This window comes from Bradyrhizobium sp. HKCCYLRH2015 (assembly GCF_051168215.1).
Taxonomy (GTDB): Bacteria; Pseudomonadota; Alphaproteobacteria; order Rhizobiales; family Xanthobacteraceae; genus Bradyrhizobium.
On the sequence record NZ_JBNPUO010000005.1, the window covers coordinates 226,245 to 280,000 of the forward strand.

Sequence of the window (53,756 nt, forward strand, 5' to 3'; positions counted from 1 at the left end):
ATCCGTCCTGCCGTCCGTGGCTGTTGTTCTCGCACCGCTCGGCCGAACGCGGCCACGCCATCGTGCTCGACGTGCTCGGCGCCCGTCCTCTGATCGACCTCGATCTGCGGCTCGGCGAGGCCTCCGGCGCCGCCACCGCGCTGCCGATCATCCGGCTGGCCTGCGCGCTCCACGGGGGCATGGCGACCTTCGCGGAGGCCGCCGTCTCGGGAGCCAAGTCCTGATGCGGATCGATCTGCTGCGGCACGGGACGACGGGGCGGGATAGCCATCTCGATGGCCGCACCGATCCGCCGCTCAGCGAATCCGGCTGGGATCAATTCCGGCGGCAGACGCAGAGCCGGATCTGGCGCAGCGTCGTCAGCTCGCCGTTGGCGCGCGCACGTGCGGCAGCGGAGGATTATGCGCGTCAGACCGGCTGCGCGCTGAACATCGACGCGGATTGGAGCGAGCTCGATTTCGGGCGCTGGGACGGGCGAAGCCGCCGTGACATCGCCGCCGAGTCCGGGGGTGAAGGCTTGCTCGACGCCTTTCATGCCGATCCCACAGTCCGGGCACCGGGCGGTGAGAGCTGGGTCGATCTGCGAGCGCGTGTCACGCGCGCGACTGATCGCATTCTGGCAAAGTCCGAGTCTGCGCCGGTTCTGGTGGTGACGCATGGCGGCGCCATGCGTGCCGCGTTGTCGCATCTGCTTGGCTGGCCGCTGCGCCAGCTATGGAGCCTCCGTATCTGTCCCGGCACGCGGATCACGCTCGAAGCCGGGCAGGGCGATGATGGTGTAGCTTGGGGCGAAATCGTCGAGATCATCCAGCCATGAGTCTGCGTGAATTCTGGATCGCATTGCAGTTCCTGACGCGGCTACCGACACCGCGCGTCGCGGAGTCGCGGCCGGACGATCTTGCGCGGGCGTCGGTCTGGTTTCCGGCAGCCGGACTGGTGATTGGCGCCTGTCTGGCGCTGATCGCCCGCCTTTTTCATGAGGCCGATCCGTGGATCGTCGCGCTCGCCGTGCTGGTCGCCTGGATCTGGATCACCGGCGCGCTGCATCTCGACGGGCTCGGCGACGTCGCCGATGCGTTCGGCGCCGCGCATGGCAAGCCCGAGCGCTTCGTCGCCGTGCTCGGCGATCCCCATGCCGGCAGCTTCGCCGTGGTCGCGATATCGCTGCAGATCGCCGCCAAGCTGGTGCTGATCGCCGAGCTGGCCACGGGCCCGACGGCCTGGGTGCTGCTGCTGATCCCGGCTTGGGCACGGCTGGGAACGCTGGTCTGCACCAAGACGCTACTGTCGTTGAAGCCGGGGCTCGGCGCGAGCGTCTCGAACAGCGTCGGTTGGAATGTCATTATCGCGTGGGGCGGCGTGCTCGTGATCGCCGCGCTGGCCGGCGCGGTCCCGACGCTGCTCGCCATCGTGCTCCTGCCGGCGGTCGCATTCTATTGGCAATGGCGGCTCGGCGGCATCACTGGTGATTGCCATGGCGCCAGCATCGAGGTCACGGAAACGCTGCTGCTTGCCGCCTGCGTGCTCGGCTAGAAGGCGCCGCCGAGCGCCTGCGCCAGCCGCTGCCACTCGGACTCATCGCCCGGCAGGCCGAAGCGCAGCCAGTTCGGCTGAGCCGGAAAACGCCGGACGTGGATGCCGTGCCGGGCGAGCCGCTCGGCCAATGCGGCAGCATTCGCGTTCTCGACCAGCCTGAACAGGGGTGTTCCGCCAAGAGCCCTGGAACCGAGGCTGTGAATTTGGCAGCCGGACGCGGTCAGCATCGTATCGAGCCGTTGTCCGTCGGACACCAGCCTCACGCGTGCGTCCCGCAGCCATTGGTCGTCAGCCAGAGCAATCGAACCTATCGCAAGCGCAGGTCCAGACACGGCCCATGGACCCAGCGCACGGCGCAATTGATCGGCCAGGTCCTGGGAAGTTATGGCAAAGCCGAGCCTCAATCCTGCCAAGCCGTAAGCCTTTCCGAACGATCGCAACACCAGAGTGGCTGGTGGCAAGTTCGGAATCAGGCTCGCCTCCACGGGACAGAAATCAGCAAAAGCTTCGTCTACCACAAGCAGGCCGTTGCGACGCGCGAGCGTCACGCCGAGCAAGTGGAGCGTGGCGCGTGGCAGCAATCGTCCAGTGGGATTGTTCGGGTTGACCACAATGGCGACGTCTGCTTCCGCCAGCGCATCGACCTTGTCGACCAAACGCACTCGGTGACCGCAGCGGCGCCAGCAGAGCTCATGTTCTTCGTAGGTCGGCGCAAACACAGCGACCGAACTCGAAGCGCGCAGGCGCGGCAGAATCTGCAGCAGCGCTTGGGTGCCTGCGGCCGCAACAATCGATGCGGGTGTCTGCAGGCGGTACCGTGCAGCGGCAACGGACAGCAGCGCGTCCTCGTCGGGCTTGCTGGGCAACCGTGTCCAGCTCTCAGCCGGGACCGTCGGCACGGGGTAAGAGATCGGATTGATGCCGGTCGACAGATCGATCCACGGCAGCGGTGCGTCCGGGTAGAGACGGCTGACCGCAGCGAGATCGCCGCCGTGAAGGATCGCTTCCGGCTCATCCTTATGCGTGCTAGTCGCTCTGTCGTCCATCTCGTTCCTTTACATGCCTTTCCTTAAGCGGAGATCGATGTTCGTCTCTCTCGCGCTCACGGCGCTCCTCGTCGAGGCGGCGGTCGGCTATCCCCAGGTGCTGGTGCAGCGGATCGGACATCCCGTGATGTGGATGGGCGCGCTGATAGCATGGGGGGACCGCCGCTGGAACAGGGCAGCAGACAGCTTTGCCGCACGACGCGCGCGCGGCATTGCGCTCGTGTGCCTGCTCGTCGTCGGGCTGATGGCCACCGGCCTCATTGCAACATGGGTCGTGCAGGCGCTCGTCGGCGAGCCGGTTGCAACCATCATCCTTGGTGTGGCGGCAAGCAGCCTGCTGGCCCAGCGCAGTCTCGATACGCATGTCGCCGCGGTCGCAGAGGGGTTGGAGCAGCAGGGACTCGACGGCGGCCGCCGGGCCGTGGCGATGATCGTCGGCCGCGATCCCGAGCGGCTGGATGAAGCCGGCGTCGCGCGGGCTGCGGTCGAGAGCCTGGCTGAGAACTTCTCCGATGGCGTCGTTGCGCCGTTGTTCTGGCTGGTTATCGGCGGACTGCCGGGCATCCTGATCTACAAGACTCTCAACACCGCCGACAGCATGATCGGTCATCTCTCTGACCGTCACCGCGCGTTCGGCTGGGCGGCGGCGCGGCTCGATGATCTCGTCAACTTGCCGGCCTCGCGCCTGTCCGCGCTGTGGATCGCAGCCGCTGCGGTCTGCATCCCCAACGCCTCGGCTTCGGCCGCACTGCGAGACGTTGCACGCGATGCATCGAAGCATCGTTCGCCCAATGCCGGCTGGCCGGAAGCGGCGATGGCCGGTGCGCTTGGATTACGCCTGGCAGGGCCGCGCGTCTATCACGGTCATCTCGTCACCGATGCCTGGATGGGAGACGGGCGCGCCGATCTCGACGCGTCCGACATCCGGCGTGCCCTGCGGCTGTATCGGCTGGCGTGTCTGGTTCAGGCGGCGGTCGTCGCAGGCCTCGTCCTGGTCAGGATCCTGTAGTCGCCACGGGGGGCGCGGGTTTGCTCGCCAATGCCAGGATACGATCAACGTCGACGTAGCGCTCGAGATGCGCCGCGAGTGCATCCAACGTTGTGTCCACATCGGTCTCATAAGAGAGGCCGCTGGTCGTCGCACCGAGGCCGCGCAGCCAATGGCTGCGCAGGCCATCGTCGGCGAACAGACTATGCACGTAGCAGCCGGCTACCAGGCCATCAGGCGCGATGGCGCCATCGCGACGACCGTCGGAGAAGGTCAGGAAGGGGCGCTGTGTCGCTGGTCCCTCCGTGCGGCCGATGTGCATCTCGTAGCCGCGGAACGGCAATTGACCGTCCATCAGCGTGCCCTGGACCTCGCGCAACGCCTTGTCATCCGTCAGGGTCGTTTCGACGTCGAGCAGCCCAAGTCCCGTGACGGAACCAGATGCCCCCTCGTGTCCGTCGGGATCGCTGATCATGCGTCCGAGCATCTGATAGCCGCCGCAGATGCCGAGCACGCGGCCGCCGCGGCGCAGATGCGCGATGAGATCGATGTCCCAGCCGGCGTCACGCAGGGCTGCGAGATCGGCGATCGTCGCCTTCGAGCCCGGCAGGATCACGATCGATGCGTCGCCGGGAATTGGCGTGCCCGGCCGCAGGAACTGCAGATCGATTCCATCTTCCAGTCGCAACGGATCGAACTCGTCGAAATTGGAAATGCGGGGGTAGGCGAGGATGACGACCTTCGGCCGTTGTCCTCCCGATGATCCGCGTTCAGCCAGTCCGAGCGCATCCTCGGCGGGCAGGCGGCGCGCATCGGAAAAATGCGGAATGAGCCCGAGCGACGTCCAGCCCGTCCGCTGCGCGATCTCGTTGATGCCCGACGCGAATAACGCCGGATCGCCGCGGAACTTGTTGACGAGGAAACCCGCGATGCGTGCGGCATCCGCGGGCGCGATCACCGCCTGGGTGCCGACCAGGCTCGCAATGACGCCCCCCCGATCGATATCGCCGATCAGCACCACCGGAATCTGCGTTACCTGCGCAAAACCCATGTTGGCGATATCGCCGGCGCGCAGGTTGATCTCGGAGGCGGAGCCGGCGCCTTCGACCAGCACGATGTCGGCATCGGCAGCCAGATGGTGAAAGCTCTCGAGCACCGTATTCATCAATTGCGGCTTCATCGCCTGATAGGCCGATGCCTTGGCGTTGCCGATCACGCGGCCCTGCACCACGACCTGCGACCCGATCTCGCTCTGCGGCTTCAGCAGCACCGGGTTCATGTGCACCGTCATCGGCCGCCGCGCCGCGCGCGCCTGCAGCGCCTGGGCGCGGCCGATCTCGCCGCCATCCGTGGTGACGGCGGCGTTGTTCGACATGTTCTGCGGCTTGAACGGCGCCACTTTTAGGCCGCGCAAGGTCAGCGCACGCGCGAGCCCCGCGACGATCAGCGATTTGCCGACGTCGGAGCCGGTGCCCTGGAACATGATGGCGCGCGCGCTCATGAGCCTAGTACTCGATGCCTTCCTGCGCCTTCACGCCGGCCGCGAAATGATGCTTCACGAGGTTCATCTCGGTGACGAGATCGGCGGCCTCGATCAGCTCCGGCTTGGCGTTGCGGCCGGTGACGACGACGTGCAGATCGGGACGGCGCCCTGCGAGCGTGGCGACGACGTCGGCGATATCAAGATGATCGTAGCGCAGCGCGATGTTGAGCTCATCGAGGACGAGCAGCCGGATCGACGGATCCGCCATCAGCTCCTTTGCCTTGGCCCAGGCGCGCTCGGCCGCGGCGACGTCGCGCGCGCGATCCTGGGTTTCCCACGTAAAACCTTCGCCGAGCGTGTGCCACGACACCTGGTCGCCGAACGTCTCGATGGCCTTGCGCTCGCCGGTCTCCCACGCGCCCTTGCCGAATTGCACGACGCCAATGCGAAAGCCGCGGCCGATCGCGCGCAGCATCAGGCCCCACGCCGCCGTCGATTTGCCCTTGCCCTTGCCGGTGTGAACGATGAGCAGGCCCTTCTCCACGGTCTTGGAGGCGACCTCGGCATCCTGCACCGCCTTGCGGTTCTCCATCTTCGCCTTGTGGCGGGAATCGTCGGCGCTTTCGGTCACGGGCATGTTCTCCTTGTCACTTCAAAGTCAGCGGCAGTCCTGCCGCCATCAGGATCACGCGATCGGCCACGGCCGCGACGTCCTGGTTCAGTCGACCCTGGGCGTCGCGAAAGGCGCGCGCCAGCGCATTGTCCGGCACGATGCCCAGCCCGACTTCGTTGGACACGGCCACGATGGGGCCATTCGCGCTCCTGAGCGCATCGATCAGCTCGGCACATCTGGCCGGTACGTCCATGTCGGCGAGCATCACATTGCTGAGCCAGAGCGTCAGGCAATCGATCAGCATCGGCGTGCCCGAATCTCCATGTGCCCGGATGAGGCCGGCGAGATCATGTGTCGTTTCCAGCGTCTGCCATCCCTCAATGCGGCGCGCCTTGTGCTGGGCGATCCGGTCGGTCATTTCGGCGTCGAACGCCTGCGCCGTCGCAACATAGGTCCAGGGCGGCGGAAGGGCGGTGACGAGCGCCTCGGCATGGCGGCTCTTGCCCGAGCGCGCGCCGCCGAGCACCAGCGTCAGGCGCGGCAGGACGGGGTGCGGCGGGGCAGGGGCCATGGGGACGATTCCGATTGACGGGCTTTGGCGCGACCCGTATCTAACAGATGACGGTTCTCCGAAAGGAGAGATTTAGGGAACACGGTGCGGGTTCTTGACCCAAGGCCGTGGCTGCCCCCGCAACTGTAATCGGCGAGTGTGAGGCCAAGACACCACTGGGAAACCGGGAAGGTGGCCTGATGCAGCGACCCGAGAGCCAGGAGACCTGCCGTCGACATTGCTGTTGGCCGACCCGTCGCGCGGGGAGTCGCGATGCTGGTTCTGATCCCGCCGGGATGGGCGGGATGCCGTCGGATGCAGCGCATCGTCCGGTCCTCTGGGGAGCCGGCAAGCGACGGAGACGGCCATGAAGTTGACCCGTACCACGACCTTTGCAGCCGCGAGCCTGTTGCTGCTCGCCGCCGATCCCGCCTTCGCGCATCACATGATGGGCGGCAAGCTGCCGCAGACGTTTGCGCAGGGGATGCTGTCCGGCCTCGGCCATCCCATCATCGGAATCGACCATCTGGCGGCGATCGTGGGCGCGGGCATCGTTGCAGCTCTGCTGGGCCGCGGCTTCGCGCCGGTGCTGGCCTTCACCACCGCGATGATCGCGGGCGTCGGCCTGCATGTGGCCAAGGCCAACATCCCGGCTGCCGAGCTGCTGGTCGGCCTGACCACCGCCGTGGTCGGCCTCGTGGTGGTGATGCGTGGGCGCTTCGGCGTGTTGCCGGTTGCCGGCCTGTTCGCCGTGACCGGCCTCGTCCATGGATATGCGCTGGGTGAATCGATCGTCGGCGCCGAGAACTCGCCGCTTGGCGCCTATCTCGCCGGTCTGCTCTTGATCCAGACCGTCATCGCCGCCGGTGCGTTCCTCGGCACCAGGCTGCTGTCGGCGAAGGCCAAGGCGGCTGCGCCGCTGGCGCTGCGGCTCGCGGGCGCCGCCATCGTGCTGGTGGGCGGTGTCGCCGCCGCAACGGCCGCCGGCGTGATCGGCTGATCGATGATCGCATCTGCTGAGACGACGTTGTTCGTCTGCGTTACCTGCCGCACGCAGGCGGCCGAGGCTGCGCCGCCGGATGAGCCGCGGGCCGGCGCCCGTTTGCTCGCGGCCATCGAGACGGTGCCGGCTGCGCAACGCGCCGGCGTCGCCGTCGTCGGCGTCGAATGCCTGTCCAACTGTAATCGTGCGTGCACGGTTGCCGTGACGGCACCGGGCAAATGGACCTATGTGCTCGGCGCACTTGATCCGGATCTGCATGCGCGGGATGTGCTGACATTCGCGCAATTGCATCAGCGTCATGACGCCGGCCTGCCGGCCTGGCGCGAGCGTCCCGAATACATCCGCAAGAACACCGTCGCGCGCGTGCCTGCGCTGTCGGCGCCACGCTGAAACCGAGAGATCGCATCGCCATGACGAAGTCGTTCGCCAAGACGCCTTGCACCATCGTCACCGGTTTTCTCGGCGCCGGCAAGACGACGCTGGTGCGCAATCTGATCGAGACCGCGAACGGCCGCCGGCTCGCCATCATCGTCAACGAGTTCGGCGACGTCGGCATCGACGGCGACATCCTGAAAGGCTGCGGCGTGCCGGACTGTCCGGAGGATCGCATCGTCGAGCTGTCGAACGGCTGTCTGTGCTGCACCGTCGCCGACGATTTCGTGCCCGCGCTCAGGAGCCTGCTGGACCAGAAGGAGCCGCCGGAGCATATCGTGATCGAGACCTCGGGGCTGGCTTTGCCGAAGCCGCTGGTGCAGGCCTTCAACTGGCCCGAGATCGCGACGCGTGTCACGGTCGACGGCGTCGTGGCGGTCGTCGACGGCCCGGCGGTGGTTGCGGGCCGCTTCGCCGACGATCCGGAAGCGCTCGCGGCGCAGCGCGCCACCGATGCCTCGCTCGATCACGACAACCCGCTGGAGGAGGTCTACGAGGACCAGCTGCTGTGCGCCGATCTCGTCGTGATGAACAAGAGCGATCTGATGAGCGAGGAGCAGCGCAAGGATGTCGCCGCCGAGATTGCCGCCAAGGTGCAGCGCGCCGTCAAGGTGATCGCGACCGAGCATGGCAGGCTGTCGGCGTCGGTGCTGCTCGGGCTCGGCGCCGCGGCGGAGGATGATCTCGCCGCCCGGCCGTCGCATCACGACAACGAGGCCGAGCATGATCACGACGATTTTGAGAGCTTCGTGCTCGACGTCCCGGCGCAGGCCTCGCCCGATGCGCTCGTCGACCGCATCGCGGCCGCCGTCGATGCGCATGATGTCTTGCGGGTGAAAGGGTTCGTGGAAGTTGCCGGCAAGCCGCTGCGCCTCCTCGTGCAGGCCGTGGGCAGCCGCATTCAGCACCAGTTCGAGCGCCCGTGGCGCTCGGGCGAATCGCGGCAGGGGCGGTTGGTGATCATCGGCGAGCGCGGCCTCGATGCCGCCGCCATCCAGAGCCTGATCACAGGGTAGGCGTCACCGATGCACCTGCTGGCGACAACGGGCGGGGATCTCGACGACCTCGAACAGGCCGTGGATCTTGCGCAGTCGCCGGCCGAGATCGTCGTGCTGTCGTTCTCGGACAACGACCTGTCGGCGTTGGCCGAAGCCTGGACCGCGACGTCGACCGAGCTGCCCAGCCTGCGCCTCGCCAGCCTGAAGCGGCTGAAGCATCCGATGTCGGTCGATCTCTATGTCGACCGCGTCGTGCTCGGGGCGCGCGCCGTCGTCGTGCGCTGTCTCGGCGGGCTCGACTATTGGCGCTACGGGCTGGAGCGCATCGCGTCGACCTGCCGCAGCAGCAACATTCTGTTCGCGGCGCTGCCGGGCGATGATCGCGCCGACGACCGGCTCGATGCGCTCTCGACCTTGCCGCACGACGCGACGTCGCGGCTTTACGGCTATCTGCACGAGGGCGGCGTCGGCAATGCGCGCGAGGCGCTGCGTTATCTCGCGCGCCTGCTTGGCCGTGACGCGCCGTTTGCCGAGCCGATCGCGATCGGTCCGATCGTCGGCTTTACGCGCGACCGCGGCGCGGTCGGCATCGATGACCTCTGCAGCCACGATGATGCACGGCCGAGCGCGCTGATCGTGTTCTACCGTGCGAGCCTGCTTGCTGCCGATACGGCCGGGATTGCAGAATTGATGCGGGCGATCGAAGCCGAAGGGCTGGCGGCCGTCGCGGTCGCGGTAACCAGCCTGAAGGATCCCAGCATCGACGATGCGCTGGTGCGACTGGTCCGGCACCGGCGTCCTGCGGTCATCTTGAACGCGACCGCGTTCTCGGCGCAGCGCGAGGACGGCACAACGGCGCTCGACCTCGCGGACGCGCCGGTTCTGCAGATCATCCAGGCGCAGAGCACCGAGGACGCGTGGGCTTCCTCGGCGCGTGGACTGTCGCCGACGGACCTTGCGATGAATGTCGTGCTGCCGGAGCTCGACGGCCGACTGCTGGCGCGCCCGATTGCGTTCAAGGGTGAGGCGCCGGCGGACGAGCGTCTGCAGTTCAGCGCGATGCGTTATGTGCCTCAACACGACCGTATTGCTTACGTCGCCCGGCTCGCGGCGCGATGGGCGCAATTGCGCGCGCTGCCGGCCAGCGAACGGCGCGTGGTGCTGGTGCTGTCCGATTATCCGGCGCGCGGCGGCCGCCGTGGCTATGCGGTCGGGCTCGACACCAGCGCAAGCGCGGCCGCGATCGCGCGGCTGTTGGCGGACAGCGGGTACAACATCGGCCGCGCAGCGCCGATCGCCGACGACATCGAAGCGCTGCTGCGGGACCAGGCAGATGAGCTCGTCGTGCCGCTCGCGACCTATCGGTCCGCGCTGGCGCTGTTGCCGGATGATCTGCAGCGCGCCTTGCGCGATACCTGGGGAGAGGCGGATGTCGACCCGGCATTCCGGGATGGCGCGTTCCGTTTCCCGGTGCTGCGTACAGGAAAACTGCTGATTTTGTTGCAGCCGGATCGTGGCCATCGCGCCGACCGCAAGTCCGGCTATCACGACACCAGCGTGCCGCCGCGGCACGCTTTTGTCGCGCTCTACGCGCATCTTCGTGAGGCCGAGCGGATCGATGCGCTGATTCATCTGGGTGCGCATGGCACGCTGGAATGGCTGCCGGGCAAGGCGCTGGCGCTCTCGAGCGCGTGCTGGCCGGAGGCCGTGCTGGGCCCGTTGCCGGTGATCTATCCCTTCATCGTCAACAATCCCGGCGAAGCGATGCAGGCCAAGCGGCGGTTGTCGGCACTGACGCTCGGGCATCTGACGCCGCCGCTGTCGCATGCCGGCCTGCACGGACCCTTGCTGGAGCTGGAGGGGCTGGTCGAGGAGTATGCCGAGGCGGATGGTCTCGACAAACGCCGCTTGAAGCTGCTCGAGGAGGAGATCGTCGCGCGGGCCTGGCAGAGCGGCTTGGCCGCCGATTGCGGGCTCGACCGTGCCATGGCCGGACGCGAGGCGATCGCGCAGCTCGATGCGCAGCTCTGCGACATCAAGGAGCTCGCGGTGCGTGACCGCCTGCACGTGTTCGGGCAGGCGCCCGACACGGCGGCGACCGGCCTGTTGGCCGATGCGATCATTGCGGCCGCGGGACAGGCGGCAGCGACTATCGATCGCGCCGACATCGCAGCCCGGATTGACGGGAGCGCGGCGGCCGAGCGCAGCGCGTTGCTCGCCGCGCTCGATGGCCGGCGCGTCGCCGCCGGTCCCGCCGGCGCGCCGAGCCGCGGCCGTCTCGACGTGCTGCCCACGGGCCGCAATCTGACCGCGATCGACCCGCGCGCGATTCCGACCCGCACTGCGGCTCTGGTTGGCCAGCGCGCCGCCGACGAGGTGATCCGGCGCTATCTGCAGGACCATGGCGACTATCCGCGCGCGCTCATGCTCGATCTCTGGGCGTCAGCATCGCTGCGTACCGGCGGTGACGATCTGGCCCAGGCCTTGGCTTATCTCGGCGTGCGGCCGCGCTGGGATCTCAACTCCAATCGCGTCACGGGCGTCGATGTGCTGCCGTTGGCGATGCTCGATCGCCCGCGCATCGATGCGACGCTGCGGATCTCGGGGCTGTTCCGCGACCTGTTCGAAGCGCAGATCGCGCTGTTCGATCTCGCCGTGCAGAAGGTGGCGGCGCTCGACGAGGACGATGCCGACAATCCGCTGGCCGCGGCCCGGCGGCGCGGCGAGAGCCTGGCGCGCGTGTTTGGCGGCGCGCCCGGCAGCTACGGCGCCGTTGCCGCCGATCTCGCGCTCGGGATGGACTGGACGAGCCGGTCGCAGCTCGGCGAGGCGTATCTCGAGCGCACCGCTTACAGTTTCGGCGGAGCGCATGACGGCGTGTCGGCCTCCGACACCTTTCGCGCCCGCGTTCGGAGCGCCGATGCCCTCGTGCATCCGCAGGACGATCGTGAGCGCGACCTGCTCGACGGTGAGGAGGTCGCCGACTTCGCCGGTGGATTTGCTGCCGCCGCAGCGTCGCTCGGCGCGTCGCCCGCGCTGCTGCATCTCGACACCAGCCGTCCGGAGGCGCCGACGGCGCGGAGCTTCAGTGAGGAGATTGCCCGCGTGGTCCGCGGCCGTCTCGCCAATCCGCGGTGGATCAACGGAATGCTCGCTCACGGCTATCGCGGCGTGGCCGAGATCGCGCAGGGCGTCGACGCGCTCTATGCCTTTGCGGCCACCTCCGATGCCGTCGCCGAGCACCTGTTCGATCTGGCGCATGGCGCGCTGCTGCGCGACGAGGCCGTGCTGGACGGGATGGTCGCGCGCAATCCTGCGGCTGTCGCTGCGATCGTCTCGCGGTTCGAGGATGCGCTGCGCCGGCAGCTCTGGGTGCCGCGCCGCAATGCGGTCGCTGACGAGATCGTGCAGGCTCGCGCGCGCCTCACGCAAAAGGAGAGCGTGTCGTGAGCGCCGCGGTCGAGATCAAGGGCTGGTGTCCGGGCGCGCGGCGTCCGATGCCGAGCGGCGACGGGTTGATCGTTCGCGTCCGGCCGCATGGCGGCGCGCTGCCGGTGTCGACGCTGCGCGAGCTTGCCGAGGCCGCGCGGCGTTACGGCAACGGCGAGATCGACCTCACGCGCCGCGCCAATCTGCAGATACGTGGCGTATCGTCCGAGACGCTCGTGCCTCTGTGGGAGCTGATGGCATCACTCGGCCTGCTCGATGACAGCGCCGAGCGCGAAGCCATCCGCAACATCGTCGTCAATCCGCTGGCGGGACACGACCCGGCCGAACGGGCCGACATGCGACCCGTCGCGGCCGAGCTGGAGACGTTGCTGGCCTCGGATCAGACGCTCCATGCGCTGCCGCCCAAGTTCGGCTTTGCGCTGGACGGCGGCGGCCGGCTGCCGCTGACGGAGCTCGCCGCGGATGTTCGTCTCGTCGCCTGTGGCGGCACTCGGGGGAGGCGTGTCGCCGTCGGCATTGCGGGTTCCGATGATCCCGTGTGGCTCGGAACGACAGCCGTGATCGACGCGGCATCGACGGCCGTTCACCTCGCGCGGCTGGTGCTGCAACTTAGCCCCACGCGCCGCTCCGCGACGTTGCCGCCGTCCGCGATCGCCGCGGTCAGCGCAGAGCTGAACCTTGACGTTTCCGACATCGCGCCACCGTCAGCCGCCATGGGGCAGCGACATTGCGGCGTCATTGCTCTCACGGATCAAACCTGCGCCGTCGGTCTCGGCGTGCCGTTCGGCCGCATCGATAGCGACGCGCTGGCGCGGCTTACGGCCGTGCTCGCGGCACATGATGTCGCCGAGGTCCGCCTGTCACCATGGCGCGCGCTATATGTCGTCGCGGGCGCCGTGAGTGCAGGGCAATTGGTGGCGGACGCAGCCCGGCTCGGCCTGGTCGTCGACGACGCCGATCCACTGATGCGCATCGACGCCTGCTCGGGCGCCGGCTGCTGTCCGTCCACGGAATTGGCGACGCGGCAGCATGCCCGCATGATCGCCGATGCGATGGCCCGGACGGGATTCAACGGCACGCTGCACGTCTCCGGCTGCGCCAAGGGCTGTGCACGGTCGGCGGCTGCCGACATCGTGCTGGTCGGCGAGGCCAAAGGTTATCACATCGTCCGCCACGGCACGGTGAAGAGCGAGCCCTGCGGCATGCTCGATCCCGCCGAGATCGACGTCGACGGGTTGTTCGAAACGAAAGAAAAGGCCGATGTCTGAGCTCCGCGACTACATCAAGGACGGCGCGGAGATCTACCGCCGCTCGTTCGCGACCATCCGCGCCGAGGCCGACCTGTCGCGCTTCCAGGGACTGGAAGAGAAGATCGCCGTGCGCATCGTCCATGCCTGCGGCATGGTCGAGATCACCTCCGACATCGCGATGTCCGAACATTTCGCCGCGGAGGCGCGGGCGGCGCTCGATGGCGGCGCGCCGATCCTGTGCGATGCCAAGATGGTGGCGCAGGGGATCACGCGGGCGCGGCTGCGGGAGAAGAACGAGATCATCTGCACGCTCGAGGCACCCGAGGTGCCCGCGCTTGCCGCGAAGCTTGGGACCACCCGATCCGCCGCGGCGCTGGAGCTGTGGCGGCCGCATCTCGGCGGCGCGCTGGTGGCGATCGGCAATGCGCCGACGTCGCTGTTTCATCTGCTCGACATGCTCGATCAGGGCGCGCCGCGACCGGCCGCGGTGATCGGGACGGCGGTTGGGTTCGTTGGAGCGCGGGAGTCCAAGGAGGCGCTCGCGGCCGATGGCCGGGTGCCGTATCTGATCGTGAAGGGCCGCAAGGGCGGCAGCGCGATGGCGGTCGCCGCGGTGAATGCGATCGCGAGCGAAGTCGAATGAGCCTGCTGGACACCATCGCGGGCTCGGCCAATGCGGGCACGCTGTACGGCATCGGCGTCGGTCCGGGCGACGTTCGTTATCTGACCTTGCGCGCCGCGGGCCTGGTCCGGTCCGTCGATGTGGTGGCGTTCTTTGCCAAGCGCGGCATGGAAGGCAACGCGCGGCGGATCGTGACGCCCTTGATGGAAGCCGGCCGCCACGAGCTGCGGCTCGAATATCCGGTCACGGAGGAACTGCCCGTCGCCGACCCGTCCTATCAGTCAGAGATCGCCGATTTCTATCGGCGCGCGTCGGACAGCATCACCGCGCATCTGGCGGCGGGGCGATCGGTCGGTCTGCTGTCGGAAGGCGATCCGTTCTTCTACGGCTCGTTCATGCATATGTGGCGGCGACTGGAGCACGATCATCCGGTCGAGGTGGTGCCGGGCGTCACCGGCATGTCCGGCTGCTGGACAAAGGCCAATGTTCCGATCACCTGGGGCGACGACGTCCTCTCGGTGCTGCCGGGCACGTTGGGCGAGGACGTCCTGCATGATCGGCTGACGCGTTGCGAGGCTGCCGTGATCATGAAGGTCGGGCGCAACCTCGCCAAGGTGAAGCGCGCGATCATCAGCGCCGGATTGCTCGATCGCGCGCTCTATGTCGAGCGCGGCACGATGGAGGCGCAGCGCGTCGCGCCGCTGGCCGAGGTGGAGCTGGACCGCGGTCCCTATTTCTCGATGATCCTGATCCCCGGGCAGGGGCGACGGCTATGACGGGCACGCTGACCATCGTGGGCGTCGGCCCGGGGCGGGCCGAATTGATCACGCCCGCCGCCGCGGCCGCCATCGCAAGCGCGACCGATCTGATCGGCTATGGACCGTATCTCGACAGGGTGACCTCGACGAGTCCGGGCCAGATCCGGCACGCCAGCGACAATCGCGTCGAGCTCGACCGTGCGCGCCACGCACTGGCGCTCGCACGCGACGGCAAGCAGGTCGTGGTGGTGTCGGGCGGTGATCCCGGCGTGTTCGCGATGGCCGCGGCGGTGTTCGAGGCGGTCGAGGCGGGACCGCCGGCTTGGCGCGACCTCGACATCCGCGTCGAGCCTGGCGTCACCGCCATGCTGGCGGCCGCGGCCGAGGTCGGGGCGCCGCTCGGTGGCGACTTCTGCGCGATCTCGCTCTCCGACAATCTCAAGAGCTGGACGACCATCCGTCGCCGCCTCGAGGCGGCCGCCGCGGCCGATTTCGTCATTGCGCTCTATAATCCGCTGTCCAAGGCGCGGCCTCATCAGCTGGGCGAGGCGTTCGCGCTGCTGCGCCAGATCAAGCCGGCTTCGACCGTCGTCGTCATGGTGCGGGCCGCGGGCAGTGGTGATGTCGGGCGGATCATCACCGCCTTGGGCGAGGTCGATCCCGGCAAGGCGGACATGCGCACGCTCGTGCTGATCGGATCGACCGCCACGCGCCTGATCGCGCGCGAGGGAAAGTCGCCGTTTGTCTATACGCTGCGCCGTGAGGTCGAGGGCGGCGCATGAGTCAGTTGTGCCTCCAGCCACTGCAATGCGGCTCGCGCGCCGTCCAGCGCGATGCCATGCGGCTTGTCGGGTCTTGCGATCATCACCACGGGAATCGCGAGCCGCCGCGCGGCTGCGATCTTCGGATACGTGGCCGCGCCTCCGGAGTTCTTCGATACCACAAAGGCGATGCGCTCTCGGGTCAGAAAGGCTTGCTCTGTCGGCTCGTCGAACGGCCCGCGATCGTGGACGAAGCGAATGTCGGGCGGCAACGCGACGTCGCCAGGCGGGTCGATGGTTCGCGCGACGTAGTGGTGCTGCGGGGCTGCTGCGAAGGCTGCGAGCTCCAGGCGGCCAAGACTGAGGAATACACGCGCCGGATCCGTTCCGAGCGCGGAAGCCGCGTCGTCGGCACTGCCGACCTCGATCCAGCGGTCGCCGGCCTGGCGTTGCCAGGCCACGCGCCGGATCGACGCCAGCGGCACCGACAGCGCATGGCAGGCTGCGACCGCATGGCGCGAGATCTGGTCGGCGTAGGGATGCGTGGCATCGATGACGGCGTCGATCGCATGATCCCGCAGCCAGGCTTCCAGTCCGGCGATGCCGCCGAAGCCGCCGATGCGCGTCGGCAGCGGCTGCGGTCTGGGCGCGGCGGTGCGGCCGGCGAGCGAGAGCGTCGCTGCGAACCGGTCGTCGCCGGCGAGCAGCCGCGCCAGCTCCGAAGCCTCGGTCGTCCCGCCAAGAATGAGAATACGCATGCGGGGCAGTGTCCATGGTGAACTCGGCCGCAACTTGCAACGCGCAGCGCTGGCTGTCCATCGTCGGGATCGGCGAGGATGGTGTCGACGGCCTCTCGGTATCTGCACGACGTCTCATCGCGCAGGCGGCCCTCGTGGTCGGGGGCGCGCGTCATCTCGAGCTCGCAGCGCCGTTGATCGCGGGGGAACGGCTGGTCTGGCCCAGCCCGTTGAAGCTCGCGTTCGACCAGATCGCGGCGCGACGGGGACAGCCCGTCGTCGTTCTCGCAAGCGGCGATCCTTTCAACTACGGCGTCGGCAAGCAGCTGATGCAGCGCTTCGCGTCCGCCGAGATGCTTTGCGTCCCGCAGCCCTCGGCCTTTAGCCTCGCGGCGGCGCGGCTCGGCTGGCCGCTGCAGGATGTGGCGCAGGTGACGTTGCACGGCCGCCCGCTCGAAGGGATTATCCGCCATCTCGCGCCGGGCGCGCGCATTCTGGCACTGGCCTGGGACGGATCCACCGCCGCGCGGCTCGCCGCGCTGCTGACCTCGCGCCGCATGGGACGCTCGCGCCTGACGGTGCTGGAAGCGATCGGCGGCGCGCATGAGCGGGTGCGCAGAGCGCTGGCCGACGCGTTCGATCTCTCTGATATTCATCCGCTGACGACGATCGCGGTCGAGGTCGATGCCGAGACCGATGCACCCGTGATCCCGCTGACCGCTGGTCTTGCCGATGACCTGTTCGAGCATGACGGCCAGCTCACCAAGCGCGACGTGCGCGCCGTGACGCTGTCTGCGCTCGCGCCAAGGCCGGGCGAATTGCTGTGGGACGTTGGGCTGGGCTCGGGCGCGGTGGCGATCGAGTGGCTGCTTCGTCATGGTTCGTTGCGCGCGATCGGCATCGAGGCGCGGCAGGACCGGGCCGACCGGGCGATGCGCAACGCGCTGGCGCTCGGCACTCCCGAGCTGAAGCTGGTGATCGGACGCGCGCCGGCGATGCTGGCGGATCTCGAAGCGCCCGATGCGGTCTTCATCGGCGGCGGCATTTCTGAAGCGGGTGTGTTCGAAGCGGTCTGGTCGCGGCTGAAGCGTGGCGGCCGCCTCGTCGCCAACGTGGTGTCGCTCGAAGGCGAGGCGCGGCTGAGCGCGTTGTTCGGCCAGCATGGCGGTGAACTGATCCGCATCGCGGTTTCGCGCATCGAGCCGGTCGGCCGCATGCACGGCTGGCGGCAGGCCCTGCCGATCACGCAGTGGCGGGTGACGAAACCATGATCGCGCTCGGAATCGGTTGCCGGCGTGCCGCCAGCGTCGCAGACATCGAGGCGGTGATCGCACAGGCGCTCTCGCTTGCACGCCTCGCCCCGGCAGACGTGGCGGTGCTCGCCACAGCGGCGGACAAGGTCAGCGAACCCGGCGTGATCAGCGCCGCGCGCCGGCTTGGCCGCCCGCTCGTCGGAGTGGCCTCTGCTGACATGGCGGCTGTCGCCGATCGCGCGATCACGCGAAGCGATCGCGTCAGGCGCCTGAAGGGTGTACCTTCGGTCGCCGAGACGGCGGCGCTGGCTGCCGCCGGCGCGAATGCCCGGCTGGTCCTGGCGCGCGTCGCAAACGCCGTAGCGACCTGCGCGCTGGCGGAGGGCGAGGCGGCCATCGATGCGGAGCGTGCGCCATGACGGTGCACTTCATCGGCGCCGGTCCCGGCGCCCCGGACCTGATCACCTTGCGCGGCCGTGACCTGATCGCGCGCTGTCCGGTATGTCTCTATGCGGGCTCGCTGGTCCCTCGCGCGCTGCTCGATCATTGCCCGCCCGGCGCACGTATCGTCGACACAGCACCGATGTCGCTCGACGAGATCGTGGCCGAGATCGAGCGCGCCACGCTCGCGGGCGACGACGTGGCGCGGCTGCATTCCGGCGATCTCTCGATCTGGAGCGCGCTCGGCGAGCAATTGCGGCGCCTGGATGCATTGCGGATTCCCTACACGATCACACCCGGTGTGCCGTCGTTCGCGGCGGCGGCGGCCGCGCTTGGTCGCGAATTGACCTTGCCGGGATTAGCCCAATCGGTGGTGCTCACGCGGACCTCCGGCCGCGCGTCGGCCATGCCGGACACGGAGCAGCTTTCGCTGTTCGCGCAGTCGCGCGCCACGCTCGCCATCCATCTCTCGATCCACGTTCTCGACAAGGTCGTCGAGGAGCTGCGGCCGCATTACGGTGACGACTGTCCGGTCGCGATCGTCTATCGCGCGAGCTGGCCGGACCAGCTGGTCCTGACCGGCACGCTGGCGACCATCGTCGGCCAGGCCGCGGCTTCCGCCGTGGAGCGGACCGCGCTGATCCTGGTGGGCCGCGCACTCGCAACCGAGGATTTTCGCAACAGCGCGCTGTATGATGCCGACTATCAGCGGCGCTTCCGCGGGAGAGGGGAGTGAGCCGGTCCATGACTTTGTCCGACCAGCCGGCCGTCGCGGTCGAACACGGCGATGTCGAGGGCCATGTCGTTGTCGCCCAGCGCACGCCGCGCCGTCGTCCAGGCGGCGAGCGCGATCACCTCTCCGGCAGGAAACCCGACCCGCTGGGACTCCTGCAGCACCTGCAGCGCGGTGTTGGCCGTGCGTGCGCTCGTGACCAGCGTGGCCGGCGCACCCGCGTCATGCAGCGTGTTCGCCAGCCAGCCGAGATCGACCTCGCCGGCGCGCGAATGCAGGTCGAGCAGGCCCTGGCCGAGTTTGGTCATCTTGGCGAAGCCGCCGGCCACGGTGACGCGAGCGACCGGATGCCGTCGCAGATATTTCAGCATGCCGCCGGCGAAATCGCCCATGTCGATCAGCGCCGTCTCCGGCAGGCCATGGAGCCGCTGCACGGCCTTCTCGGATGTGCTTCCCGTCGCGCCGGCGATGTGCGGCAGGCCGGCCGCGCGCGCGACGTCGATGCCGCGATAGATGGAGTGGATCCAGGCAGCACAGCTGAACGGCACCACGATTCCCGTGGTGCCGAGGATCGACAGGCCGCCGACGATGCCGAGCCGCGGGTTGAGCGTCTTTCTGGCGAGCTCCTCGCCGCCGGGAATGGAGATCTCGACGGCCACGTCGCCTGTCGCACCGAGCTTTGCCGAGGCTTCGCCAATCGCCGCCGTGATCATCTCGCGCGGCACCGGATTGATCGCAGGCTCTCCCGGCGGCAGCGGCAATCCCGGTCGTGTCACGGTGCCGACGCCGGGGCCGGCGCGGAACGTTACGCCGGAATTGTCTGCACCGCGCCGCAAGGTTGCTCTGACCAGCGCACCATGCGTGACGTCAGGATCGTCGCCGGCGTCCTTGACCACGCCCGCGGTGGCCTTGATGCCGTCGGCCTCATGCATCGCGATCGCAAAGCCGACGCGACGTCCGCCAGGCAGGGCGATCTCGACCATGGCAGGACAGTTGCCCGTGATCAGCAGCTCGTAGGCGGCGCGCGCTGCGGCCGTGGCGCAGCTGCCGGTCGTCCAGCCACGCTTCAGCGGTCGGTTCGGCGGATCCGCGATGTCCATCATGTCGGTTCGCATAGCACATTTTGCCATGCCTCGGCGGCGTTACGGCCATGAGCACGGCGGCGCCCAGCGGAATCATCATCGCCGCGCCGCGTTCGGGCGCCGGCAAGACGACCGTCACGCTCGGGCTGTTGCGTGCACTCAGCCGGCGCGGCGCGCGCCTGCAACCCTTCAAATGCGGCCCGGACTATATCGATCTCGCCTATCACACGGCTGCGGCACAACGGACGAGCTACAATCTCGACAGCTGGGCGATGTCCGCGCCGCAGCTGCTCGGGCTTGCCTGCGGCGTCGCCGCCGACGCCGATATCGCCATCGTCGAGGGCGTCATGGGCCTGTTCGATGGCGCGTCGCATCCCGGGCGCGCGGGCAGGGGCTCGGCTGCGGATCTTGCAGCCCTGACCGGCTGGCCGGTCGTGCTCGTTCTCGATGTCAGCGGGCAGACCGAGACGGCCGCCGCCGTCGCGCTCGGCTGCGCGCGTTTTCGCGACGATGTCCACGTGGCCGGGGTGATCCTCAATCGGGTCGCGAGCGAGCGGCACCGGGCGCTCATCGAGCCGGCGTTTGCGACCGTCGGAATCGAGGTGCTCGGCGCGCTGGCGCGGGACGCGCAACTGACCTTGCCCGAACGCCATCTCGGGCTGGTCCAGGCCCAGGAGATCACGGCCATCGAGGCCCATCTCGAGCGTCTTGCGGCAAGCGTGTCCGGGTCGGTCGATCTCGACGCGGTGCTTGCTCTCGCAAATCCGATTCGGGCGCCTGGCCTCGCCGCGCAGAGCTCCAGCCTCGGCATCAAACCGCCCGGACAGCGCATCGCGCTCGCATCAGATGCGGCCTTCTCGTTCAGCTATCCGCATCTGCTGCGGCACTGGCGCGCTCAGGGCGCGGAGACCATCCCGTTCTCGCCGTTGAACGACGAGGCTCCTGATCCAGCAGCCGACGCGGTGTGGCTGCCAGGCGGCTATCCCGAATTGCATGCGGGACGGCTGGCCTCGGCGCGGTCGTTCCTCGACGCGTTGCGCGCGATGGCCTCGCGCGGCGTGCCGATCCACGGCGAGTGCGGCGGCTACATGACGCTAGGCGCGGGACTCGAAGATGCCCATGGTGTCCGGCATGCGATGGCTGGGCTGCTGTCACTGGAAACGTCGTTCGCGCGACGCCGCCTGCATCTCGGCTATCGTCAAGCGACGCTCTTGGTCGACTGCAGCCTCGGCCCGAGAGGGGCCGTCGTTCACGGCCACGAATTCCATTATGCAACCATCCTGAGCGAGGCAGACGATCCGCTGATCGCGTGCCGCGATGCCTCGGGCGGCGTCATCGCCGAGCGCGGCGCCCGGCGCGGGTCGATGACCGGATCGTTCCTGCACGTCCTGAGCGGGGAGGGCGCATGAGCGAGCCAGGCCGAAGCCCTCCGCAGTTCGACGCGACATTCCGGCAGCGCTTTGCCGAGCTGGTGCGCTGGCGTCGCGACGTCCGCCGTTTCCGCGCCGATCCGGTCTCCCTTGAGCTGATCGAGCAGTTGCTCGCTCTCGCGTCCTACGCGCCGTCCGTCGGCTTCTGCCAGCCTTGGCGGTTCGTGTTCGTCGAGAGCGCCGAACGCCGCGCGACGTTGATCGAGAACTTCCAGCATGCGAACCAGGCGGCGCTCGCCGGCTATGATGGTGAGCGGCGCGCGCTCTATGCAAGCCTCAAGCTGGAAGGCTTGACGCAGGCGCCGGTCCATCTCGCCGTCTGTGCCGACGAAGGCGCTGCCACCGGGCATCGTCTCGGCCGCGCCACGATGCCGGAAACGCTCCGCTACTCGGTGGTCGCAGCGATCCAGACGTTCTGGCTGGCGGCGCGCGCGGAAGGTCTCGGCGTTGGCTGGGTGTCGATCCTGGACCCGGAGGCTGTCTGTCGCGCGCTCGAATTGCCGTCGGACTGGAGCCTGATTGCGTATCTCTGCGTCGGCTGGCCGCAGGAGGAGCATGACGATCCCGAGCTGGAACGTCACGGCTGGGAAACGCGGCTCGACCAGACCGTGATCAAGCCGCTCAAGCGTTAGGTCACGACGCGAGCGCCAACGCCGGCGCGTCAACCGTCATCGGCTCGCCGACGGCGGCCTCGGCGCGCATGAGCTGAAACCGTGTGCCGTGCAGGTTGACGGTCAGTGGAATGCCGCGGAAATCGTCGTGAAAGGCGTGGATGCGGCGCGCCATCTCGGATCGATCGATGTCGGCGGGCATGTCGCATAGGGCGGCGTACATCTGCCTCGTGCTCTTGGTGCCGCTCCAACCGGTGCCGAGCGCCGGCAGCGGGCCGGCCTGGCAGGCGAGGTCGCGCGACATCCGCCAGAACAGATAGGCGAGCCGCACGAACGCCATCTGCTCCAGGCCGCGGACATCCACGCCTTGGGGGATGTCGAACGGCTCGACACCGACGATCGCGCCGCAGTCGACCCGGGTCTCCATCGCGTGGGCCGTCGCGCCGAAGCGCTTCGTACCGTCGTACATTGCGAAATGGGCCGGCGCCCAGCCGGGATAATCCGGTGGGCCCGGATGAAAATTGTAGGCGCCGTAACCGAGCGCCTGAAGGATGGCGGCAGGCACGACGACGCCGGTCGTGAACGCAAGCAGGCGGGATCTGCCGAGCACGTCGCGTTCGATGGCTTCGAGGTCCTGCAGGCTGACCGCGCAGCGGAATGCGAGGGCAGCGTTGTGCGCCCGCAGGAGCTCGGACAACGCGAGCTGCTGGTCACGGCTGCCGGTGAGAAGAATGATGGTGTCGAACATGATTTGTCCTGGCTGGCGTCAGTGGCGATGGGCGTTGAAGCTGGCGGGCCGGCGCATGGCTTCCGAGGCGGCGGTGGCCGCGAACAGATCGGCCGGCAGCTCCTGACCGGGGACGATCTCGAGTACCATGTTGTCGGCCAGCAAAGCGGCCCGCCGCGCCATGCGAACCTCCGGCGCCCACGAGCACAGCGAAAGCTCGAGGCGGCCAAAGCCGCCGCAATCGGCGACGAAGGCGCTCGTCAGCCGCTCGATGCTGTCGGCCGTTGCGCGCGCGCTGCTACCTTCGACATCGCGCAGGATGACCGTGACGCCCCGGCCAGATTTTACTTTCGAGCGCACCACGAGCAGCGACTCCAGCGCGCCGACGCGCCCCGCCCGCCGCGGCGAGCGTGCCACTTCGGCGAAGTCCGGGTCGGGGCCGAGATCAGCGTTTGTCGGCTTCAGATTGTGGACGATCGTCGCGTTGCCGACTCCGGCTTCCCCTGCAACGGCATGGTAGCTGCGGGGAAGCCAGACCGTATCGAGTGCGATCTGGGACGTCACCGCACTCCAGGCCTGGTCGATCAGATAGCCGTCCCAGACATCGGGATATGACGAGGCAATCTCGCGCCAGGTCGTCAGCATGGTCTCGGCCGCCTTGGAGCGGCCGAAATAGAGAGTGCGCGGCGACATCTCCCAGCCGTTCCACTTATGGACGGCGAAGTCGCAGCCGGCCAGATGAGGAAGGCCCGGGGCGGCTTGAAACATCACGTCCGCCTCGACGTACAACAGCGGCTCGCGGTGCCGCTGCCACATCCGCGCGACGAAGTCGGCCTTGTCGGCAGCGCTCAGGCGTTCGCCGGGGCGGCAATCGATCGCCTCGATGTCGAATGGGAGCCCGAGCCGCTGCAGCGAGCGTCTGAGATGATAGACGTGCAAGTCGCCGACCGTCGTCGGATGGCAGGACACGACACGCATCGTAGTTGCGGGTGCCGTCTCCGGAGCAGGCCAGTCGCGGCCGCCCCACCACAATTCATGCGGACCGTCGGCCGAGGTGCCGACGGTGCCGAACGCCGTCAACTTGGATTTCAGGAAATCGAACGCGGGGTTTTCGCCGAAAGGGATCGCCACGGCATCGTGCGAGGTCAGCGTGCCGTACAGCAGCTCCGCACCCGCGCCGGTTGGCGGATCGAGCAGGACGATCGTGCGGCCGCGGCCAGGCGATGGACGTTCGTCGCAGTGAACCAGCGGCCCGAATGTCCGCGACAGCCACTGCAGACGAAGACCTTGCTGCTGACCGAGCCTGACGCCTCGAGCGCGCAAGGCTTGCGTCGGGTCGTCGTCGATGGCTTTCGGGTCTTGTCGCATCATGCCGGGTCCTCCTGCACAATCAAACGGACCACGTCGGCCAATCAGGCGCGTCGATCACGCATGCGCCGGCGTCGGTCACTTGCGATGATGCGAGCAGGACGAAGCTCTCGACACGGAAAACGCGAACTTCGTTTCGCAATGTTGCCGGCGCGCCGCGCGAAGCCCGCACAGATGAATCAACATCGTGGATGCGTAAGAAGACGTACGGGCATTCGCTTTCGATCTGATAGCGCTTGGTCGACGCCGAAGTACGAAATCGGGCATTAAAAAGCAGTCGCGGGCGCGGATCGCGCGCTTCGCGCTGAGATATCGAACGCGACGATACTCACGAAAGTCGACGTCGATCGAAACATTGAGCAACATTCGGTGACGCTACAGACATCGATTGACACCTACGCGTGCGTCGTCGGCGCGCGACGCATCACGTCGATCGCTTCATTTGTCGTTCCATCAGCAACTACAACGTACGAGCACGACAGATCAGGCGCGCCTTGTCGCAAAAATCGTCACGAGATTCAAAAATCGCGTCTGCGGAAACTGACAGAGTCGAAAAATGCGATAATTTCGTCGAGGTGATTCGGAAAAAATTGCCGGGCGAGATGATCGTTTCGCAAGAACTCCGGATCTTGATCGACCGCAGATTTGGTGTGCGCGGTCCGCATCCAGGGATGCTGTTAGTAAGCGTTGCAGCCCGCGTTTTCTGCTGAACTCGTCTTCCGGAATGAACCCGCGCCATGCCGAACATCGGCCTCTCCTTCTCAATGATCGTCGAGCGCTCGATCCGCGTGCGGCAGAATTTGCCTGTCCCTAGGCAAAACATTCCATCTAACTACCTGAAAAATCACGAAGAATCTTCGCCTGCTTCTCTCGATCACAGCGTTCAACGATCGGAAGCCGTCTGCGAATGCCGCATTCGGCATTGCGGGTTGGAGATGCGGAAATGAGCTACGCGCTGGACGTCTGGGCCCCGGCCGATGGCGTATCTTCGAAGGAGCCGGGGTCCCCGGACGTCGCGGTGGTGCTGCCGTCGAGCGAGTCGGTCAGCACCGTTCCAGACTCTGCGCCGCCGGGCGAGACCATGGTCTTCGACGAGGACAAGGATCTGCTCGACCGGCTGGCCACCGGAGAGGAGCTCGCATTTCGCCTTCTCGTCGAGCGCCACATCGACCGCGCCTATGCGATTGCGTTGCGCATCGTCGGCAATGCCGCCGACGCCGAGGACGTCGTTCAGGATACGATGCTGAAGGTCTGGACTCATCGCGGGCGGTGGCAGCACGGCCGTGCCAAATTCTCGACCTGGCTCTATCGCGTCGTCAGCAACCGCTGCATCGACATCCGCCGCAAGCCGCGGACCGAGAATGTCGATGTGGTGCCCGAGGTTGCGGACGGCAAGCCGGATGCCGTGAGCGTCATCGAGCGTGCGGAGCTCAGCGACCTCCTGGAAGGAGCGATGCAGCGGCTTCCGGAGCAGCAACGGATCGCCGTGATCCTGTCGTATCACGAGAACATGAGCAACGGCGAAATCGCCGAGGTGATGGACACGACAGTGGCCGCCGTGGAGTCGCTGTTGAAGCGGGGTCGCCAGCATCTGCGCGACATGCTGCGGCGTCACGAGCGCGACATTCGCGGCGCCTTCACCGATTGCTAACCATAAAATTCCCGGCGCGGGAGAATTCCCGCCTGATTCCCGCAGGCGCTTCCGTTTGATCGGTCAGACGGGGCCGATCCGCACCGTCAGTCCTTCCACGATGCGGCGTGCTTTGCCGATCACTCAGGAGTCCTCACCGTGCCCGCAATTTCCACCAACATCGCCGCCAACTCCGCCGTCCGCTACTTGAACATCAACTCCAACCAGGAGACGAGCTCGCTCTCCAAGCTGTCGAGCGGTTCGCGCATCACGTCGGCCTCGGACGACGCGGCCGGTCTCGCCATTTCCACGCGCATCTCCTCGGACATCACCACGCTGCAGCAGGCCGCGACCAACGCCGCCCAGGCGACGTCGATCCTGCAGACCGCGGATGGCGGCGCGTCGAACATCAGCGACATCCTGGCGCGCATGAAGTCGCTGGCCTCCGAGTCCGCATCGGGCACCACGGTCGGAACCAGCCGCACCTACATCCAGTCGGAATTCTCGCAGCTCATCAGCGAAATCTCGTCGATCGCGACCGGAACGCGCTACAGCGGTCAGAGCCTGCTCGACGGCACCAGCACGTTCTCGTCGGGCGTCTCGGTTCTGGTCGGATCGTCCGCGTCCGACACCATCAACATCACGCTGTCGGATCTCACCGCGAGCACGCTCGGCGTCTCGTCGCTCGACGTCAGCACCCAGACCGGCGCGACCGCAGCCTTGACCACTCTCGACACCGCGATCGACACCGTGTCGAAGGCGCGTGCCGACATCGGCGCGCAGGAGTCGCGCTTCAACTTCTCGGCCGATTCGATCTCGACGCAGACGCAGAACCTGCAATCGGCCAATTCCGCCATCAAGGACGTCGACATCGCCTCGGAGCAGGCGAAGCTGTCGTCGGCGCAGGTGAAGACCCAGGCCGCGGTATCGGCGGAAGCCGCCGCCAACCAGATCCCGCAGTACCTCCTGAAGCTGCTGGGCTGAGCCGTGATCTGCCGGGCCGGCGCCTCGCCGGTCCGGCTTTTTCCTCGGAGGACGACGACGGATGACGGTGAGCAGCGCAACCTCGAGCACGAGCAGCACGACATCGTCTTCTTCATCATCGACGAGTTCGAGCAGCTCGCTCACGACGTCGGGAACGAGCACCACGAGCACGATCGACTGGACCGCGCTGATCGAGTCCGCCGTCAATGCCAAGCTCACCCAGGCGACCCAGATCTCGACCAAGATCACCGCCAATGAGGCCAAGATCACGGCGTACCAGACGCTGCAGACCGCACTGAAGACACTGTCATCGGGATTGTCGTCGCTGGCGACATCGATGGTGAACTCGCTTGCGACCAACGCCTTCGCCACGCGGGCCGCCACCATCAGCGCGACCGGCGACGTCAGCGCCTCATCGGCGCTGTCGATGTCGGTGAGCAATGGAGCCGCGACCGGCAGCCACACGCTGACGATCGGCCAGGTCGCCACGGCGCACAAGGTGACGGGCACGACGCAGTCGAGCCAGACCGCGGCCCTCGGCTATTCCGGCACGTTCTCGCTCGGCCTGTCCGGAGGCAGCACGGCCGACATCACCATCACCAGCGGCATGTCGCTGCAGGATGTCGTCGACGCGATCAACGCGCAGACCTCCACGACCGATGTCGAGGCGTCGATCGTCCAGGTATCGAGCGGGTCCTATCAACTGGTGCTGACGGGGACCCAGGATGCCGCCGACATCACCTATGCAAGCTCGTCCGGGGACGACATCCTCAACAAGCTCGGGGTGACCGACAGCTCGGGAGCCTTCGCGACGGTGCTGCAGACGGCCCAGGCCGCGGAGTTCACGCTCGATGGGATCAGCCTGACCCGCAACACAAACGACATCACCGACGTGCTCAGCGGCGTCACGTTCGATCTGCTGCAGGCGACACCCTCCGGAACGACGCTGACCGTCACCATCGGCGCCGATACGAGCCAGATCTCGTCGGCGCTGCAGACCTTCGTCACCGACTACAATGCGTTCCGCGATGCCGTGATTGCGCAGCAGACCACCAACTCCGACGGAACCGCCTCATCCAGCTCGGTGCTGTTCGGCGACGGCACCATGCGCGACATCATGAACTCGCTTCAGGCCGTGCTCGGAACGTCCGTCGGCGGGCTGACGATGGCGGACCTTGGTCTCTCGTTCAACGAAAAGAACGAACTCGAACTCGATACGGGCACGCTGTCGACGATCCTGAGCACCAATTTGAGCGGTGTGACGACGTTGTTGTCGGCGCAGACCAAGACCTCGTCGAGCCAGCTCAGCGTCGTCAATACCGGGTCGTCGCCGCAGTCGTTCACCCTGGATCTGACGGTGGATGCCTCGGGGAATCTCTCGGCCGCATCCGTCGGTGGCGACAGTTCGCTGTTCACGGTCAGCGGCAACACGATCGTGGGCAATTCCGGGACGATCTATGCCGGCATGGCTTTCACCTATACCGGCTCGACCTCGCAATCGATCACGGTGACCTCGACCCAGGGGCTTGCAACCCAGATCTACCAGATCGCCAAGACCGCATCGTCCAGCACCGGCTCGTTGCAGACTTTGATCGACAATCTGACGTCCCAGGACGAGACGATGCAGGCCAAGGTCAACGACATCAAGAGCTCGGCTGCGACGTTCCAGACCCAGCTCACGGCGCAATACGCCAAGTACCAGGCCGCGATCGAGAGCGCCAACAATACGCTGACCTATCTGAAAGCCCTCCTCAATTCGAGTTCGAGTAACTGATGACCCAGAGTTCGATGGCGCAATTTGCAAGTCAGGCCTACCGCGGCACGGCCGTCGCGGTTCCGCCGCTGCGGGCCGTGATCATGCTGCTCAACGGCGCGGTCACCTGCCTGCAGAAATCCGTGCAAGCGCAGGAGGTGCGTCGCTTCGAGGAGGGGCATGCCCACCTGACCCGGGCAACGGCGATCCTGCGCGGGTTGAGCTTGCACCTCGATTCCACGCGCGGCGGACCGGTCGCCGACCAGTTGTTCGGAACCTACAACGCCCTGATCGTGGCCGCGCTGCGGGCCTATGGTCGACCTCACATGCGCGAGAATTTCCAGCGGATCACCGAAAGCCTGCTGGAACTGCGGCAGGCGTGGGAGGCTGTCGATGTGGCGGCCCGGGGAAAGCGAGCGGCTGCTGATTCGGCCAACCGTCGGTAGATCTCGCCGAATCGGGCACTCGCCGCGCTGCGGAAATCTTGAGAAATCGATCAGAAATGGGCTGCATTGTCTCCCGTTTCGGTATCCAGTGCGGCCTCGCGTGCATACGACTCCCGAAAAGTACGGAGTTTCCAGAGCTTGGTTGCGGTCGATCGTCACAATTGCCGATATCAATTTCGTTCGCGGGCTGAATGCTTTATGACCAAGCTGGAAGCGCTGGATTGGGCGGACGATGGACGTCAGGGAATTCGAGGATCTGATCGGCAGGCTGGGTGAGGACCTCTCGCGCTGGCCGGCGGAGCAGCGTCAATCCGCTGCTGATCTGCTTGCGTCCTCTCCCGAAGCCGATCGATTGCTATCCGAGGCACGTCTCGTTCGTGAGGCGCTGTCGTCGCCGCCGGTTCGTGCACCCGCCGGCCTGACGTCGCGCATCCTTGCTGCGGCCCATCGCCTGGCCCAAGAGGAAGCGGCAACCCCGCCGGCTGACGCCCATCAGCCCGGCTGAGCCTTAGCCAGGACCGCGCTTGCGCGGCTGCGCTTCGGCCGGTCGGACTTCGCCGCTGGAACCGCAACACCATCGCAACTGTCATCTCGCTCAGTTTCTTGAGCTCGCTTGCGCGCGAATCGAGGGCGCCCGAGTGCGACGACGGCGAGCCGTCGCGCCGATGCAGATCGGGGCTTCGCACCAGGCGATTTTTGCCGCCTCTGCGCAACAGCGCGGCGGCAAATTCTGCCGTCGGATCAACTAATTCGATCGACTAATTGTGCGCCTGGAATCGGCGCTCTGGCCGTTTGATCAGCAAACGCCTTCACGACCGCGTGGTCGTGCTGTGTCCCGCCGCCGCTCGCGGCGCGAGCCGGAGTTCTGCCATGACCGTCACCGCCGCGAGTTCGTCGACCGCGACCACCTCATCGACATCATCGTCCAGCGACACATCGCGTACGACGCTCAGCTCGACCGACTTTCTTCAGCTGCTGGTGAGCGAACTGCAGAACCAGGATCCGCTCAACGCGACCAGCGTGACCGACTTCATCAACCAGATGACGTCCTACGCCAATTTCACCTCGCAGCAGTCGCTCAACAGCAGCATGACCTCGCTGGCCGGCTCGTTCTCGAGCCTGGTGACGCTGAATTCGGTGAACTACATCGGCCACACCGTCGAGGCCAAGAGTGACACTGCCGTCCTCTCGAACGGCTCGGCGACGTTCGGCTATTCGCTGTCGTCAGCAGCGTCAAACGTTTCGATCTCGATCAAGGATTCCTCCGGAAGCACGGTCTGGACAGGCACCGGGACCGGCAACAAGGGCGCCAATTCGATCACCTGGGACGGCACCGATTCCAGCGGCAATCAGCTCAGCAATGGCGGCCAGTACACGATCTCCGTGACGGCGACGGACTCCGCGGGCACCTCGGTCCTCAACTACACGACGGTCACCGGGACCGTAACCGGCATCGACACCTCGACCAGCACGCCGTCGCTCACCGTCGGCGGCGTTCCTGTCAGCGCCAGCAACATCATCGGCGTCACCTCCTGACCGCATTACCCGGAGTACAATCATGAGTCTTTCTGGAGCCCTGTCATCGGCGATCTCGGCGCTCAACGCGCAGAGCTCGTCGCTCGCCATGATCAGCGACAACATCTCCAACGCCGATACGACCGGATACAAGACCACGTCCGGCCTGTTCGAGCAGCTGGTGACGGCATCGAGCAGCTCGAAAGCCTATTCCTCGGGGGGCGTCTCGGTCTCCGGCCGTGCCAACATCACGCAGCAGGGGCTGCTGGCCGCCACCACCAACGCGACCGACGTCGCCATCCAGGGCTCGGGCTTCTTCGTCGCGACCAACTCGACTTCGGCCGGAGGCGAGACCTTCTACACGCGCAACGGCGCGTTCACGACCGACAATGCCGGCTATCTCGAGAACGACGGCTACTATCTCGAAGGCTGGCGCACAGATGCGAGCGGCAACGTGGTCGGCAACGGCCTCGAGCCGGTCAATACCAAGGTGGCGCTCACAAATGGCGGGGCGACCACCAAGACCTCGCTTGCCGCCAATCTGCCGGCCGATGCCGCAAGCGGCGACACCTTCAGCAGCTCGATGACGGTGTACGATTCGCTGGGCCAGTCGCACACGCTGAACGTCACCTGGACCAAGGGGGCGACGGCGAACGAATGGACTGCCGATGTCGCGCCTGCCACGGCGTCGGACGGCACCGTGACGAGCGGCACCTATACGATCGATTTCAACTCTGACGGCTCGCTGAGCACGGTCTCCTCGACCAATCTCGGCATCACCTGGAACAACGGCGCCGCGGCGAGCTCGATCGCGCTCAGCTTCGGCACCACCGGCGGCGGCACCGACGGTCTGACCCAATTGTCGTCCGGCAGCACGACGCCGAGCGTCTCCAATTTCAGCGCCAATTCCGACGGCATCTCGTTCGGAACGCTGAGCAGCATTTCGGTCGGCAAGAACGGTCTCGTCGAGGCGACCTATTCCAACGGCCAGACGGTTCCGATCTACAAGATCGCGGTGGCGACCTTCGCCGATCCCAATGGCCTCGTGGCGCATAGCAGCGGCATGTACACGTCGACGGCGACATCGGGCAACGCGACCCTGCAGGCATCCGGCGAGAATGGTGCAGGGACCATTTACGGTAGCGAGCTGGAGTCGAGCACGACCGATACCACGGGCCAGTTCAGCAGCATGATCTCGGCTCAGCAGGCCTATTCGGCGGCGTCGCAGGTGATCTCGGCCGTCAACAAGATGTACGACACCCTGATCTCGTCGATGAGGTGATCATGGCCGACCTCAAGAGGGAGCGGCTCGGCGAGGGCGAGGTTCTGCTGAAGAAGCTGCGGCGGCTGAGACTGCGCGCCGCGACCGCCGGCAAGGACGACCGCGTGCAACTGTTGGCCTTGATCGACGATATCGAAACGGTCCGACGAAAGCTGCTTCGCGAATGTGCGCTGCTCGACGAGGAACTCAAGGTCGCCACCGTGAGGGTGACGGCGCTGAATACCTATGCCCGCGTCGCGCAAATCAGTCGCCGACCGCAGCGTGAACAGTAAGAGGGGAGCGAGAGGATGAAACACGCAATTCAGGCCGATCGACGGCCCGCAAGCGAGGACGAGGTGCGGACCTTGATCGCGCTGATCGACGAACTCATCGCGGTGGTGTCGGAGGAGAATGTGGAGCTCGCCAAGGGATTGCCGGCCTCGCGCTCGAAGCAGCTCGACGACAAGAACCGGTTGGCCGGGTTGTTCGAGCAGCGGGTGGCCGAATGCGCCAGGCAGACGGCAAGCCTCGACGTCCGCGACCGCGTCCTGCGCGAGCAGCTCATGGAGCACATCCTCAACCTGCGTGGCGCGATGGATGAGAACCTCGTGCGGCTGCGGGCCGCGATCGAAGCCAGCAATCGTCGCATCGAGGCGGTCATGCAGGCGATCCGCGAGCAAATCGCAAATGCCTCCCCCTATGGAGCCGGTGGACGTCGTACCGCGCGTGCGACATCGTGCGGAACCAATGTGAGGGCGTGATGGCCAGCCAGCAGCGGGAGTAGGGCAATGTCGCTCGACATAGCACGGTTGGTCGCCTTCAGCGGCATCTCGGCCACGGAGCTGCAGATCAGCGTGGCGTCGTCGAACATCTCGAACGCCGACACGAAGGGGTATACGCAGAAGACGGCCAACCAGGTCACGAACGTGACCGGGGGAGTTGGAACCGGCGTTTCCATTACCGGCATTTCGAGCAATGTCGACAAGCTGCTGCTGAAATCCCTGATCGGAGCCAACTCCGAGCTTGGCGCGGCCGACACCACGAACAATTACCTGACGCAACTCCAGCAGTTGTTCGGCAGCGCGTCCACGTCCGGCACCTCGACGACGGGAACGTCGCTGGCAAACTCGCTGGCCTCGCTGGAGTCCGCCTTGTCGTCGCTGGCGAGCTCGCCCAGCAGCGTGTCGCTGCAATCGGCCGTGGTCAGCGCGCTGGACGATTTCGCCAGCCAGCTGCGCAGCACGTCGAGCGGCGTGCAGACGCTGCGCGCCAATGCCGACAAGGACATCGCGTCGTCGGTCCAGAGCGTCAACGACGACCTGCAGCAGGTCGCCGATCTCAACGTCGAGATCCGGAAGATGGCGGCGTCCGGCCAATCGACCGCGGATCTCGAGGACGAGCGCAACGCGGCGCTGCAGGACCTGTCGTCCTACATGAACGTCAGCTACTACACGGCGTCGAACGGCGATCTTCAGGTCTATACCTCGTCGGGGCGGGCTCTGGTCGACAGCTCGGCGCACACACTGAGCTATACGGCCTCGGCGAATGTCTCGGCGGCGTCGAGCTATGCGTCCGGCGACTTCAGCGGCATCACGGTCGACGGCGTCGACGTCACGTCCCAGATCACGTCGGGCAAGATCGGCTCGCTGGTCACGTTGCGGGACGAAACCCTGCCGGCCGCGCAGACCCAGCTCGATCAACTGGCCTCGCAGCTGAAATCGGCGCTGAATTCGATCACCGATGGCGCGTCGGCCGTTCCACCTCCGACTACCCTGACCGGATCGGCGAGCGTCAGCAGCACGACGGCCCTGGCGGCATCCGGAACGGTCCGCATCGCCGTGGCTGACCAGAGCGGCAATCTCGTTTCGTATCAGGATCTCGACCTGTCGTCCTATGCGACGGTGGGCGATCTGGTCACGGCGCTCAACGGCATCTCCGGCGTCTCCGCCTCGATCGATTCCAGCGGGCACCTGTCGATCAGCGCCACGTCGTCGTCGAACGGCATCGCGATCAACGACATGACCAGCGCGATCGGCGGCAGCGGCTTCGCCGGCTATTTCGGCATGAATGACCTCGTCACCGGCACGAGCGCGGCCAATTTTGCCGTCAACAGTAGCATCCTGAGCGGCGCTGCCGGTCTTCCGACCGGCACGCTCGACGGCTCCGCGACCCTGACGACCGGCAGCCAGGTGCTGACGGCCGGCTCGGCGACGGTCATCAATGCGCTCATCGACAAGCTGACCGGCTCGACCAGCTTCGCCTCGGCCGGCGGCCTGAGCGCAACGAGCGGTTCGTTTGCCGACTATGCCGCGGCGATCGTCGCCAATGTGGCCAGCAAGGCGTCGCAGGCCGCGACGGCGTACACCACGAAATCGACGGCCCAGTCGAGCTATGCGAGCTCGCTGTCCTCGCAGTCGGGCGTCAACCTCGACGAGGAGACGGCGCGGCTGAGCTCGCTGCAGAACAAATACGCTGCCGCCTCTCAGCTGATCTCCGTGATCAACAGCATGTTCTCGTCGTTGCTCACTGCCGTGCAGTCGACCTAGTCCGGAGCGCCTATCATGACGATGCGGATTGCGACATTCTCGAACTCCGACCAGATGATCGCGAGCGCGCTGCGGACGCAGGCGACCATGGCCAACCTCCAGGTGCAGGAGGCCTCGGGGCTGAAGACCGAGTATCTCGCCGGTTATGGCGCCGACACCCAGCACGTCGTCAATCTGCAGGTGTCGGTCACGCGGGCGCAGTCCTATATCGATGCCGCGACCCTGGCCGACAGCAAGGTGCAGGTGATGTATTCCGCTGTGGGACAGGTGTCGGACATCGTCAGTCAGCTGCGCACGGCGCTGAGCGCTGCGAGCTCCGGCAGCAGCACGGGAACCACGTCCGCGATCAGCAGCGCGCAGCAGTTGCTGCAGCAGATGGCGGGCATCCTGAACACCCAGTATGACGGGCAGTATCTGTTCGGCGGCGGACGAACCGCGACGGCGGCGGTCGACACGTCGAGCTTCGCCTCCGGCACGGGATCTCTGACAACGACGGATAGCAGCTACTATCGGGGCGACGGCGAGCTGGCCTCGGTCCGGGTTTCCGATGGGCAGTCGGTCACCTATGGCGTCACCGCCGACAACCCGGCGTTCGAGGAGGTCATGCGGGTCCTGAAGTTCGTCGCCAACAGCTCGACCCTCTCCGGAACCGACGTCACCTCCGCATTGACGCTTGCCGATCAGGCGGTGGACGACGTCGCGACGGTGCAGGCCAAGCTCTCCGATGCGGCGTCCCGGATCGAGAGCGAGAAGTCGCAGCAGACCGATTACAAGAGCTATGCCGAGAGCTTGGCGACCGACCTGACCAGCGTAGACGTCGCTGCGGTCACCGCCCAGCTCTCGACATATCAGGCCCAGCTCACGGCGAGCTATACCGCCATCTCCAAGATCCAGAGCCTGAACCTCGCCAGTTACCTGCGCTGAGACAGCGGCACCGATTGCGGTCGGCGGGATGGGCATGGGCGGATCAAGGAAAACGCGAAAGCTCAGCAGCTCCATCTGCGGGAAGAGGATGATCCGGACGTCGAGCTGCCGAGGAATTCCGCGCCGGAGTCGTCTGCGCCTTCGTCGCCACGGTCATGGGTCTCTAGCAGATCTGGTGGGTGATGGCGCTCGGCGCAATGAGGCGTTGGCAGCATTTGCCGTGGCGCGATCATGACGAGTCCGTCATCCGCGCGGCGGAGGTTGCGCATTGACGTGCCGGTGCGTCGGGCGAGCCCCACGCACCGGCGAACTCACGTCACCAGCGATGATGGGTGCGGATCACGCCATGGCCGTGGCGGTGTCCGAAATGACGGCCGCCGTGCCAGCCATGATGATGACCCCAACCCGGACCGCGGTAATAGCCGTAGCTGTGCCGCCACGGCCGCGGGCCATAGGAATAGCCGTAGCTGCGATAGACCGGGCGGGGAGCGTAGCTGTAGCCATAGCCGCCGTAATAGGGGCGGTAGGCCGGGTAGTAGCCGCCATAGCCATAGGGGTAGGCGGCGTAGCGATACCCGCCGTAATAGGGATAGGGCGCGTAACCGCCATAATAGGAGGGGGCGGCGATCGCTGATCCGATCACGGCCCCCGCCAGCAGCCCCGCGCCGATCGCGGCGCCGCCGCCCCAGCCGCCATGCCAGCCGCCGTAGCGGACCTGGACGGCATGCGCGCTTTCGGCGCCCGGTTTGGCGGCTGCTGACAGCGACGTCAGCGGCGCAGCCGAGACCGAGTGCAGCGTGGACAGAGAAAGTGCGCCGGCGATGGCGAGCGTCGCGGCGGCTTTGAAGGTGACCATCCTGTTGTCTCCCGTTGATTCTGGGTCATGCTCAACCGGAAGAGACGATCTTCGTTGCAGTCGTCGCGACGGACGTTTTGTCGCGCGCCATTGGTCCAGGTGGCGGTCGATGCCGGAGACCGGCATCGACCTGGGTGTCGTTACGGGCAGGAATGGCGCAGGCCGTCATTGCCGAGATAGGTGCCGGAGCCCGGGTCGTAGGACCGGAAGCGCTGGGCGCAATAGGCCTGGGCATTGGCGGCCTCGGCGCGGCTGTTGGCGATCGCGCCACCGATGATCGCGCCGGCCGCCAGACCGCCCAGGGCCGCGGCACCCGCACCGTAGCCGTGCCCGCCATAGCGATGGCCGTAATAGCCGTGGTGATGACCGTAGCCGCCGCGCCAGTGGCGATACTGCACCTGCTGCAGCTCGGTCGCGTTCTGCGTGGCGGCGGCCGGCGCCGGATGGTTCGGAAGCAACGGCGCGGCGGCGAGCGGCGATGCGGTCGCGAGCGTCATCGTTCCGATGGTGGCGACCGTGAAAAGTTTGCGCAGATCCATCTGCGTGCTCCTTTCTGTTCGTTATGCGGAGGGCAACGGCTCGCCGCCGTCCTCCGTTCCGCGCCGCGACGGAGCATGTCGGCGGCACGAGGTCGCATCCCAGAGGGGAACCGTGACCGCAAGCTACGCGATCAGCGCATCGAGCAGCGCATCCGGACATTCTGTCATCATCGTATGCCCCGCACCGGGCAGCACGATGGTGCGCGATTGCGCGATCGCAGCCGCCAGCGCCTTGCCGGCTTTCAGCGGCGTCATCATGTCCTTCTCGCCGAGGATCAGCCGCGCCGGCACCTTGATCTTGGCCGCCGCCGCGAGCGCATCCTGATAGGCGTTGCAGGCGGAGAGATCGTTGAACAGCACGCCTGGCGCGCAGCGCTCCAGGGTCGCCTGCGCGCCGCCATGCATCCACAGCCCCGGCGCGCGGCTGCCGCCGAGCTCGGCGGCAAAACCGAGGCCCCAGATCGAGACCATGTCGATGGCGGCGTGATCATTGGCTTCGGCGGCGTTCAGGAGGTCAGGCCCGACTGTCATCGTGGCCGCGGTGCCGATCAGGCTCAGCGCCGACACGCGATCGGGATGGCGGGCCGCGGCATCGAGCGCGATCAGCGAGCCCATCGAGTGGCCGATCAGGTGCGCAGGCTTGGCGTGCACCGCCTGCAAGAGCGCGACGATCCAGTCGGCCATCGCAGCAATGGTCGGCAGCGCCGGGCCGGCCGAGCGGCCGTGGCCCGGCAGGTCGGGCGCCAGCACGGCAAAGCCGTGATGGGCGAACCAGCGGCTGTGCAGCGCCCAGACCGAATGATCGAAGCCGGCGCCATGGATGAAGACGACGGCGGGCAAGGACGAATCGAACTCGCGGCCGCCCGTGGCGGCGAAGACCTCATGATCTCCGATCGACAGCTGCATGGCTCACACCTTCTGCGAGGCGCGCAGCGCCTGTCCGAGATCGTCGATGATGTCGCCGGCCGCCTCGATGCCGACGGAGAGCCGGATCAGCTCCTCGCCGATCCCTGCCGCGGCGAGCTGGGCTGCGTCCATCTGCTGATGCGTGGTCGAGGCGGGATGGATCACCAGCGTCTTGGCGTCGCCGACATTGGCGAGATGGCTGATCAGCTTCAGGCTCTCGATGAACTTGCGTCCTGCGGGACGTCCGCCCTTGATGCCGAACGAGATGATCGAGCCGGCGCCGCGCGGCAACAGCGCCTTGGCGAGCGCATGGTCCGGATGCGTTTCGAGCGAGGGATGCAGCACCCAGTCGACGGCCTTGTTGGCCGTCAGCGCCGCCAGCACCGCGGCGGTGTTGGCAACATGCCGCTCCATGCGCAGATGCAAGGTCTCGACGCCCTGAAGCAGGTGGAACGCGTTGGTCGGCGACAGGCAGGCGCCGAAATCGCGCAGGCCCTCGGTGCGCGCGCGCATGATGAAGGCGGCTGCGCCGAACTGCTCGTCGAAGACGATGCCGTGATAGCCGGCATAGGGCTCGGTGAGCTGCGGGAACTTGGCCGAGGCGCGCCAGTCGAACCGGCCGCCATCGATGATCGCGCCGCCGATCGCGATGCCATGGCCGCCGAGCCATTTGGTGGCGGAGTGCATCACGATGTCGGCGCCTTGGGTGATCGGCTGGCTGAGAAAGGGCGTCGCGAAGGTGTTGTCGATCAGGAGCGGCACGCCGGACGCGTGCGCGATCGCCGAGACCTTGGGAATGTCCAGTACCTCGAGGCCGGGGTTGCCCAATGTCTCGCCGATCAGCAGCCGCGTGTTCGGCTTGATCGCGGCGCGGAAACCGTCGTGATCCCTGGGCTTGACGAAGCTCGTGGTGATGCCGAAGCGCGGCAGCGTGTGGGCGAGCAGATTGATGGTGCCGCCATAGAGCGAGGAGGAGGCGACGATGTGATCGCCCGCATTCAAGAGCGTGGCAATGGCGAGATGCAGCGCCGCCTGGCCGCTCGCGGTGCAGACGGCGCCGACGCCGCCCTCGAGCGCGGCAAGCCGCTCCTCGAGCACGGCCGTGGTCGGGTTGGAGATGCGGGTATAGATGTGGCCGGCGCGCTCGAGATTGAACAGCGCCGCGGCGTGCTCGGTGTCGTCGAACACGTAGGACGTGGTCTGGTAGATCGGCACTGCGCGGGCGCCGGTTGCGGGATCCGGGTGCTGGCCCGCGTGCAGGCTCAGGGTCTCGAAGGCGGGCGGTTTCGGCGGCGGCATGCGGATCAACTCTCCTCAAGCAGAACGCGTCTTCTGCCACAGATTTCGCCGTCCGTCAGGGGCGGCGCGGCACGCCGCCCCTGACGCATCGATCAGCCGGCGAAGCGCTGCGGGAAAAGGCCAGCCGAGGCGATCTCGGCGATGGACAGGCGTGCGCTCGGCTTCTCGCGCTCCTTGAGCATGGCCGGCAGCTTGTCGCCATCGCCCTTGCGGCCGACCGCGATCGCGATCTCCACGGCGAAACCGTCGGGGACGCCGAGCGCCGTCTGCGCGGCGGCGACGTCGAACCCGCTCATGCCGTGCGTGACCCAGCCGGACACCGCCGCTTGGTTGGCGAAATTGGCCCAGGCCGCGCCGGCATCGAAGGAATGCGTCCGCGTCGGTGCCGGCTCGGTCTTGCCCGCCGGGATGAAGGTCTTCTTCGACAGCACGTAGACGATCGCCGCGGCATGCTGCGCCCAGCCGCGATTGAACTCGACCAGCGGCGCCAGGAAGGTGTCGAACTCGGCCGAGCCGCGCAGCGCGTAGAGGAAGCGCCAGGGCTGCGAGTTGTAGGAGGAGGGGGCCCAGCGCGCCGCCTCGATGAAGGTCAGGAGCTCCGTTTCGGGCAGCGCCTCGTCGCTGAAGCCGCGCGGCGACCAGCGATCGACGAAGATGCGATGCGCCGGATGCTCGGTGATGCGATCGGTCGGCGGGGGACGATGGGCAGTCACGGTGGTCTCCTTCGTTCAGGCCCGTCGTCGGGCCTCGTGCCGCGCCTCGCTGCGGAGCACAATCCTCGGCCCCTGTGTGGCTCACGGCGCCTTGGGAGTCCAGATCGCCAACGCAGATGTGTCCACCTTGACCGGCAGCACGCGCTCGGCAAGGAAAGCGTCCGCGATCTTCTGCTGCTCCGAGAGGCCGGCCGCGGTGACCGCGCCGACCTGGTAGGAGCGGTGGCTGTTGGCCTCCTCGACGGTGGCGGCATCGATGCCCCAGAGCGCCGCGAGCTGGCCGGCCGCGGCGGCCGGATTGGCCTTCACCCATTTGCCGGTCTCGACCAGCTTGCCGTAGATGACGTCGAGCGCGTCGCCATGCCCCGCGGCATAGTCGGCGGCGGCGAGATAATAGCGCTTGTAGCTGGCAAGCCCGTCGCTACCGTCGGCGAGCACGCGCGCCCCGGACTGGCGGATGGTGCTGGTCAGGAACGGATCCCACGCCACCCAGGCATCCACATTGTTGCTGACGAAAGCGGTGCGGCCGTCGGCGGGTGGCAGATAGGCCGGGGTGATGTCCTTGAAGGTCAGACCAGCCTTGGCGAGCGCCGACAGCAGCAAATAGTGGCTCCCCGCGCCCTTGGTCACCGCGATCTTCTTGCCTTTCAGGTCGGCCAGCGTCCTGGTCGGCGATGCCGTCGCCACGAGGATCGCCTGCGCCGACGGCGAGGCGGCTTCCTCCGCGACATAGGCGAGCTTCGCGCCCGCGGCCTGCGCAAACACCGGGACGGTGTCGGCAACATCGGCGCCGAAATCGATGCTGCCGATGTTGATCGCTTCCAGCAGCGGCAGGCCGCTGGAGAATTCGTGCCAGGACACCTTGATGCCGAGCGGCGCCAGCACCTTCTCCAGCTCGCCATTGCTCTTGAGGAGAGCAATCAGGGTCGAGGACTTCTGATAGCCGATGCGCAGCGTCTCGGCGGCGTCCGCTCGCGGCGTGGCGAGCGCGCCGAGCAGGGCGAGCGCCATCACCAGGACGCCGCGGCGGGCGAGATGCGAGGATCGCGCGCGGCGCAGTCCGCTGAAGGACGGGGTCATTCGGAAATCTCCCAAACAGGCGATGGCGTGCACTTGTCCCGGATCATTCGCAGGATCGGGAGTGTTGCGCAATTTTGCAGATCGGTTCGGATGGAGAGGAAAGTTCTTCATGTGGCCGCGTCGCGAGAAGTTTGTTTTCTTGGCGCGTGAGAGACCCGGTGGATAGCCGCTCGCATCCTCGCGGCGCGCATGGCGTCCGAGATGTGTCTGCCGTTTGTCCCTCTTTCGATGAGAGGGCACAGGGAAGGCCGGGCGTCGACTGACACCCATGGCCCGCGTGCAAAAAGGAAGCACGCGGCGGTTACCACAGGATCAGCCGGACATCCGGCCTTCCCTGCGCAATGGGCTTACGGCTTATACGCGATCTCCCCGGTGCGCCGGGCTTTCTGGCCACCGTCATCCGCGAGACACGCAAGCATCTTCGCGAACTTGATACTAGCGTCGGAGTATCAGGACCACGCGATTTCGCCGTCCGGCTCCCCTCGTTCGTCCGCGCGCTTGACGCACGCTGCGACGAGAACCGGCCATCGCATCCCACACCAACGTTTCGTGACGTTCGCGAAGCGCCCCTCTCGATCGGGCGGGATGGGGTGATACAACCATGAATTCCGAAAAAAAGAAACAAGAATATTTTTCGTCGCGGGACTGGACAGGGCAAATCAGCCTGAGAATGCGGGCGAATTCCACTTCGTCGCGCACGCGCGAGGAGAAGCCATCGGCTCGTCACGCAAGCCCTGGGGCTTCGGCATATCACAATCAGCTTGTGCCCCTCTGCCGCGACGTCATGGCAGGGCCTCGGCCCGGCCATGACGTCTTAGCGACTCTCCGCAGAGGTCTGGGCGGGCATGTCCGATCGAACTGCCTTGCATCTGCCGGCCGAAATGAAGCGCGGGGGCTCATGAGCGGATTTGGCCGAAGCCCGCATACTTGCGCGGTGCAGTAAGCCAGCAGCCATGGGGGGCAGGAGCCGCGGAGCGGGCACGTTCGGGAGGACAGCCCGTGACTAAGGCAGACCTCTGCGATCGAGTCGGCGGCGTCCGCATTCAGCGCGTCGCGGACATCCCAGGCGTAGACCGGAAGGTCGGAGATGGGCCAATGGATTAAACCGCTCGCGCGGTAGGGCACGCCGGCCGCCCGAATGTGCCGCGCCGTCAATCATGCGGCCGGCGTCCGAAACCCTTCACAGAAGCGGAAGTGCCGGCCATTGTAGTGCTTGTTAATTACGGTGCGCGCCGACGGCACCAATGATGCCAATAAACAGGCCGAAAAAAATGGAAACCACCACCATCAGAGCATTCACTAAGGCTGCTCCAAGTTCTGGCCCTGAAACACGAAGTAGCAGGACGACAAGAAGCCCCACACCTCCCACGCAGAGTACTGGCAAAACCGCGCGCCGCCGCGCGGCGAGCCGCTTGGATGGGCTCGCCAGCTCATAGTCCCGGAACAGGTTCCAGGCCCAACGAGATGATATCTGGGCACTAACGATTATAATGATTAGACAGACAATGAGTAAGTACATTGAACGTTGTCCTTGGCGCCGGCCGTTGCCAAGCGAAGGTCGGGGGACGGCCAGTAGCGTATATTGATTGCGTCGACCTTAAGGATACATTGAACATCAGCCGTATCAGAGCCATTCAAAGCCAGAATCTCACGCTGAGAAAAGCTGACTGATCACGCCCGGCGGTGAACTGGGAACAGTCCCATCATAGGTCCGCTCTGGGTCAAAGCGACCTCCGGCCCTCCGGCGGCTTACTTCCGGTTGAAACCAGAATGCGGACTTCACGACCACCGACCGTGAGATCCGCGACGGACTAACAGCAGACATCCAGTGCGCTGGTTTCACGTTGACTTAGTCGCCACAAACGCCACGGCAAACTTGCACCACAGCGGGACGTCGCTGGCGAACTTCGAAGAAGTCATCGAAATAGACGAGGCCCAGATCGATGAGCCTCCGCGTCAGAGTTGCGAGTGCCTCTGGACCGAAGCTTGGACCAAAAGAGAGTAGCTCCTCATCAGCACCGTGCGGCTTATCCGTCTCAAGGGCATTAAGTACGGCCTGATACGATACGCCCCTTTCGGTCAAGGCGCGCCGACGGATGACGATCCCGTATTCAGCAGTGACGGCAACGAAATTCATTCTCACTCCGTTGGTCGTGAGATATCTCCGAGCCTCACATTTACCGAACCATGCGACGTCTTCAATGGGTCAATTCGCGACTTGATTGGACGCCTCATCGTGTCCGGAATTCGCCCTTAACCGACAATCACGGACTCTGATGAGAGGTCCGTCGTTGGCTGCGGACCCCCGACCTGCGGCGCTGCATCAAGTCGGCGGCGATCTGGGATACGACGGCATCAAGTCAACGGAGCGTCGCGGCGCCCCGTGGCCGTGCAGAGGTTCCCAGTTTGCGTGGGAGAGGCGTGGATGCGCGGGACAAGCCCGCCCATGGCGGGAACACCCCGAGAGGCCGCTTGACCGGAGACACGCCGGCTCTAGGACTACCCGGCCTTACGCCTGTGAGGCTTGTTCGCGGTGGAGAGGTACGCACAGAACATGTCGGCCATCGCATCGGCATAGGCCGATATCTCGGCCCGGCTGCGCGGTGTCTCCGAGAAGTGCTTGCCGACCTGGCCGAGCGTCGTCTTGATCAGATCGGCGGCCCGCGCGCGCTCGGCCTCTCCGGCACCAGGCAGCACCTCGCGCATGAAGGCGAGCATGGCGCGGCGGCCACTGGCCCTGGCCTGGCGTGCCTCGGGCGCGTCGCGATAGAGCGGGGCGGCGTCGTAGAGTGCGCCGCGCACGGCGGCCTCGTCGCACTCCGATTGCAGGAACGCGTGAACGAGGGCGCGCAATCGCGTCAGAGGCGGACGGCGGGTGTCCTCCAGAATGCCGTGCAGCAGTTTCGTCGTCTGCTGCCACTCGTCGCTCTGCAGCCTGAACAGGATCGCCGCCTTGTTCGGGAAGTACTGATAGAGCGAGCCGACGCTGACGCCAGCCTTCTCGGCGACACGGGCCGTGGTGAAACGTTGCGCGCCTTCCTTGGTCAAAACCTGAACAGCCGCCTGCAGAATGGCCGCGACGAGGTCGGCCGAGCGTGCCTGTTGCGGCTGTTTTCTCGCGGAAATCTGGGTTTTTCGAGCAGGGGCCATGGCGTGGTCCGGAATGCGATTAGCGAATGCGAATGATTAGTCGTATTTTGACCTGGACGCAAACGACCCACCTCAGAGGACGGAGAACGAACATGATCACCCTCACCACCCAACCAGTGGCATCGCTGCTGGATCGCCTGCTCGCCGAGGCCACGCTGCTGCGGCCGGAGACGAGCCCGATGTTTGCCGGCATGACCGAACGCGGCGAGCAGCTGATGCGCAGCAAGTCCGGCCATGTCGAGCTGTACACGCAGCTGAAGGACTTTCCGCTTCCTGTCTCGCGCGAGACCGGCGTGCTGCTTTACATGCTGGCGCGCAGCTTCGAGGTCCGCACCGTCGTCGAGTTCGGCACCTCGTTCGGCATCTCGACCCTGTTCCTCGCCGCGGCGCTGCGCGACAATGGCGGCGGCCGGCTGATCACCACCGAGTTCGAGCCGTCGAAGATCGCGCGTGCGCGCGGCAATCTGGCCGCCGGCGGTCTGCTCGATCTCGTCGAGATCCGCGAAGGCGACGCGCTGCGGACGCTCAGCACCGATCTTCCGGAGACGATCGATCTGGTGCTGCTCGACGGTGCCAAGCCGCTGTACGGCGATATCCTGGCGCTGCTCGAGAGCCGGCTCAGGGCGGGCGCGTTCATCATGGCCGACAACGCCGACGACAGCCCGGATTATCTCGCCTACATCCGTTCGCCGGCCAACGGCTACCTCTCGGTGCCGTTCGGCGACGATGTCGAGCTGTCGATGCGGCTTGGGTGAGCGGCGCGCGACGAACGGCGATGCCTGTCGTCCTCAAAAACGAGGGGATCGGGAGTTGACGTTCCACCGGCGATTGGTCACGAGGAAGTCCCCTCATCGTGAGCGACCGACCTGCATGCTTCGTATCCTCCTGATCAATCCCAACAGCTCGGCCGCGACCACCGCGATGATGGTGTCGATTGCGGCCGCCTGCTGCGCCGGCCGGGCAGAGGTGGTCGGCGCGACCGCGATGCGGGCGCCGGCCATGATCGTCGATGCCGAGGCGCTGGCGGCATCGGCTGCGGAGGTGGTCGACATCGGCTGCGCGCATCGCGATGCTTGCGATGGCATCATCGTTGCGGCGTTCGGCGATCCCGGCGCCGCGGAGCTGCGCGGGCTCTGCCCGATGCCGGTGGCCGGGATCGGCGAGGCGTCGATGCGCGAGGCTGCGCAAGGCGGGCGGCGCTTCGGCGTCGCCACGGTGACCCCGGCGCTGGTCGCGAGCATCGCGGGTCTCGCAGAGAGACTCGGGCTGTCGGCGCAGTTCACCGGGACGCGGCTGACCGAGGGCGATCCGGCCGCGCTCGCCGCCGACCCGGCGCGGCTTGCGTCGGCTCTGGCCGCAGCCACGCGCGCCTGCATCGCGGAGGACGGTGCGCAGGCCGTGATCATCGGCGGCGGACCGCTGGCGCAGGCGGCCGATCAGCTGCAGCCGCAATTCGCCGTGCCGATCATCAAGCCGATCGCGGCAGCGGTTTCGCAATTGCTGCAGCGGCTGTCCGCGTGAGCAGTCCAATGCCGCTGTGCTATGGCCGGTAGCCTGCCGCGGGATGCGGGGCCGCGAGCCGGGCACGGCCGAACAGCTTTTCGCGCAGCGTCCCCGGCTGGTAGGCCTTCTTGTAGCGGCCGCGTCTGGTCAGCTCCGGCACCAGCATGTCGGCGACATCGGCAAAACTCTCCGGTGATAACGCAAAGGCGAGGTTGAGGCCGTCGACCCCGGTCTGCTCGATCCAACTCTCGATGAGATCGGCGACCTTCGCAGGCCCGCCGACGAACACCGGGCCGATGCCGCCGATGCCGACATGCTCGGCAACCTCGCGCACGGTCCACACCCGGTCCGGATCGGCCCGCGTGACGTTGTCCATCGCGCTGCGGCCGGCATCGTTGAGCACGTGGCGGACCTGCTGGTCGAGGTCGTAGGTCGAGAAGTCGACGCCGGTCCAGCCCGACATCAGGGTCAGCGACGCCTCGTGGTCGATGTAGCGGCGATAGTCGGCGAACTTCGCCTCGGCCGCCGCATCGGTTTCGCCGAGCACGACGGTGGCGATGCTGAAGATGACGATGTCGCTGCCCGCGCGACCCGCGTCGGCGGCGGCCTGGCGGATCGCGGCGACGCGCGGCGCGATGATCTTGGCCGACGGGCCGGACATGAACACGCATTCGGCATGCCGGCCGGCGAACACGCGGCCGCGCGGCGAGGTGCCGGCCTGATACAGCACCGGCGTCCGCTGCGGCGACGGCTCACAGAGATGGATGGCGTCGAGCTGGTAGTTCTCGCCGTGATGGCTGACGCGGTGGACCTTCGTGGGATCGGTGAACACGCCGCTGGCCCGGTCGCGCTTGACGGCGTCGTCCTCCCAGCTGCCTTCCCACAATTTGTAGACGACCTCCATGTATTCGTCGGCGACATCGTAGCGGTCGTCATGCGCGGTCTGGCGGTCCTTGCCCATGCCACGCGCGGCACTGTCGAGATAGCCGGTGACGATGTTCCAGCCGATGCGGCCTTCGGTGAGATGATCGAGCGTCGACATCCGCCGCGCGAACGGGTAGGGCGGCTCATAGGACAGCGTGCAGGTGACGCCGAAGCCGAGATGCTCGGTCACGGCGGCCATGGCCGAGATCAGCATCATCGGATCGTTCACCGGCACCTGGATGGCGTGACGGAGCGCCGCGTCGGGGTTGCCGCCATAGACATCGTAGACGCCGAGCACATCGGCGAGAAACAGTCCGTCGAAGCGGCCGCGCTCCAAGGTCTTGGCGAGGTCGAGCCAATAGGGCAGGCGATTGTAGTCGGAGGACCGGTCGCGCGGATGCCGCCACAGGCCGGGCGACTGGTGCCCCACGCAGTTCATCGCAAACGCATTCAACCTGATGTCCGCAGCCATGATGTCCCTCGGCGCTTCCTCGACGCCCATCAGATGGCACGCTTCGGCCGACGTTTTCAATCGCACCCCTGCGCACGGCCGCTTGCGGCGGGCGCAGGCTTGGCTATGGTCGGAAGCGATCGAGCGCGCCGCGAAGCAACGACGATGCGTGACGGGCTTTGGCCCGCAGGTGTGGGGACGACTGTGAGGACGATCGTGAGGACGACCGTGATGACGATCCGTGTGACGGCGCTGACCGCGGTCTTGCTGACGACGTCCGCCATGGCGGCCGCGCACGCGGAGGAGTTCAAGGCGAGCTGTGCGGCGCTGGCGCAGGGCTTCTCCGGCAGCGGCCGCATCGTCACGGCGGAATTCGTCGCTGCAGGCGGCGTGCAACTGGCGCCGCCCGCGCCTGCGGGCGCGACCGCACCCGCGCCGGATCACTGCTTGATCCGGGGCAAGATCAACGAGCGTACCGGCATCGACGGCAAGCCCTATGCTGTTGGCTACGAGCTGCGATTGCCCGCGACGTGGAATGGCAAGTTCGTCTTTCAGGGCGGCGGCGGCGTCGACGGCGTGCTGCGCCCGGCACTCGGCCTGCTCACCGGCGCGACGCCGCCCAACGGACTCTCGAACGGCTATGCCGTCGCCTCGACCGACTCGGGCCATCTCGAGGAGCCGGGGCCGCTCGGGCCGTATCTGTTCGGCCTCGATCCGCAGGCGCGGCGGGACAAGGGCTACAGCTCGATCCCGCCGGTGGCCGCGGCGGCGAAGGCCGCGGCCGAGAAGCTGTACGGCAAGGCACCGCGCCGGTCCTACTTCGCTGGCTGCTCCAACGGCGGCCGCCAGGCGATGGCGGTGACGCAGCGCTTCCCCGAGCTGTTCGACGGCGTCATCGCCGGCGCCCCGGCCTATCGCGTGCCGTTGGCCGGCATCGACGTGATCGCGCAGGAGCAGGCGCTGCTGGCGATCGCGCCTCCGGGACCTGACGGCAAGGCCGATGTGGGCAGCGCGCTGACCGACGACGACCTGAAGCTCGTCGCCGATGCCGTGACCGGCTCTTGCGACGGCGCCGACGGTGCCAAGGACGGCATGGTGCAGGATGTCATGGCCTGCCGCTTCGATCCGGCCGTGCTCGCCTGCAAGGACGGCGAGAGCGCGCAATGCCTGTCCGCTACAAAGCTGAAGGCCGTCAGGCTGATGTTCGACGGCAGCCGCAATTCCATGGGCGGATTGATCTATGCGCGCTGGCCGTATGATCCCGGCCTTGCCGCGCCCGGCTGGCGCGCCTGGAAGCTCGGTACGCCCAAAGCGAGTCCGCCCAATGCGCGCAACCTCACGCTCATTCCCGGCGGCGTCGCCTATGATTTCATGAGCCCGCCGGAGACGCCGGAGGATCTCGTCGCCTGGGTGCGCAATTTCGATCTCGACCGCGATCCGCGGAAGGTGATGAAGGGCGCCGGCGGCTTCGACGCCGGCATGGAATATGAGGCCGCGATCTCGACCGATCTCGACGCCTTCAAGGCGAAGGGCGGCAAGATGCTGTTCTATCACGGCACGGCCGACCCGATCTTCTCGGCGCTCGACACGATCGACTATGTCGATCAGCTCAAGACCAGATACGGCCCTGATGCCGACGGCTTTGCGCGGCTGTTCCTGGTTCCCGGCATGAACCATTGCGGCGGCGGACCCGCCACCGATCAGTTCGACTTGCTGAGCGCGCTGGACCGATGGGTGGAGGGCACGGCCGCGGCGCCCGAGGCGATCCGGGCCACCGCGCGGCGCGCGCCCGATGTGCCATGGCCCGGGCGCACACGCGATCTCTGCGCGTTCCCGAAGGTGCTGACCTACAAGGGCAGCGGCAGCCTCGAGGGTGCGGCGAATTTCGAGTGCCGCTGAACCGGTGGTGCATGTCGTCTGCGCGGTGCACGATCACTTGATGAGCGGTTGAATTGGGATGGGTACGAGCCGATCTATCCGCCAGCGCCGGCCTGTCTCCGCAGCGTTGCGGCTCCCATCAGCCCTCAGACCGTTCAATCATGGTTGCCGTCAAGACGCGAGCCTTCACCATTCTGTGCGAGTTCGAGCACGCCCAGACCGAGCTGATCGGGAAATGCGTGGCCTTGAGCGACGGCAAGGCGGGAACCGTCGAGCAGGTGTATCTCGACGAGCTGCATGGGTTGCGCATCACCCTCAGCGGTCATGACGGGCGCTGGCCGGTGTCGACCATCAAGTTCACGCAATCCTGAGCGGCGGCGTTGGTCTCGGATCTGGAGCGCTCAATTGATCGAGCGGCTCGATCAACGCTGCTTGGCGTGCCCGCTGGCAAAGCTCTCGATGAGGCGCCGCAGCTTGGCCCGGTGCACGCGACGTGCGGCTTCCGCGGCGGGCAGCCAGGCCAGCTTCCGCTGCCCGCGTTCGGGATAGCGTCCGTGCTGCTTGGTCACCTTCAGCGGGTAGAGCTTGACCTCGCACGGGATCTTGCGCTTGCTGTGCTTGAAACGGCCGAGCGGCTGGCGGCCGATCTTGCCGCGCAAGCCTGCCTCTTCATACGCCTCGATCGCCGCGACCCGATGCGGATCCTTGCGAAGGATCGGCGAGCCCTTCGGCACCGACCAGCGCTGCTTGCGCCGGGTGGTGATCAGCAGGATGCTGAGCTGCGCGGCCTCGATACGAAAGGGCAGGGCGGCAAATTGCTTGTTCTTCATGAGACCCCCTTTCGTCGAATGCCTTGAACCATACACCGGCTCGATTGGTTCCTGAGAGAGCTGCCGGAAAACCTGGGCCGCTGCATATCAAATGATCCGAGAGCGGGCCGGCACCGCGGCTACCGTCGATGCTCCCGGCGCGGCCGGCCGCTGCTGGTCTGCCGTCCGGGACGACGTTGGTCACGGCCGATTCACCTATGTTGATGCGCGCGGCATCGCCTGATCTAGAGTTGTCGATGCGCATCAATGAAACTGGATGCAATCCCGCATGGAAGTAGAAGGTCAAAAGAAGCGGCGCCGGCGTGTCAAGCAGACGATGTCGCTGGGTGAGCGGTTGCTGGAGATGGCGCGCGAGGCGCGAGACAGGGCGAAACGTCTGCCCCCGGGCATCGAACAGGCCAGGCAGCTGCGGCGCGCCCGCGAGGCCGAAGCGATCGTCGAGCTCGATCGCTTCCTGACGGCCCCAGCACGCAGCACGCCGCCGCGGTCGCGTTGACGCCGTCTCGCGCCGGCCTCGGACGACGTGGCGCGACGCCGCGGAGGTCACCACGCAGCAGGTCACCAAGCAGCAATGTCGACCGAGCAACAATGCCGCGGCTGCTTTTGCGGCATGCGGACTCGAATTGATGCAGACATCGCTGCAGCGACGCGCTCGACAGGATCGACGTCCTGAGCGACCGCAACGACCATGCGTTGCGCAAGGCAGTCCAGAGACGCGAGCACGATCACACCATTTCCAAGGCCGCGCGGATTGAAGCATGTTTGGTTGGTGGCGAGGGCGCCCTCGGCTTCACGGCCGACGGGCGTTTTTTGGGGACGCGGGACGGACGACGTGTCGCGTTGGGGGTGCTCTCGACCGGCTCCGTCCGGCGTCGTCGCGCGCATCGCTGATCTGGCTGCGGCCGCGAAGGCGAGAGCGCCGGGCTGGTGGTATTTCCGGAGCTTGCGGCAACAGGGCTGACCGAATCCGGCCGAGACGGCGAGCCAATTCCCGGCCGCGTCACCGCCAGGCTTTGCGGATATCGCCGATCCGTATCACCGGCGTCACTTCGGTGTTCGCGGTGGCGAGAGCAATGCCAGTTCGCATTCGCGAATGTGGTGCGACGCCGCGAATTTCGATCCCGGGCTCAGCGGCGTGTTCGGTGCGGAACCATTGGCGTTTCCGCGTCCGCGCTGCGATCGTCGCAGGCGGGGAGGGGATCGCGACCGTCGAAATCGACACCCGCAATCTCGACAGCGTCTGTTCGACCAACCTTGCCCGGCGGAAGGATGTCGTCCTGCATGCCCATGCCGCGCTCGTATCGTGCGCCGGTGCAACCGAAGGCGGGCAATTCCCGACGCTGCGCGCGCCCACCGTTCCAAAATGGAACGGAAACCGCGTGTGAGGGGTTCGAGCGTGGGGGCGACAGCGCTATCCACATTTCTGCACAGCCGTCGCAAAAAGTTCTTGCGCGGGATGCGGCATCGCACTATCTCACCACCACGCCAGCCGGACATCACTGATGACTGAGGCACCCGACTTTCGGGACCGACGTTGCTTTTCGTCTGACTGGCTCCTGAGTTTTTCTTCAAGAAATGCTCTTGACGGTCTCTGAAAATCGGCTATGTGAAGCGCCCCGGACATCGGGACTTCTTCGGCGAAACAGACGATCGAAGATGATGCACTAAGTAGTTCAAGCGAACTAACAAGTGCGGGCTGTTTGACAAGTGAAGATGAAGAAAGAGAAACGTGGACGGCGGAGTCCTTGCGGGTCTCGGGGTTGAGAGCTTCGGCTTTTGGTTCTGAGATCGGACGAGAAGACTTCGGCGGACAATGTTTCAAAGGTAACACCATGGTTTTCGCGCTGTGAAGCGTGGAGATCGATTGGTGGGACCTCGTCAAACGTTGTGATCAGCCGGTTCAAAGCTTCAAGTTCAACTTGAGAGTTTGATCCTGGCTCAGAGCGAACGCTGGCGGCAGGCTTAACACATGCAAGTCGAGCGGGCGTAGCAATACGTCAGCGGCAGACGGGTGAGTAACGCGTGGGAACGTACCTTTTGGTTCGGAACAACACAGGGAAACTTGTGCTAATACCGGATAAGCCCTTACGGGGAAAGATTTATCGCCGAAAGATCGGCCCGCGTCTGATTAGCTAGTTGGTGGGGTAATGGCCCACCAAGGCGACGATCAGTAGCTGGTCTGAGAGGATGATCAGCCACATTGGGACTGAGACACGGCCCAAACTCCTACGGGAGGCAGCAGTGGGGAATATTGGACAATGGGGGCAACCCTGATCCAGCCATGCCGCGTGAGTGATGAAGGCCCTAGGGTTGTAAAGCTCTTTTGTGCGGGAAGATAATGACGGTACCGCAAGAATAAGCCCCGGCTAACTTCGTGCCAGCAGCCGCGGTAATACGAAGGGGGCTAGCGTTGCTCGGAATCACTGGGCGTAAAGGGTGCGTAGGCGGGTCTTTAAGTCAGGGGTGAAATCCTGGAGCTCAACTCCAGAACTGCCTTTGATACTGAAGATCTTGAGTTCGGGAGAGGTGAGTGGAACTGCGAGTGTAGAGGTGAAATTCGTAGATATTCGCAAGAACACCAGTGGCGAAGGCGGCTCACTGGCCCGATACTGACGCTGAGGCACGAAAGCGTGGGGAGCAAACAGGATTAGATACCCTGGTAGTCCACGCCGTAAACGATGAATGCCAGCCGTTAGTGGGTTTACTCACTAGTGGCGCAGCTAACGCTTTAAGCATTCCGCCTGGGGAGTACGGTCGCAAGATTAAAACTCAAAGGAATTGACGGGGGCCCGCACAAGCGGTGGAGCATGTGGTTTAATTCGACGCAACGCGCAGAACCTTACCAGCCCTTGACATGTTTGGGACCGGTCGCAGAGACGTGACCTTCTCTTCGGAGCCCGAAACACAGGTGCTGCATGGCTGTCGTCAGCTCGTGTCGTGAGATGTTGGGTTAAGTCCCGCAACGAGCGCAACCCCCGTCCTTAGTTGCTACCATTTAGTTGAGCACTCTAAGGAGACTGCCGGTGATAAGCCGCGAGGAAGGTGGGGATGACGTCAAGTCCTCATGGCCCTTACGGGCTGGGCTACACACGTGCTACAATGGCGGTGACAGTGGGAAGCTAAGGGGCAACCCTTCGCAAATCTCAAAAAGCCGTCTCAGTTCGGATTGGGCTCTGCAACTCGAGCCCATGAAGTTGGAATCGCTAGTAATCGTGGATCAGCACGCCACGGTGAATACGTTCCCGGGCCTTGTACACACCGCCCGTCACACCATGGGAGTTGGCTTTACCTGAAGGCGGTGCGCTAACCAGCAATGGAGGCAGCCGACCACGGTAGGGTCAGCGACTGGGGTGAAGTCGTAACAAGGTAGCCGTAGGGGAACCTGCGGCTGGATCACCTCCTTTCTAAGGATGGCTCTTCAGCATGATCTTCGGATCGACTGGTCTTCGGACCTGTCAGCTATCGAGCTGTTTTAGAAACATCAGGGGCCATCGAGATCGCCAGATCTTGCTTGAGCTCCATTGGCGGGATTTCGCCGTCTTCGTTTCTCTTTCTTCGCGGACGAACACGCTGCCTGGGGCTTGGCGCTGTGCATCATCATGGCGCTGCAAGGCACCGGGTGGTTGACTTGATCCGAGCCTCTCAAGCGTTAGGGCTTGTAGCTCAGTTGGTTAGAGCGCGCGCTTGATAAGCGTGAGGTCGGAAGTTCAAGTCTTCCCAGGCCCACCAGCCTTCGCGCCTCACGGCGCTTCGGCTCGGCAAGCCAGAAGATGCGCGAAGGCTGTCGCGCCGTAGCCCAGTTGGGCGAAGGCGGACTGGTCAACGCGAGCTTCGGCTAGTTATCGTCTCGACGATCGCGCTGCTGCATTCGTCTTTCCGAGTATGGGGCCTTAGCTCAGCTGGGAGAGCGCGTGCTTTGCAAGCATGAGGTCGTCGGTTCGATCCCGACAGGCTCCACCAGCCTTCGCAGGCTACGCCTGCTTCGGCTCGGCAAGCCAGCAGATGCGCGAAGGCTGTCGCGCCGAAGCCCGACAGGGCGTAGGCGGGCTATGGCCACGATCGAGCAGTGTTCAAACATTCGTCCGCGAGACAACATTTCGCATTGTCTGGTCCTCACCGGGACTACAGGCAACTGCGTGTTATCTGACATCGTGAAGAGGAGATCGATCCGAGTAGGGTCGTGCAATGAGGGCCACCGCGCAAGCGGTCCGCACCTCGACTTTGCACCGACGCCTTCACTATCTCCGGGTCATTTCGGCGCAAGACACTCCATGCTGCGAAGCATGACGCTGTGAAGCGTGTGTCCTGTTGTAAATGACTCTGTTCGCTGCGCTTGACCGCACGGCGATCGGTTCGATCTTAAGAAGCAAGCTGGTCTTTCTAATCAGTGTCCTCGCTGTCTCTAACGCCGGTCCTTCGGGGCAGGTGAGAGCAGTGAACATTCTGCCGAGTGTGTGGACATTGATAATGAGAGCAATCAAGTGCCTTAAGGGTGTTCGGTGGATGCCTTGGCGCTGAGAGGCGATGAAGGACGTGCTACGCTGCGATAAGCCGTGGGGAGCTGCGAAGAAGCTTTGATCCGCGGATTTCCGAATGGGGAAACCCACCTTCGATAGCCGGAACTCCAAGACCTCGAGTCTTGGTGTTCGATTGGGAGACCGAGAGAATTCAAGGCCGTGAGGTTTTGGATTTCCGG

Annotated in this window: 54 protein-coding genes, 2 tRNA genes, 2 rRNA genes and 1 riboswitch (2 of these 59 cut by a window edge); of the genes, 38 read left to right on the top strand and 20 right to left on the bottom strand. The window is 66.0% G+C overall.

Annotation, left to right across the window (positions count from 1 at the left end):
- The 3 genes in view from cobT to cobS are tightly spaced (each overlapping or abutting the next) and all read left to right on the top strand, a layout consistent with a single transcriptional unit that may run on beyond the window.
- Positions 1–224: the end of a nicotinate-nucleotide--dimethylbenzimidazole phosphoribosyltransferase gene (cobT, locus tag ACQR1H_RS15030; RefSeq protein WP_434907759.1), read on the top strand. The gene continues 832 nt to the left of window position 1, outside the view; only the last 224 of its 1,056 coding nucleotides appear in the window; its start codon lies beyond the left edge, outside the window; the stop codon is at positions 222–224.
- Entirely contained in the window at positions 224–817 is a 594-nt protein-coding gene (locus ACQR1H_RS15035; protein ID WP_434907760.1) for a histidine phosphatase family protein, read from the top strand. The genes cobT and ACQR1H_RS15035 overlap by 1 nt, the downstream gene beginning before the upstream one ends.
- Positions 814–1,533 (top strand): adenosylcobinamide-GDP ribazoletransferase, encoded by a 720-nt coding sequence (cobS, locus tag ACQR1H_RS15040; RefSeq protein ID WP_434907761.1) that lies wholly within the window; start codon positions 814–816, stop codon positions 1,531–1,533. Before ACQR1H_RS15035 ends, cobS begins: the two co-directional genes overlap by 4 nt.
- Here the strand turns inward: cobS and cobD are convergent.
- Entirely contained in the window at positions 1,530–2,582 is a 1,053-nt protein-coding gene (gene cobD, locus ACQR1H_RS15045; RefSeq protein WP_434907762.1) for a threonine-phosphate decarboxylase CobD, read from the bottom strand. The genes cobS and cobD overlap by 4 nt on opposite strands.
- Positions 2,583–2,619: 37 nt before the next feature.
- Between cobD and cbiB the strand changes: the two genes are divergently transcribed.
- A complete protein-coding gene (gene cbiB, locus ACQR1H_RS15050) occupies positions 2,620–3,591 on the top strand; it encodes an adenosylcobinamide-phosphate synthase CbiB (protein WP_434907763.1) in 972 nt (323 codons plus the stop codon).
- On the opposite strand, the gene ACQR1H_RS15055 is transcribed toward cbiB, so the two are convergent.
- Genes ACQR1H_RS15055 through cobU form a run of 3 tightly spaced genes read right to left on the bottom strand, consistent with a single transcriptional unit; the run spans position 3,578 to position 6,237 of the window.
- Positions 3,578–5,071, bottom strand: coding sequence for a cobyric acid synthase (locus tag ACQR1H_RS15055; RefSeq protein WP_434907764.1), 1,494 nt, complete (start codon positions 5,069–5,071; stop codon positions 3,578–3,580). The genes cbiB and ACQR1H_RS15055 overlap by 14 nt on opposite strands.
- A gap of 4 nt (positions 5,072–5,075) precedes the next feature.
- Complete coding sequence (gene cobO / locus ACQR1H_RS15060) at positions 5,076–5,684, bottom strand: cob(I)yrinic acid a,c-diamide adenosyltransferase (protein WP_042339416.1); 609 nt, start codon at positions 5,682–5,684, stop codon at positions 5,076–5,078.
- Between the two features lie 16 nt (positions 5,685–5,700).
- Positions 5,701–6,237, bottom strand: coding sequence for a bifunctional adenosylcobinamide kinase/adenosylcobinamide-phosphate guanylyltransferase (cobU, locus tag ACQR1H_RS15065; RefSeq protein ID WP_434840406.1), 537 nt, complete (start codon positions 6,235–6,237; stop codon positions 5,701–5,703).
- Between the two features lie 34 nt (positions 6,238–6,271).
- Positions 6,272–6,464: riboswitch (cobalamin riboswitch) on the top strand.
- Positions 6,465–6,583: 119 nt separating this feature from the next.
- On the opposite strand from cobU, the gene ACQR1H_RS15070 reads away from it, so the two are divergent.
- Genes ACQR1H_RS15070 through cobJ form a run of 8 tightly spaced genes read left to right on the top strand, consistent with a single transcriptional unit; the run spans position 6,584 to position 15,511 of the window.
- Complete coding sequence (locus tag ACQR1H_RS15070) at positions 6,584–7,216, top strand: HupE/UreJ family protein (RefSeq protein WP_434907765.1); 633 nt, start codon at positions 6,584–6,586, stop codon at positions 7,214–7,216.
- 3 nt (positions 7,217–7,219) lie between these two features.
- Positions 7,220–7,609 (top strand): DUF1636 domain-containing protein, encoded by a 390-nt coding sequence (locus ACQR1H_RS15075; protein WP_434907766.1) that lies wholly within the window; start codon positions 7,220–7,222, stop codon positions 7,607–7,609.
- Between the two features lie 20 nt (positions 7,610–7,629).
- Entirely contained in the window at positions 7,630–8,667 is a 1,038-nt protein-coding gene (cobW, locus tag ACQR1H_RS15080; protein ID WP_315718434.1) for a cobalamin biosynthesis protein CobW, read from the top strand.
- A gap of 9 nt (positions 8,668–8,676) precedes the next feature.
- Complete coding sequence (cobN, locus tag ACQR1H_RS15085; protein ID WP_434907767.1) at positions 8,677–12,099, top strand: cobaltochelatase subunit CobN; 3,423 nt, start codon at positions 8,677–8,679, stop codon at positions 12,097–12,099.
- Positions 12,096–13,367: a precorrin-3B synthase gene (cobG, locus tag ACQR1H_RS15090; RefSeq protein ID WP_316218484.1), complete on the top strand. Its 1,272-nt coding sequence runs from the start codon at positions 12,096–12,098 to the stop codon at positions 13,365–13,367. Before cobN ends, cobG begins: the two co-directional genes overlap by 4 nt.
- Positions 13,360–13,992, top strand: coding sequence for a precorrin-8X methylmutase (locus ACQR1H_RS15095; RefSeq protein WP_434907768.1), 633 nt, complete (start codon positions 13,360–13,362; stop codon positions 13,990–13,992). The genes cobG and ACQR1H_RS15095 overlap by 8 nt, the downstream gene beginning before the upstream one ends.
- Positions 13,989–14,747: a precorrin-2 C(20)-methyltransferase gene (locus ACQR1H_RS15100; RefSeq protein WP_434907769.1), complete on the top strand. Its 759-nt coding sequence runs from the start codon at positions 13,989–13,991 to the stop codon at positions 14,745–14,747. Before ACQR1H_RS15095 ends, ACQR1H_RS15100 begins: the two co-directional genes overlap by 4 nt.
- Complete coding sequence (gene cobJ / locus ACQR1H_RS15105) at positions 14,744–15,511, top strand: precorrin-3B C(17)-methyltransferase (protein WP_434907770.1); 768 nt, start codon at positions 14,744–14,746, stop codon at positions 15,509–15,511. Before ACQR1H_RS15100 ends, cobJ begins: the two co-directional genes overlap by 4 nt.
- On the opposite strand, the gene ACQR1H_RS15110 is transcribed toward cobJ, so the two are convergent.
- Complete coding sequence (locus tag ACQR1H_RS15110; protein WP_434907771.1) at positions 15,475–16,248, bottom strand: cobalt-precorrin-6A reductase; 774 nt, start codon at positions 16,246–16,248, stop codon at positions 15,475–15,477. The two genes, cobJ and ACQR1H_RS15110, sit on opposite strands and share 37 nt — an antisense overlap.
- A gap of 14 nt (positions 16,249–16,262) precedes the next feature.
- Here ACQR1H_RS15110 and cbiE point away from each other — a divergent pair, with 14 nt between their 5' ends.
- Genes cbiE through cobM form a run of 3 tightly spaced genes read left to right on the top strand, consistent with a single transcriptional unit; the run spans position 16,263 to position 18,657 of the window.
- Positions 16,263–17,498, top strand: coding sequence for a precorrin-6y C5,15-methyltransferase (decarboxylating) subunit CbiE (gene cbiE, locus ACQR1H_RS15115; protein ID WP_434907772.1), 1,236 nt, complete (start codon positions 16,263–16,265; stop codon positions 17,496–17,498).
- Positions 17,495–17,899: a cobalamin biosynthesis protein gene (locus ACQR1H_RS15120; RefSeq protein WP_316238640.1), complete on the top strand. Its 405-nt coding sequence runs from the start codon at positions 17,495–17,497 to the stop codon at positions 17,897–17,899. Before cbiE ends, ACQR1H_RS15120 begins: the two co-directional genes overlap by 4 nt.
- Entirely contained in the window at positions 17,896–18,657 is a 762-nt protein-coding gene (gene cobM / locus ACQR1H_RS15125) for a precorrin-4 C(11)-methyltransferase (protein ID WP_316218478.1), read from the top strand. Before ACQR1H_RS15120 ends, cobM begins: the two co-directional genes overlap by 4 nt.
- On the opposite strand, the gene ACQR1H_RS15130 is transcribed toward cobM, so the two are convergent.
- Entirely contained in the window at positions 18,627–19,757 is a 1,131-nt protein-coding gene (locus tag ACQR1H_RS15130) for a cobalt-precorrin-5B (C(1))-methyltransferase (RefSeq protein WP_434907773.1), read from the bottom strand. The two genes, cobM and ACQR1H_RS15130, sit on opposite strands and share 31 nt — an antisense overlap.
- 47 nt (positions 19,758–19,804) lie before the next feature.
- Between ACQR1H_RS15130 and ACQR1H_RS15135 the strand changes: the two genes are divergently transcribed.
- Together ACQR1H_RS15135 and bluB are read left to right on the top strand one after the other, a co-directional pair.
- A complete protein-coding gene (locus ACQR1H_RS15135) occupies positions 19,805–21,145 on the top strand; it encodes a cobyrinate a,c-diamide synthase (RefSeq protein ID WP_434907774.1) in 1,341 nt (446 codons plus the stop codon).
- Complete coding sequence (gene bluB, locus ACQR1H_RS15140; protein WP_316238638.1) at positions 21,142–21,798, top strand: 5,6-dimethylbenzimidazole synthase; 657 nt, start codon at positions 21,142–21,144, stop codon at positions 21,796–21,798. Before ACQR1H_RS15135 ends, bluB begins: the two co-directional genes overlap by 4 nt.
- Position 21,799: 1 nt before the next feature.
- Here the strand turns inward: bluB and ACQR1H_RS15145 are convergent, their stop codons facing one another.
- Positions 21,800–22,525, bottom strand: coding sequence for a formyltransferase family protein (locus tag ACQR1H_RS15145; RefSeq protein ID WP_316238637.1), 726 nt, complete (start codon positions 22,523–22,525; stop codon positions 21,800–21,802).
- Positions 22,526–22,543: 18 nt separating this feature from the next.
- Entirely contained in the window at positions 22,544–23,875 is a 1,332-nt protein-coding gene (locus ACQR1H_RS15150; RefSeq protein WP_316218474.1) for a hypothetical protein, read from the bottom strand.
- Between the two features lie 734 nt (positions 23,876–24,609).
- Here ACQR1H_RS15150 and ACQR1H_RS15155 point away from each other — a divergent pair.
- The 12 genes from ACQR1H_RS15155 to ACQR1H_RS15210 all read left to right on the top strand — a co-directional run bounded on the left by ACQR1H_RS15155 (position 24,610) and on the right by ACQR1H_RS15210 (position 34,931).
- Complete coding sequence (locus ACQR1H_RS15155) at positions 24,610–24,819, top strand: hypothetical protein (RefSeq protein WP_316238636.1); 210 nt, start codon at positions 24,610–24,612, stop codon at positions 24,817–24,819.
- Positions 24,816–25,523, top strand: coding sequence for an RNA polymerase sigma factor (locus ACQR1H_RS15160; RefSeq protein WP_315805142.1), 708 nt, complete (start codon positions 24,816–24,818; stop codon positions 25,521–25,523). The genes ACQR1H_RS15155 and ACQR1H_RS15160 overlap by 4 nt, the downstream gene beginning before the upstream one ends.
- Before the next feature lie 138 nt (positions 25,524–25,661).
- Entirely contained in the window at positions 25,662–26,486 is an 825-nt protein-coding gene (locus tag ACQR1H_RS15165) for a flagellin (RefSeq protein WP_315805143.1), read from the top strand.
- 61 nt (positions 26,487–26,547) lie between these two features.
- Positions 26,548–28,260, top strand: coding sequence for a flagellar filament capping protein FliD (gene fliD / locus ACQR1H_RS15170; RefSeq protein ID WP_316182784.1), 1,713 nt, complete (start codon positions 26,548–26,550; stop codon positions 28,258–28,260).
- Positions 28,260–28,685: a flagellar export chaperone FliS gene (fliS, locus tag ACQR1H_RS15175; RefSeq protein ID WP_316182785.1), complete on the top strand. Its 426-nt coding sequence runs from the start codon at positions 28,260–28,262 to the stop codon at positions 28,683–28,685. Before fliD ends, fliS begins: the two co-directional genes overlap by 1 nt.
- A 232-nt stretch (positions 28,686–28,917) precedes the next feature.
- Positions 28,918–29,190, top strand: a complete 273-nt coding sequence (locus ACQR1H_RS15180; protein WP_315805146.1) for a hypothetical protein — start codon at positions 28,918–28,920, stop codon at positions 29,188–29,190.
- Positions 29,191–29,555: 365 nt separating this feature from the next.
- On the top strand, positions 29,556–30,221 hold the full coding sequence (locus ACQR1H_RS15185) for a flagellar hook assembly protein FlgD (protein ID WP_315805147.1): 666 nt from the start codon (positions 29,556–29,558) through the stop codon (positions 30,219–30,221).
- A 22-nt stretch (positions 30,222–30,243) separates the two neighbouring features.
- Positions 30,244–31,482, top strand: a complete 1,239-nt coding sequence (gene flgE, locus ACQR1H_RS15190) for a flagellar hook protein FlgE (RefSeq protein WP_434896342.1) — start codon at positions 30,244–30,246, stop codon at positions 31,480–31,482.
- A gap of 2 nt (positions 31,483–31,484) precedes the next feature.
- Positions 31,485–31,754: a hypothetical protein gene (locus tag ACQR1H_RS15195; RefSeq protein WP_315805149.1), complete on the top strand. Its 270-nt coding sequence runs from the start codon at positions 31,485–31,487 to the stop codon at positions 31,752–31,754.
- A gap of 15 nt (positions 31,755–31,769) precedes the next feature.
- Positions 31,770–32,222, top strand: coding sequence for a flagellar protein FlgN (locus ACQR1H_RS15200; protein WP_315805150.1), 453 nt, complete (start codon positions 31,770–31,772; stop codon positions 32,220–32,222).
- Positions 32,223–32,249: 27 nt separating this feature from the next.
- Complete coding sequence (flgK, locus tag ACQR1H_RS15205; RefSeq protein ID WP_434907775.1) at positions 32,250–34,007, top strand: flagellar hook-associated protein FlgK; 1,758 nt, start codon at positions 32,250–32,252, stop codon at positions 34,005–34,007.
- Positions 34,008–34,022: 15 nt separating this feature from the next.
- Positions 34,023–34,931: a flagellin gene (locus ACQR1H_RS15210; RefSeq protein ID WP_434907776.1), complete on the top strand. Its 909-nt coding sequence runs from the start codon at positions 34,023–34,025 to the stop codon at positions 34,929–34,931.
- 316 nt (positions 34,932–35,247) lie between these two features.
- On the opposite strand, the gene ACQR1H_RS15215 is transcribed toward ACQR1H_RS15210, so the two are convergent.
- The 8 genes from ACQR1H_RS15215 to ACQR1H_RS15250 form a co-directional block, all read right to left on the bottom strand.
- Complete coding sequence (locus tag ACQR1H_RS15215) at positions 35,248–35,787, bottom strand: hypothetical protein (RefSeq protein ID WP_316182788.1); 540 nt, start codon at positions 35,785–35,787, stop codon at positions 35,248–35,250.
- Between the two features lie 140 nt (positions 35,788–35,927).
- On the bottom strand, positions 35,928–36,326 hold the full coding sequence (locus ACQR1H_RS15220; RefSeq protein WP_434872405.1) for a BA14K family protein: 399 nt from the start codon (positions 36,324–36,326) through the stop codon (positions 35,928–35,930).
- Between the two features lie 123 nt (positions 36,327–36,449).
- Positions 36,450–37,232, bottom strand: coding sequence for an alpha/beta fold hydrolase (locus tag ACQR1H_RS15225; RefSeq protein ID WP_434882702.1), 783 nt, complete (start codon positions 37,230–37,232; stop codon positions 36,450–36,452).
- A gap of 3 nt (positions 37,233–37,235) precedes the next feature.
- A complete protein-coding gene (locus tag ACQR1H_RS15230; protein WP_315805156.1) occupies positions 37,236–38,531 on the bottom strand; it encodes an O-acetylhomoserine aminocarboxypropyltransferase in 1,296 nt (431 codons plus the stop codon).
- A gap of 92 nt (positions 38,532–38,623) precedes the next feature.
- A complete protein-coding gene (locus ACQR1H_RS15235; protein ID WP_434900256.1) occupies positions 38,624–39,244 on the bottom strand; it encodes a nitroreductase family protein in 621 nt (206 codons plus the stop codon).
- Positions 39,245–39,325: 81 nt separating this feature from the next.
- The gene (locus tag ACQR1H_RS15240) at positions 39,326–40,324 is read right to left on the bottom strand and encodes an aliphatic sulfonate ABC transporter substrate-binding protein (RefSeq protein WP_434907777.1); all 999 of its coding nucleotides are present in this window, start codon (positions 40,322–40,324) and stop codon (positions 39,326–39,328) included.
- Between the two features lie 1,849 nt (positions 40,325–42,173).
- On the bottom strand, positions 42,174–42,461 hold the full coding sequence (locus ACQR1H_RS15245) for a hypothetical protein (protein WP_434891285.1): 288 nt from the start codon (positions 42,459–42,461) through the stop codon (positions 42,174–42,176).
- Positions 42,462–42,823: 362 nt separating this feature from the next.
- Complete coding sequence (locus ACQR1H_RS15250; RefSeq protein ID WP_434907778.1) at positions 42,824–43,474, bottom strand: TetR family transcriptional regulator; 651 nt, start codon at positions 43,472–43,474, stop codon at positions 42,824–42,826.
- Between the two features lie 92 nt (positions 43,475–43,566).
- On the opposite strand from ACQR1H_RS15250, the gene ACQR1H_RS15255 reads away from it, so the two are divergent.
- Complete coding sequence (locus ACQR1H_RS15255; RefSeq protein ID WP_434882704.1) at positions 43,567–44,229, top strand: O-methyltransferase; 663 nt, start codon at positions 43,567–43,569, stop codon at positions 44,227–44,229.
- Positions 44,230–44,344: 115 nt separating this feature from the next.
- Complete coding sequence (locus ACQR1H_RS15260) at positions 44,345–44,995, top strand: aspartate/glutamate racemase family protein (protein WP_434907779.1); 651 nt, start codon at positions 44,345–44,347, stop codon at positions 44,993–44,995.
- Between the two features lie 19 nt (positions 44,996–45,014).
- On the opposite strand, the gene ACQR1H_RS15265 is transcribed toward ACQR1H_RS15260, so the two are convergent.
- Entirely contained in the window at positions 45,015–46,373 is a 1,359-nt protein-coding gene (locus ACQR1H_RS15265) for an LLM class flavin-dependent oxidoreductase (protein WP_434907780.1), read from the bottom strand.
- Positions 46,374–46,583: 210 nt separating this feature from the next.
- Between ACQR1H_RS15265 and ACQR1H_RS15270 the strand changes: the two genes are divergently transcribed.
- Positions 46,584–48,251, top strand: coding sequence for a tannase/feruloyl esterase family alpha/beta hydrolase (locus ACQR1H_RS15270; protein ID WP_434907781.1), 1,668 nt, complete (start codon positions 46,584–46,586; stop codon positions 48,249–48,251).
- Between the two features lie 140 nt (positions 48,252–48,391).
- Entirely contained in the window at positions 48,392–48,601 is a 210-nt protein-coding gene (locus ACQR1H_RS15275; RefSeq protein WP_315805163.1) for a PRC-barrel domain containing protein, read from the top strand.
- A gap of 51 nt (positions 48,602–48,652) precedes the next feature.
- On the opposite strand, the gene ACQR1H_RS15280 is transcribed toward ACQR1H_RS15275, so the two are convergent.
- Positions 48,653–49,060 (bottom strand): NUDIX hydrolase, encoded by a 408-nt coding sequence (locus tag ACQR1H_RS15280; RefSeq protein ID WP_434907782.1) that lies wholly within the window; start codon positions 49,058–49,060, stop codon positions 48,653–48,655.
- Positions 49,061–49,328: 268 nt separating this feature from the next.
- Here ACQR1H_RS15280 and ACQR1H_RS15285 point away from each other — a divergent pair, with 268 nt between their 5' ends.
- Positions 49,329–49,556, top strand: a complete 228-nt coding sequence (locus ACQR1H_RS15285) for a hypothetical protein (protein WP_434840428.1) — start codon at positions 49,329–49,331, stop codon at positions 49,554–49,556.
- Between the two features lie 62 nt (positions 49,557–49,618).
- Here the strand turns inward: ACQR1H_RS15285 and ACQR1H_RS15290 are convergent, their stop codons facing one another.
- Positions 49,619–49,945, bottom strand: coding sequence for a hypothetical protein (locus ACQR1H_RS15290; RefSeq protein WP_434907783.1), 327 nt, complete (start codon positions 49,943–49,945; stop codon positions 49,619–49,621).
- 242 nt (positions 49,946–50,187) lie between these two features.
- Positions 50,188–50,349 (bottom strand): hypothetical protein, encoded by a 162-nt coding sequence (locus ACQR1H_RS15295; protein WP_434907784.1) that lies wholly within the window; start codon positions 50,347–50,349, stop codon positions 50,188–50,190.
- Positions 50,350–50,975: 626 nt separating this feature from the next.
- Here ACQR1H_RS15295 and ACQR1H_RS15300 point away from each other — a divergent pair.
- The 4 genes from ACQR1H_RS15300 to ACQR1H_RS15315 form a co-directional block, all read left to right on the top strand.
- Positions 50,976–52,464: ribosomal RNA gene (locus ACQR1H_RS15300) — 16S ribosomal RNA — on the top strand.
- 248 nt (positions 52,465–52,712) lie between these two features.
- A tRNA-Ile gene (locus ACQR1H_RS15305) sits at positions 52,713–52,789 on the top strand.
- A gap of 155 nt (positions 52,790–52,944) precedes the next feature.
- Positions 52,945–53,020, top strand: a tRNA-Ala gene (locus ACQR1H_RS15310).
- 515 nt (positions 53,021–53,535) lie between these two features.
- Positions 53,536–53,756: ribosomal RNA gene (locus ACQR1H_RS15315) — 23S ribosomal RNA — on the top strand (it continues 2,625 nt past the right edge of the window).
- The 16S and 23S rRNA genes sit together here with 2 tRNA genes alongside, the layout of an rRNA operon.

Excerpts from the sequence above, each read along its gene's own strand:
- ACQR1H_RS15035 (WP_434907760.1), top strand. The coding sequence starts at position 224 with ATGCGGATCGATCTGCTGCGGCACGGGACGACGGGGCGGGATAGCCAT.
- cobS (WP_434907761.1), top strand. The coding sequence starts at position 814 with ATGAGTCTGCGTGAATTCTGGATCGCATTGCAGTTCCTGACGCGGCTA.
- cobD (WP_434907762.1), bottom strand. The coding sequence starts at position 2,582 with ATGGACGACAGAGCGACTAGCACGCATAAGGATGAGCCGGAAGCGATC.
- cbiB (WP_434907763.1), top strand. The coding sequence starts at position 2,620 with ATGTTCGTCTCTCTCGCGCTCACGGCGCTCCTCGTCGAGGCGGCGGTC.
- ACQR1H_RS15055 (WP_434907764.1), bottom strand. The coding sequence starts at position 5,071 with ATGAGCGCGCGCGCCATCATGTTCCAGGGCACCGGCTCCGACGTCGGC.
- cobU (WP_434840406.1), bottom strand. The coding sequence starts at position 6,237 with ATGGCCCCTGCCCCGCCGCACCCCGTCCTGCCGCGCCTGACGCTGGTG.
- ACQR1H_RS15070 (WP_434907765.1), top strand. The coding sequence starts at position 6,584 with ATGAAGTTGACCCGTACCACGACCTTTGCAGCCGCGAGCCTGTTGCTG.
- ACQR1H_RS15075 (WP_434907766.1), top strand. The coding sequence starts at position 7,220 with ATGATCGCATCTGCTGAGACGACGTTGTTCGTCTGCGTTACCTGCCGC.
- cobW (WP_315718434.1), top strand. The coding sequence starts at position 7,630 with ATGACGAAGTCGTTCGCCAAGACGCCTTGCACCATCGTCACCGGTTTT.
- cobN (WP_434907767.1), top strand. The coding sequence starts at position 8,677 with ATGCACCTGCTGGCGACAACGGGCGGGGATCTCGACGACCTCGAACAG.
- ACQR1H_RS15095 (WP_434907768.1), top strand. The coding sequence starts at position 13,360 with ATGTCTGAGCTCCGCGACTACATCAAGGACGGCGCGGAGATCTACCGC.
- ACQR1H_RS15100 (WP_434907769.1), top strand. The coding sequence starts at position 13,989 with ATGAGCCTGCTGGACACCATCGCGGGCTCGGCCAATGCGGGCACGCTG.
- cobJ (WP_434907770.1), top strand. The coding sequence starts at position 14,744 with ATGACGGGCACGCTGACCATCGTGGGCGTCGGCCCGGGGCGGGCCGAA.
- ACQR1H_RS15110 (WP_434907771.1), bottom strand. The coding sequence starts at position 16,248 with ATGCGTATTCTCATTCTTGGCGGGACGACCGAGGCTTCGGAGCTGGCG.
- cbiE (WP_434907772.1), top strand. The coding sequence starts at position 16,263 with ATGGTGAACTCGGCCGCAACTTGCAACGCGCAGCGCTGGCTGTCCATC.
- ACQR1H_RS15120 (WP_316238640.1), top strand. The coding sequence starts at position 17,495 with ATGATCGCGCTCGGAATCGGTTGCCGGCGTGCCGCCAGCGTCGCAGAC.
- cobM (WP_316218478.1), top strand. The coding sequence starts at position 17,896 with ATGACGGTGCACTTCATCGGCGCCGGTCCCGGCGCCCCGGACCTGATC.
- ACQR1H_RS15130 (WP_434907773.1), bottom strand. The coding sequence starts at position 19,757 with ATGATGGACATCGCGGATCCGCCGAACCGACCGCTGAAGCGTGGCTGG.
- ACQR1H_RS15135 (WP_434907774.1), top strand. The coding sequence starts at position 19,805 with ATGAGCACGGCGGCGCCCAGCGGAATCATCATCGCCGCGCCGCGTTCG.
- bluB (WP_316238638.1), top strand. The coding sequence starts at position 21,142 with ATGAGCGAGCCAGGCCGAAGCCCTCCGCAGTTCGACGCGACATTCCGG.
- ACQR1H_RS15145 (WP_316238637.1), bottom strand. The coding sequence starts at position 22,525 with ATGTTCGACACCATCATTCTTCTCACCGGCAGCCGTGACCAGCAGCTC.
- ACQR1H_RS15150 (WP_316218474.1), bottom strand. The coding sequence starts at position 23,875 with ATGATGCGACAAGACCCGAAAGCCATCGACGACGACCCGACGCAAGCC.
- ACQR1H_RS15155 (WP_316238636.1), top strand. The coding sequence starts at position 24,610 with ATGCCGAACATCGGCCTCTCCTTCTCAATGATCGTCGAGCGCTCGATC.
- ACQR1H_RS15160 (WP_315805142.1), top strand. The coding sequence starts at position 24,816 with ATGAGCTACGCGCTGGACGTCTGGGCCCCGGCCGATGGCGTATCTTCG.
- fliD (WP_316182784.1), top strand. The coding sequence starts at position 26,548 with ATGACGGTGAGCAGCGCAACCTCGAGCACGAGCAGCACGACATCGTCT.
- fliS (WP_316182785.1), top strand. The coding sequence starts at position 28,260 with ATGACCCAGAGTTCGATGGCGCAATTTGCAAGTCAGGCCTACCGCGGC.
- ACQR1H_RS15180 (WP_315805146.1), top strand. The coding sequence starts at position 28,918 with ATGGACGTCAGGGAATTCGAGGATCTGATCGGCAGGCTGGGTGAGGAC.
- ACQR1H_RS15185 (WP_315805147.1), top strand. The coding sequence starts at position 29,556 with ATGACCGTCACCGCCGCGAGTTCGTCGACCGCGACCACCTCATCGACA.
- flgE (WP_434896342.1), top strand. The coding sequence starts at position 30,244 with ATGAGTCTTTCTGGAGCCCTGTCATCGGCGATCTCGGCGCTCAACGCG.
- ACQR1H_RS15195 (WP_315805149.1), top strand. The coding sequence starts at position 31,485 with ATGGCCGACCTCAAGAGGGAGCGGCTCGGCGAGGGCGAGGTTCTGCTG.
- ACQR1H_RS15200 (WP_315805150.1), top strand. The coding sequence starts at position 31,770 with ATGAAACACGCAATTCAGGCCGATCGACGGCCCGCAAGCGAGGACGAG.
- flgK (WP_434907775.1), top strand. The coding sequence starts at position 32,250 with ATGTCGCTCGACATAGCACGGTTGGTCGCCTTCAGCGGCATCTCGGCC.
- ACQR1H_RS15210 (WP_434907776.1), top strand. The coding sequence starts at position 34,023 with ATGACGATGCGGATTGCGACATTCTCGAACTCCGACCAGATGATCGCG.
- ACQR1H_RS15215 (WP_316182788.1), bottom strand. The coding sequence starts at position 35,787 with ATGGTCACCTTCAAAGCCGCCGCGACGCTCGCCATCGCCGGCGCACTT.
- ACQR1H_RS15220 (WP_434872405.1), bottom strand. The coding sequence starts at position 36,326 with ATGGATCTGCGCAAACTTTTCACGGTCGCCACCATCGGAACGATGACG.
- ACQR1H_RS15225 (WP_434882702.1), bottom strand. The coding sequence starts at position 37,232 with ATGCAGCTGTCGATCGGAGATCATGAGGTCTTCGCCGCCACGGGCGGC.
- ACQR1H_RS15230 (WP_315805156.1), bottom strand. The coding sequence starts at position 38,531 with ATGCCGCCGCCGAAACCGCCCGCCTTCGAGACCCTGAGCCTGCACGCG.
- ACQR1H_RS15240 (WP_434907777.1), bottom strand. The coding sequence starts at position 40,324 with ATGACCCCGTCCTTCAGCGGACTGCGCCGCGCGCGATCCTCGCATCTC.
- ACQR1H_RS15245 (WP_434891285.1), bottom strand. The coding sequence starts at position 42,461 with ATGAATTTCGTTGCCGTCACTGCTGAATACGGGATCGTCATCCGTCGG.
- ACQR1H_RS15250 (WP_434907778.1), bottom strand. The coding sequence starts at position 43,474 with ATGGCCCCTGCTCGAAAAACCCAGATTTCCGCGAGAAAACAGCCGCAA.
- ACQR1H_RS15255 (WP_434882704.1), top strand. The coding sequence starts at position 43,567 with ATGATCACCCTCACCACCCAACCAGTGGCATCGCTGCTGGATCGCCTG.
- ACQR1H_RS15260 (WP_434907779.1), top strand. The coding sequence starts at position 44,345 with ATGCTTCGTATCCTCCTGATCAATCCCAACAGCTCGGCCGCGACCACC.
- ACQR1H_RS15265 (WP_434907780.1), bottom strand. The coding sequence starts at position 46,373 with ATGGCTGCGGACATCAGGTTGAATGCGTTTGCGATGAACTGCGTGGGG.
- ACQR1H_RS15270 (WP_434907781.1), top strand. The coding sequence starts at position 46,584 with ATGACGATCCGTGTGACGGCGCTGACCGCGGTCTTGCTGACGACGTCC.
- ACQR1H_RS15275 (WP_315805163.1), top strand. The coding sequence starts at position 48,392 with ATGGTTGCCGTCAAGACGCGAGCCTTCACCATTCTGTGCGAGTTCGAG.
- ACQR1H_RS15280 (WP_434907782.1), bottom strand. The coding sequence starts at position 49,060 with ATGAAGAACAAGCAATTTGCCGCCCTGCCCTTTCGTATCGAGGCCGCG.
- ACQR1H_RS15285 (WP_434840428.1), top strand. The coding sequence starts at position 49,329 with ATGGAAGTAGAAGGTCAAAAGAAGCGGCGCCGGCGTGTCAAGCAGACG.
- ACQR1H_RS15290 (WP_434907783.1), bottom strand. The coding sequence starts at position 49,945 with ATGCGCGCGACGACGCCGGACGGAGCCGGTCGAGAGCACCCCCAACGC.
- ACQR1H_RS15295 (WP_434907784.1), bottom strand. The coding sequence starts at position 50,349 with ATGGGCATGCAGGACGACATCCTTCCGCCGGGCAAGGTTGGTCGAACA.